Raw genomic sequence first — 56,059 nt, forward strand, 5'->3', positions numbered from 1 at the left:
GCGCCGATGCGGCCACTTGGGGTGCCCCGTTGCGCGTGGCGGTCAATGTCTCGCCGGTTCAGTTTGCCGACGAGAATTTCCCGATGATTGTCGCTTCGGCCCTGGCCCAATCGGGGCTCGATCCCCAGCGGCTGGAGCTGGAAATCACCGAAGGCGTGTTCCTGGAGGAAGGCGGCCTTACCGACGCGCGGTTCAAGGCCTTGAAAGGCCTGGGCGTGCGCCTGGCGCTCGATGATTTCGGCACCGGCTATTCCTCGCTCGGCTATTTGAAAAGCGCGCCGTTCGACAAGATCAAGATCGACCAGTCGTTCGTGCGCGGGGCCACCCAACCGGGCAGCCGCAACCGCGCGATCATCACCGCGATCGTCGCCCTGGCCCAGGCGCTGGACATGGAAACCACCGCCGAAGGGGTGGAAAGCTTCGACCAGTTCGACCTGATGAAAGCCTTGAGCGTTGGCCACGTCCAGGGCTTCATCTACAGCCACCCGCTCGCCAACGCCGCGTTCACCCAGGCGCTGGGCGGGGGTGACTGGATCATCGAGCCCTCGGGTCCGGCGCGCCAGCGCCACCAGCGCCAGGCGATGTTCCGCCGCGTGGGCGTGGTGCACGAGGATCACTATTATCCCGTGGTGCTGCGCAACCTCTCGATGTCGGGCGCGCTGATCGAGGGGCTGCTCGAAGTGCCGCTGGAAACGCCGTTCGTGCTCGACCTGGGCGACGGGCAACTGGTGGTGGCCAAGGTACGGCGTAGCCAGGGCCACCAGCAGGGCCTGGAATTCGAGCAGGAACTGGTGAGCGACGGTAATGGCGGCCTGTGCACGCGCTATCGCGTCTCGCCCTATCAGCTTTCGGCCGCCGGCCTGACGCTGGGCGCCGGGCCGGGCGGGCCGATGCAGATCAACCGTGGCCCCAACGCCAAAGTGACGATGCCGGCCTTTGCCATGGCGACCGACTGGAACGGCGCCGGGCTGGCGTGGAACGAAGCTGCTTAGTTTGCCTGGATTTCGGCATGCCGAAATCCAGGGTTGCGGCACCGGCCCGCTCCCCCAACGCCGAAACGCAAGTTTCGGCCAGAAACGCTCCGCGGCTTGAATTGCGCGGGGCTTGGCGTAAAGCCGCGTCATCATGACCGACCAGACCATGCCCCCGATCGCCCGCCCGCAGCCCAAGGACTGGATCAAGGCGATCCATGCCTATGTGCCGGGCAAATCGACGGGTGCGGATGGCCAGCCGCTGATCAAGCTGTCGGCCAACGAGAATCCGCTGGGCACCAGCGCGGCGGCGGTGGCGGCGCGCGGCGCGGTGGCCAATGCCGCGCTCTATCCCGATCCCGACAGCAAGGACCTGCGCGCCGCGTTGGCCGCGCTGCACGGGCTCGATCCGGCGCGCGTGGTCATGGGCACAGGCTCTGACGAACTGCTGCACATCGCCGCCCAGGCCTATGCCGGGGTGGGCGATGAAGTGCTGTTCGTGCGCTATGGCTTTTCGGTCTATCCCATTGCCGCGCGGCGATGCGGCGCCACGCCGGTGGAAGCGGCGGACGTGGATTACGGCACCGATGTCGACGCATTGCTGGCCGCGGTAACCCCGCGCACGCGCGTGGTGTTCCTGGCCAATCCCAACAATCCTACGGGCAGCTATATCGGGCGGGACGAGCTGGCGCGGCTCCATGCCGGGCTTCCGGGCGATGTCTTGCTGGTGGTGGACCAGGCCTATGCCGAATATGTTGCGGCAGAGGATGACGACGGGGCGCTCGATCTGGCGCGCAGCGCGCCCAACGTGCTGGTCACGCGCACCTTTTCCAAGATCTATGGCTTGGCGGGTGAACGCATCGGCTGGGCCACCGGCCCGGCGGACGTGGTCGACATGCTCAACCGCATTCGCGGGCCGTTCAATGTCTCGCTCACCGGCCAGGCGATGGGGCTGGCGGCCGTGGCGGACCAGGCTTTCGTCCAGGCCTCTGCCGCGCATAACCGGGGCGAGCGGGCGCGCTTTGTCGCCGCGCTCGAAGCGCTGGGCAACCACGGCCTGCGCCCCTTGCCGAGCCAGGCCAATTTCGTGCTGATCGAGTTTTCCGGCGCGCTCACCGCAGAGGCCGCCTATCTCGGGCTGATGGACGCGGGCTATATCACCCGCTGGCTGCCCGGCCAGGGCTTGCCGCAGTGCCTGCGCATCACCATCGGCACGCCCGAGCAGATGGACGCAATCGCTGGTGCGCTGCGCGCGATGGTCCAGGCCCAGCCCGAACGCGCCGGGCAATGAGCCAGCCGTTCGCGCGCATCGCGGTGATCGGCCTGGGGCTGCTGGGCGGATCGGTTGCCCTGGCGGCGCGCGCGCGCGTGCCGGGCGTGGTGGTCACCGGCTATGATGCCGATCCGGCAGTGCGTGCCCGCGCGGCGCAGATCGGCCTCGCCACGACCATTGCGCAAAGCCCGGCCGAGGCCGTGGCCGATGCCGACCTGGTGGTGTTCTGCGTGCCGGTGGGCGCGATGGCAGCGGCGGCGGCCGCCATTGCACCCTATCTGCCCGCGGCATGCGTGGTCAGCGATGTGGGATCGAGCAAGGCCAGCGTGCTCAAGGCGTTGGGCGAGGCGCTGCCTGGCGCCACGATCGTGCCGGCGCACCCCGTGGCCGGGACCGAACAGAGCGGCCCGGACGCCGGCTTTGCCACGCTGTTCGTGGGGCGCTGGTGTATCCTGACACCGCCCGACGACGCCGATCCCGCTGCCGTCACCGCCGTTTCCGCCTTCTGGGAGGCGCTCGGCGCCAAAGTGGAAATGATGGACGCCGCGCACCACGATCTGGTGCTGGCCGTCACCAGCCACCTGCCGCACCTCATTGCCTATACGATCGTGGGCACCGCGTCTGATCTGGAAGAAGTCACGCAGAGCGAGGTCATCAAATACTCGGCCGGCGGGTTTCGCGATTTCACCCGCATTGCCGCGTCCGACCCGACGATGTGGCGCGACGTGTTCCTGCACAATCGCGATGCGGTGCTCACGATGCTGCAAGTCTTCAGCGAAGACCTTACCGAACTGCAAAAAGCCATCCGCAAGGGCGATGGCGCGGCGCTGTTCGACCATTTCACCCGCACCCGCGCCATTCGCCGCTCGATCATTGCGATGGGCCAGGATGACGCCCGGCCAGACTTTGGCCGTGACCATGGCGTTGCCGGCCAGCCTTGAGGGCGGCGGCCTGGCTTGCCCTTATGCGTCGTTGGCAACGCCGGTGTGCTGTTCCTGATCCATCACGCGGGCGTGCCAGATGTTGCGCCCCACGAACACGCCCACGATCGTCAGGACCACGATGATGGCAACCACCAGGCCGGCGCGGGCAAAGCGGCGGGAGCGGCGTTCGGGCGGCAAGTTGCGGGGATCTTCCATCTAGGCTCCTGTTGCAGATCTGTTTGTTCTGCAACGCGGCAGCGCCGCTTTCGCTCCGCGTCCCGGCCCCGCGCCCTGCCCGCCAAATCGGCAGGCCCAGCAAAAAGGGGCGGCAACCGCGTGGTTGCCGCCCCTTTTTCTGTTTTGGCGTCTGGGCTCAGAGTGTGATGACGTTTCGTTGAAACGCCTTCACACTCTAGATATTTGTTGTCGCGCGATTTTTTGACAAAAACCGGTGCCCACTTTTTGTCATCGCGCTTTAGAGCGCGATGCTGAGCGAAGCGCGCACGTTGGGAGCAATGCCGCCGTTGGTCGGCTTTTCCGCCCCGGCCGAGATCTTCCAGGTGTAGTCCAGGCCGCCCTGGAGAATGCCGACCGAGCCGATCCAGGCCGAGCTCTGGTTTTCCGGGGTGAGCGTGAAGGACTGGCCCGAGCCGAAGATCGCCGTGGTCTGGCCCAGGTCGCCCGAAAGGTGGCTGCGGCGGCCGAAGTCGGCTTCCACGGTGAAGGGGCGCCCTTCGTAGCTGCTGGGGCCACGGCTCCAGGCAAAGCCCAGGGTGGTGGTGGCGTTGACGGCGGTGCTGGTGCGGCCGCGCACCAGCAGGATGATCGCGTCGGTACCGGTTTCCTGGTAGCCGTTTTCCTTGAGGCGGAAGTACTCGATGCTCGCCTTGGGCTTGATCTTGAACGTGTCGCTCAGATTGAAGTCGTAGGTGAAGCCGCCGGTGGCCGAGATCGAGTGGCCCTTCCAGCCGCCGTGCGCGGTGTAGGTGATGTCCGAAGAATCGACCGTGCCGGTGAAGGTGCGGTCAAGCTTGTAGGACGAGCGGCCATAGCCGACGCGAGCGAAGGTGTAGAGCTTGCCGAACGCCTTGCGCCAGAAGGCGTTGATTTCGATGTTGTTCACGCCCAGCGACTGCTGGTTGTGGTTGTTCACCGTGCCGCTGGTCCAATCGAAGTAGGCGCCGATGTTGCCCAGCGACGTGGCGCGTTCGAGGCCGAGCGAGACACCACCGCCGCTCAGGCTGTAGCCGATCGAATCCCCGTCGTGCTTGCTGGCACGGAAGTAGAGCGGCTCAAGCCACATGCCGGTGTTGCTGATGGTGAACAGCGACGAATCGTCGGCCACGTGCAGCGCCGCCTGGCGCGAACCGCGGGTGACGAAATCGAACGCGCCGCCGGCATAGTCGGGCAGCAGTTCGTTGAACTGGCTCTGCATCGCGCTGGTCGTGGTCATCTGCAGCAGGCTGGATTCCAGCGTGCTGTAGCTGGCCGCATTGCCGATGATCGCGTCATAGGCAGCGGCCTGGGGCGACGTGAGGCCCAGCTCGGTGGCGGTCTTGCGCGCCAGGGTCAGTTCCAGGTCGTTGCCCGACTGGGTGATCGAACCCTTGAACAGGATCGGCAGCGAAAGCGAGCTGGTGGTGACATTGCTGCCGCCGGTCAGCGTGCCGGCCGACACGATGTCATAAGTCCCGGCCGCGTTGGCGAACGAGGAGATCGTCACGCCGATCTTGGAGCCGCTGTTGAAGGTCACCGTGTTGGCCACCAGCTTCGACGCGGTGCCGGTGGTGCCATCGACATAGACGCCCAGCGTGCCGCCGGAATTGACCGTGAGGCTGTTGATCGTGGTGGTGTCGGTGCTGTTGGCGCCGAACGAGCCGCCGTTGACCGTCACGCCCAGCTGCGAACCGCCGCTGATCGTGCCCTTCCAGATCGCCGAATCGGCCAGGGTCAGCGTGCCGACCTGGTCATTGAGGATCAGTTCGCCGGTGAAGCGCGAATTGCCGGCCATCGACATGGTGGCCGTGCCGGTGCCGAAATCGATATCGCCGATCCACTTGGCGTCGTCGGCCAGCTTCACGGTGTCGTTGCCCGCGCCCAGGTAGGCGTCGCCGGTCACCTTGCCGGATTCGATGTCCACCGTGTCGTTGCCGCTGCCGGTATAGATGTCGCCGGTGATCGCGGTGTAGACGGTGGCGGTGTCCACGTCATAGCCCGAGGCGGCCTTGTCGGTCTTCTGGCTCGCCGCGTCGGTGCTGTTGAGGTACTGCGTGATCGTCACGCCGCTGGTGTTGGCCGAAAGGTCGATCGCCGCGTTCTTGCCGGTGGTGGCGCCGCTCACGGTGATGAAGCCGGTGTTGTTGACCGTGGTCAGCGTGCCCGAGAGATCGCGGATGCCATAGAGGTTGCCGGTGGAAACCTCGCTCGCCGTCGCCTTGATCGTGCCTTCGTTATACAGCGAAGTGGCCGTGACGCCCGAATTGATCAGGATCGCGGTGGCATCGCTGTTGACCGTGGTGGCCGAAACCGTGCCATAGACGCCGATACCGTTCGACAGGGTGACGGTGCCGCCCTGGCCGCCCAGCACCACGCCATAGGAGCTGAGCCCGCTGTAATAGGCGGAAGCGCCGACGCTGCCGTCGATCGCCACCGAATAAGTGCCGGTGGTGGCCGTGACCGAGCCGATCGTGGTGTTGCTGGTGCCGCCGATCAGCAGCGCCGGGCTGGTGCCATAGGACTGGATCGAGCCGGTGGTTTCGGTGGTGCTGCCGCTGCTCGATGCCACGGTGACGATCACGCCGCCGGTAACATTGCCCGAAACCTGTACCGCAGCCTTGCCGCTGCTGAGCGCGGAGGGCGAGAGGTACTGCGTGGTGGAATCGTCGGCGGTGTAGCTGACCGCCTGGCTCATCGCGCCGTCGATCTTCACCGTGCCGGTCACGTTGCCGTTCACGACCACGGCTTGCGCGCCCTGGCCGATCACCGAGACGGTTCCGCCGATGTTGAGGTTGCCGGTCACGTTGCCGGTCTCGATGCCCACCGAGCTGTCACCCTTGACGCTGATCGTGCCGGTGTTGGTGATCGAGCCGGTCAGGTCCGAATCGACGACGATGCCGCCGGAATTGTTGCCTTCGACCGAGATCGTGCCGCTGTTGGAAATCGTCGCCGTGGTGGCGCTGCCCGACAGGATGTGGATGCCATAGCGGCCGGTGAGCTGCGAGACCGAGCCATCGACGACCGAGCTGTTGCCCAGCACGTCGGGCGTGTAGTCTTCGGTGAGGGAGATCGTGCCGGCATTGGTGATCGTGGTGGTCACGCCCGAGCTGACGGCGATGCCCGCGCTGTTGCTGTAGCCGCTGAGCGTGAGCGACCCGCCCGAGTTGACGTTGACCGTCTTGGAGGAATCGACCGTCACGGCCGTGGCGCTGCCACTGGCCAGCTTGATCGCGCCGCCGCTGGCAACGGTGACGTTGCCGGCCGAGGACGTGGTGAGCGGGGTCAGCGTGCTGGTGCTGACCGTGGTATCGGCAAGCGCGGGGGTGCCCGCCAGCAGGGCGACGGGAATCGCCAGCGGGGCGGCGGAGGAAAGAAAACGAATCTTGGGGAGGCGCTGCATGGGCTCTCGTCTCGTTGGGCAAAAGGGCCAGCAGGGGCAGGCCGGTGGCATCATTGGGGGCTTCATATCCGGGGCCGGCCGGCTTTACCAGTGCCTGAAATGCGCCGAAACCACTATCCGTCGCAAGCGAAGATGAAGAAATGTTCAGAGAATTTTGGTGATCGTAAATATGGCGTTCAGATGGTACGATGCAGCAGGGCATCGGGACAAGGGAATGGACGGAGCAACCATCGTGCGCGACGGGTGGACCGCATGACCTTTTGCGGTGACGTGCAGGGCGATGCCCTTGCCTTGGGCGACGACGCCCCTGGTCCTCTTTCGACAGGGCCAGTCACCGATCATCAACACGCCGGCAGGGCCGCGTCAGCCGCCTATGTGCTGGACGGCAGCGCCATCGGCGTGGCCGGCCTCGATCTGGCACGGGTGGACGACGTGGCGCTGATGGCGCGCGTGGGCCAAGGCTGCCAGGCCTCGTTTGCCGTGCTGGTGGAACGCCATGCCGCGGCGCTCTATCGCGTTGCCGCGCGCATGCTGGGCGACGGGCACGAGGCCGAGGACGTGGTGCAGGACTGTTTTGCCCGCATGTGGCAGAACGCGCCGCGCTGGTATCCCACCGGCGCGGGCCTGATCGGCTGGCTGCACCGCGTGGCGATGAACCTGTGTTTCGATCGCAAGCGGCGCTTCCGCGTGGTGGTGACCGACGACCTGCCCGACTGCGCCGACCAGGCCCCGTTGGCCGATCGCATGATCGAGCAGCGCCAGGCCTGCGCGCAAGTGGCAGCTGCCCTCGCGGATCTGCCGGAACGCTATCGCGCCGCGCTGGTCTTGTGCTATTACGAGAACTTCTCCAATGCACTTGCGGCCCAAGTGCTTGATCTTAATATCAAGGCGATGGAGTCGCTGTTGTTCAGGGCGAGGCGGCAGATGCGGGAACTGCTAGAGGCGCGCGACGTCACATGCCGTGACGTGGCTTTTGTGGGTGCGGCCGCCGTGGCCGATGCCTCGGCCAATCCGGGCGCCGGCGCGCACGCGTGACCGGCAAGCTTCCCTGCGTGGCCGATCCCGGCCAGGATCTTGCGACCGGGCGCGATGCGGCTCCCGTTCGTGCGTCCGATCGCATGTCTGACGCCGCGCTCGACCAGCTTCTTTCCCTTCACGAGGCGCCGGCCCTGCCGGCCGGCCTTGCCGCGCGAATCCTGCGCGAGGTGCCGTTGCGCCCGCAGCTTGCCGGCGCAGGCCACGAACTTGGCGATATGGCGCTTCATGCGACCGTGCCCGGCACCATGCCCGGCGTGGCGCGCGCGCGTGGACAGGTCGTGCCGCTGCGCGTGGTCGGCGGCACCGACCATGGCGGCCGGCGCCCCATGGCAACGCGGCTTTCGGCTTGGCGCGGCGCGCTGCTGATGCTGGGCGGCACCGGTATCGGCGCCTTGGCGGCCAGCATCGCTGCGGTGGCCCTGTTCGGCTCTCCTTTCCAAAGCGCGCCGCAAGGCGCACCGGCCGATGCCGGCGCGGCGGCGCCCGCCCTGGTGGCCAGCGCGGCGCCAACCGCACCAGCCCGTGCCCAGGCTTCCGCCACGGCTGCGGCACCCGCCGCCGCACCGGGTGGCCGCGCCCAGCCTGCCGCGTTGGCGGCCAACGCGGCCCCGGCCCTGCCTGCGCCACTCGCCTCGCCCCCGGCCGACACCAGCGATCCCGATCCGGTGCTGCCCCCGGCTGCGCCCGATCGAACCAAGCTGGCCGCGCAATCGCCCGATCCGGGGCCGGACCAGCCCGGCCAGATGGGCCCGACGCTGGGCCCCACGCGCGGCGCGATGGGGCCGTTCCTGCCGCAGGGCTATGGCTATAGCGGCGGCATCGGCGGGGTTCCGGGCGGTATGGGGCCAGGCAGCGCCATTCCCGGCACGATGCAGTCCATGCCCGGACACATGCCGGCTGGCCCCTCGTTGCCCTGACAAGCGCGGCCCCGCGCTTGAAATCGTTCCTCTGACTTCGCCACGCCTTGCACCGTTCAGTGCATCGGCTGGGGTGGGTAGAGCGCGGCATCGGCGCTGATCTGGGCCAGGCGGTGATTGCCCAGCGGCACGCGGCGCGCTCCGTCCAACTGGGTGGTCCGGCACAGGCTGTCGGTGCTGTCGTTCTCGAAAATGCAGGTCACGGGCAGGCCGTGCAGCAGCCGAACGGTGCGGCGCGGATCGCTGTCCGGGGCGCCGGGATGGAACAGGCCGCCGGGATTGGCCTGGAAATAGACCGCCCGCGCCGGCGCGACCAGCACCACCGAGGCGATCCGTGCGCGCAGATCGGCCGGCACCGCGCCCAGCCCGGTATCGAGCACGCCCGCGCCGAATGCCGCGCCGATCAAGGCGATATGGGCCGCGTGGCTGCGCGCCAGGGCCTGGCGCATGGTATCGGCCACCAGGGCATCGACAAAGGCGCGGTCGCGGCCCACGCCGAACAGCGCGGGCGAATTGACCGTGACGACCGGCAGGCCGCGATCGCGCAACGCCGCGATCGTGCCGCCGCCCGCGCCCAGCGCCAGGCCCATGTCGCCCGAAAAATAGACCACCACCAGATCGTGGCGGGGCGGGCCGAGCGGCCCGCGATAGAGCACGGCCTGGCGATCGAAATAGCCGCCAGCCGCCATCGTGCCGCCGGCCACTGCGGGCAGCGCGGCAGCAAGGGCAAACAGCTTGCGACCAAGAAAGCCAATAGCCATGATGCACCGGCATGATCCCTGCGCCCTGTCCGGGCAGTGGGGGCAAGATTAACTCGTTGTCATGGAAAGTCGCACGTGGCCGGACGCATTCTGCTGGTTGAAGACGATCCCCAGATCGGGGACTACATTGCGCGCGGCTTTGCCGAGGAAGGCTTTACCGTCGACCGCGCCGACAATGGCCGGGACGGGCTGTTCCTGGCCACCGACAGCCAGTTCGACGTGGTCGTGCTCGATCGCATGCTGCCGGGCATGGATGGCCTGGCCGTGCTCAAGGCGCTGCGTGCGGCCGAAGTGGAAACCCCGGTGATCGTGCTTTCCGCGCTGGGCAGCACCGACGATCGCGTGGCCGGGCTTACCGCCGGGGCCGACGATTACCTGGGCAAGCCGTTCTCGTTCGCCGAATTGATGGCGCGGGTCCAGGCGCTGATGCGGCGCGGCACCGGGCGGCAAAAGGCGCAGGACACCGTGCTGCGCTGCGCTGATCTGGAGCTGGACCGGCTGACCCGCCAGGTGAAGCGGGGGCCGCGCAAGATCACGCTCCAACCGCGCGAGTTCCGCCTGCTCGAATACATGCTGCTGCACCAGGGCGAAGTGGTCACGCGCACCATGCTGCTCGAAGCGGTGTGGGACTATCATTTCGACCCAGGCACCAATGTGATCGACGTGCATATCAGCCGCCTGCGCCGCAAGATCGACGATGGCGAGGAGCAGGCCCTGTTCCACACCGTGCGCGGCGCGGGCTATCGAATGGCTGCCGATTGACCATGCTCGCCCGGGCCATGCGCCAGCGCCCGCTTTCGCCCACCATGCTGCGCCTGGTGGCGGCGGTGTTCGTGCTGCAATTGCTGTCGAGCGCGGCGGCGATCTTTTTCCTGCGCACCCAGATGCTCGACGTGGTGCGCGCCGATCGCGAAGACCAGGTGATCGACGTGCGCGACGATCTGCTGGCCGCGTTCTACAGCGGCGGGCGCGATTCGCTGGACGATTTCATTCGCGATCAGCGCGGCAGCGTGGCCGATCCCGGCGTCTTCGTGACGCTGACGGGCGGCGCGCGCGCGACGGTGACGAGCAATATCGATTTCGTGCCGTCGATCGCGCCGGGCCCGCGCCCGCAACCGGTGCTGGTGCGCCGCGGGGATAGCGCCAACGACCAGGAAGCGCTGGTGCTGGCCAGCACTTTGCCCGACGGCGCGCGGCTGACCGTGGGGTTGATGGGTGCGAGCGAGCGGCGCTTCAACCTGGCCTTTGCCGCCGCGATCGGGTTGACCATTGCCGTGGCCGTGGCGCTGGCGCTGGTCAGCGCGGTGGTGCTGGGCCTGGCGATCAGCCGCCGCACCCACGAAATCGCCAAGGCGGCCGAGGAACTGGCGGCCGGCAATTTCGGCATGCGCCTGGCAGAAGGGGAAAGCGGCGACGGGTTCGACCATTTGCGCCTGCAGATGAACCAGATGGCCGAGCGCATTGCCACGCTGGTGGCCGAACTGGGGGCGGTTTCGGGCGCATTGGCGCACGATCTGCGCTCGCCGGTAACGCGGCTTTCCGCGGCGATTGACACCGCGCTTGCCCGCGTGGACGAGCCGGGCGCGATCGAAGCGCTCCAGGCCGCGCGCGCCGATGCCGATGGCCTGCGCGCCATGTTGGAAACCGCGCTGGAAATCAGCCGCCTCGAAGGCGGCGCGGTGCAAGACCGCCGCGTGGCGCTCGATCTGGCGGCCGTGGCGGCCGACATGGTCGAACTCTATGAACCCTTGGCCGAACAATCGGGCGTGACCTTGGCGCTCGATCTGGCGCCGGCCTGGGTCATGGCCGATCGCGAGCTGATCTCGCGCGCGCTGGCCAACGCCATCGACAACGCGCTGAAATACGGCGGAAACGCGATCACCGTGCGCACCCGCGCCGCCGATGGCGAAGCCACCCTGGCCGTAGCCGACAATGGCCCCGGCATCGCCCCCGAAGACCGCCCCCGCGTGGTCGAGCGCTTCGTGCGGCTCGACAACGCGCGCACCCGTCCGGGTGGGGGCCTGGGCCTGTCGATGGTCAACGCCGTGGCGCGGCTGCACCGGGGGCGTCTGGAACTGGATGAAGCGCCCGGTGGCGGGCTGGCGGTGACGCTGCACGTGCCGGCTTAGGGACCGGCCCCTCCACCCCCGCCGCTGGCTGGTGGAGGGGCCTCGGTTCAGGACCCTGTATTCACCCGCCCGGTGCGTTCCAGCTTGCCCCAGCCGATGCCCAGGCCCGCGAGCGCGGCGCTGACCGCGCGGATCACCACGCCGTACATCAGCTGGCGATAGACGAAGCGCTGGCTGAGCAGGAGGAACGCGGGCAGCCGCTTTTCGCGCACGTCGAGCCGGAAGGCGACCAGCCCGCAGGCCAGGTCGATCAGCGTGAAGCCCAGCCAATAGACACCCATGCGCAGCACGTCGGTCTGGGTCTGGGCCCAGCCATGCTGGATCACCCGCACGATCGTGCCCACGATCGAGATGCCCAGCGCCAGGTCGATCAGCGGCGAGGCGATGGCAAAGGCGATCTGGAACAGCCAAGCCTGGGGAATGCCGATGAAGGCCAGGCCCGAGGGGCGCTGCTGCGCCACCACGGCGCGGTGCTTCCACAGGCATTGCAGCGTGCCGAATGCCCAACGGAAGCGTTGCTTGCCCAGCGCGCGCAGGGTTTCGGGCGCTTCGGTCCAGGCCACGGCGTCTTCGTCATAGGCCACTTTCCAGCCATGCCGCTGGATCGCGATGGTCAGGTCCTGGTCTTCGGCCAGGGTGTCTTCGGGATAGCCGCCGACATCGTTGAGCGCCTCCCGCCGCCAGGCTCCCACCGCGCCGGGCACGACCATGATCGCGTCGAAGCGGGTGAGGGCGCGGCGTTCGATGTTCTGCGCCGTCACATATTCCACCGCCTGCCAGCGGGTGACGAGGTTGACGCGGTTGCCCACCTTGGCGTTGCCCGCCACGGCGCCGATTTCGGGCTTTTCGAACCAGCGCACCAGCTTGCCGATGGTTTCGGGTTCGAACTGGGTATCGGCATCGAGCGCCACGATGATCTCGCCATCGGCGGCGGCGAGCGCCCGGTTGAGCGCGCTGGCCTTGCCGCCGTTGACCAGGGTCATCAGCGTCACGCGCGGATCGCCGCCGAACGCGTCGGTCACGATCTGGCTGGTCGCGTCCTTCGATCCGTCGTCGGCCACGATCACGCTGAGCGCGGGATAGGTGCTGGCCAGGATGCGGTGGACCGAAGCCTCGATCACCCGCTCTTCGTTGTAGGCGGGAATGATCACCGTCACGCGCGGCTGGTAGGGCGGCACGTCGGGCGCTCGGTTCAGCCAGGGCAGGTCGACGCGGCGCTGCGGGAACAGCGCCAGGCCGGTCAGCCCCAAGGCGCGCAGGGTGCCGAGCGCGATGGCGAAGAAGAACGTCCAGTTCAGCGTGGCGAGCGCGGCGGCGAGCACGGCAAAGATGCCGATGTCGAGCTGGACGGCGACGAGGTCCCAGCCCTTGACCACGGGCATCACGTCATCGCGCTTCATGCCCGCCAGCGTGGACACCGGCACGAAGCGATAGCCCTGGGCCTGTAACTGTTCGATGATCCGGGGCAGCGCGGCCACGGTCTGCGAACGGTTGCCGCCGCCATCGTGCAGCAGGATCACATTGGCGGAACGATCGGCATTGCCGCCATCCACCGCGCTGACGGTGAGCTGCACCACCTGGTCGGCCGGGCGGCGCATCCAGTCGCCCGGGTCGGCGTGGAGGCCGACGATCGTATAACCCTGCTTCTGGGCGATCAGCGCGGGATCGAGTTCGTCGGCCGTGGTCGGCTCGGCGTCTCCGAAATAGGGTGCGCGGAACAGGCGGGTGGAGCGGCCGGTATAGGCCTCGATCAGGCGCTGCGTGGCATTGAGTTCCAGCTTGATCCCGGCCGGGGTGCTGTTGGCCATGTTGGGGTGGGTATAGCTGTGGTTGCCGATCTCGTCGCCGTCGGCCACCATGCGTTGCAGCAGGCCACGGTTGGCCACCCCGTTTTCGCCGATCACGAAGAACGTGCCGGGCACGTGGTATTTCTCCAGGATCGAGAGGATCTGCGGCGTCCAGGTCGGATCGGGGCCATCGTCGAAGGTCAGCGCGACCAGCTTGGGCCGATCCCCGGTGCGGCGCACGACATAGGGCGTGGGCAGCGTGACATAGCGTTCGTCCGTGACGAGGCCGAGGCGATGGTCGGTATCGAGCGTGCGGGTGCCGGGCGTGGGAGTGGCATCGATGCGCAGGATTTCGCCGTTGCCTTCCACGTCCACGTTGCTGCTTTGGGTAATGCGCGAAATGTCGGGCAGGGTCTTGGCCCCGCCGTGCCAGGCCTGGAGCACGGGCCAGAAGCCGGGGTCTTCCGAACCCAGCCGCCACAGCGCCACCGAACCCACGCCCAGCTGGCGCAGCATCAGCATCTGGTTCCAGCTGGTGGCGGCATCGAGCAGCCACACGTCGTGGCGCACGGCAGGCGTGCCATCGGCGGTATCGGCATCGTCGTCATAGGCAAAGCCGACATTGCCGCTGGCCTTGTCCCAGCCCGGCGTCGTGCCGCTGTCGTGCGCGGCCAGCCAGGCTTCTTCCACGGTCAGCGCATCGGCATGGCCTTCATGCCAGTCATAGCCATAGCTGCCGAGCGCGACCACCACCTTGCCGGCGGGAACGCCCTTGAGCGCGGCGGAAACACGGCCAATGAACCACGGATTGGAGGCGATCGGGCCGGATTGGCCGCCTTGCCAATGTTCGTCATAAGCCATCAGCACGATCTTGTCGGCCACGTCGGCAAAGGCGCGCGGGTGCCAGTTTTCATCATCGACCGGCATGGTGATCGAGACCAAGCGATGCTTGGGCGCCAGGCGTGCGTGCAGGTCGGCGGCAAACTGGTGCAGGCCGGGCAACGCGCCCTGGGGCAGGCTTTCGAAATCGATCATCACCCCAGCGTCGCCCGACTTGTCGAGCGCGGCGTCCACCGCATTGGCCAGCGCCAGGCGGCGCGCCGGGTTGTTCAGCACGGCAGCCGTGCCCGCGCCGTCCCAGCCGGCCGCATCGCTCACGTTCTGCAACACCGGCACCACCAGCGGGCGGCGCAGCGATCCGGCGATGATCCGGCGCATCGGCGCATCATCGGTCACCGTCAGGTGGCCGGCATGATCGAGCCCCATGAGCGTGGGGGCCACCCAGTCGATCTGGCCGACGTGGCGCTGCAGCGCCCCGGCGCTTTCATCGCTTTGCGCCTGGTAGAAACCGATCGTGATGGGGGCGGCCTGAACCCGCGCCGGCACCACCGCGCGGTGGCCGAACAGCGCGGCCAGGCGGTGCGACAGGCGGCTGACCTGGGTTTTCAGCGGCAGCGGCGCCAGGCGTTCCTGGGCAAATGCCAGCGGCTCACGCGGGGTGACGGTGGCCACCGTGGTGGCAAAGATCACGCACATCGCCACCAGCACGGCCAGCACGGCAAAGGCAAGGCGACGAGTCCAGCGGCGGCGCTGGCCGGTGGGATCGAAGAAGATGGGGCGTGGCACGGCCGGTTTTTCCGAACTGCAAAGGTTGTGGAGCCGCCGGGAAGGGCAAAAGCCTTCTGCGCGTTGTCAGCGACCGGGAAACCGTCAGATCGGGAAAGCGGCGCCTGCGCGAAGCGGCAGGGGTGACGGTGAGCAGCCCAGAGCGGAACCGGAACAGGGGACCGTCACGTCGCGGATCCAGAGCTGCTCACCGTCGAAAAGCGGTCTAGCCTTTCCGGTCTGCCGGGGGCGTGATCAAATCATTACGGTTTGGCCATGGTGCCGTTTCCCCCGTGCGCCCGTATGGTGCGTGTGAACCCGGTGTTCGAATTGCCCCAACAAGATGCACAGGCTTTTGCCTGCTGTCACAAGCCCCGACAATCCTTAAATGGAACGGGAAAGGATGGTTTTCCTATGCAGCAGCCGGTTTTCTTCCTCTCGCACGGTGGCGGGCCCTGGCCTTGGCTCGATGGCCCGTTCCGCGATGGCTTTGCCTGGCTGGAAGCCTCGCTCAAGGCGCTTCCCGCGCAGTTGCCCGCCCGCCCGCGTGCGGTATTGGTGATTTCGGGGCATTGGGAGGAACCCGGCTTTACTGTGTCCACCGCGGCGCAGCCGGGCATGGTTTATGACTATTTCGGCTTTCCCGAACACACCTATCACATTCGCTATCCCGCGCCGGGCGCGCCGGACCTGGCCGAGGAGGTGATCGCCCTGGCGGCGGCGGCGGGCATTCCGGTGGGCCGCGATCCCGCGCGCGGGTTCGATCATGGCACGTTCTCGATGCTCCAGCCGATCTGGCCAGAGGCCGACATCCCGGTGCTCAGCCTGTCGCTGCGTGCCGATTACGACGTGGCCGCGCACCTGGCGCTGGGCCGTGCCCTGGCGCCCCTGCGCGACGAGGGCGTGCTGATCGTGGGTTCGGGGTTCAGCTATCACAACTTGCGCCAGTTCAACGCTGGCGCGGCGGCGCCATCGGCTGCGTTCGATGCCTGGCTGCGCCACACGCTGCTGGACCTGACGCCGGAGGCGCGCGCGGCCGCCCTGCTGCAATGGGACAAGGCCCCGGCCGCGCGCCTGTGCCACCCGCGCGAGGATCACCTGATCCCGTTGATGGTGGCGGTCGGCGCGGCCGGGGCAGATCCTGGCGTCTGCGTCTATTCGGAAAACGACTTGCGCGGGGCGCTCACCGCATCGAGCTATCGCTTTGGCGCGGGCACCGCGCCCAGCCCGTTCGACAAGGTCGGGCAATTGTTGAAAGCGTAATGGGTGGGCCCGGCCGGCTTGGGAAAACCCATGCCGACCGGGCCCCGGCACATCAGAACGTTGCGGCCTTGAGCACGAAGCGCACCGAGCGGCCCGGCATTACCACCAGGTCCTTGTTGAGCGCGGTGGCCAGGCGCTGGGTGTCGTCGGTCAGGTTCTGGCCAACGATGGCCAGTTCGATGCCCGGATGGCTCTTGAACGGGCGGAACGCCACGTTGACGTTGAGGTTGTTGTAGCCATCGGTGGGCGTGTCGAAATCGCCTGCCTTGTCCTGCCGGCCATAGTGGCTGAACATGATCCCGGCATCGATCGTCTTGCCCGCCCAGGCAAAGCCGCCGCCCACGCGATAGGGCGGGATGCGCGGCACGTTGCTGCCGCTGTCGAGCGTGGCGCGGGTATAGTCGCCCAGCACCTTGGCGGTGAACGTGCCTTGGTCGGTCTTGACCAGTTCCTGGCTCATTTCCGCTTCCAGGCCGCGGAACTTGGCGCCTTGCTGGCGATAGAACAGCTCGCGCAGTTCGCCATCGGTGCTGGCGGTGCACACGCCATCATCGTCGCAGGTGCGCCCCGTCAGGTCGCCATAGATATAGTTCTTGTACCAGGTGTAATAGGCCGAGCCGGTGAAGCTGAAGCCGCCCTGGCGCACGCGCAGGCTGCCTTCGAGCGAATTGGCGCGCTCTACCTTGAGGTTCGGATCGCCGGTTTCGAAGGTCTGCGGGCCATCGTGGGCGCCGCGGGCAAACAGTTCGGTCAGCGCCGGGGCGCGGCCGGTGCTGGAGAAGTTGAGGCCCAGCTTGACCGCCTGCACCGGGGTGTAGAGCAGGCCGATGGCGCCGCTGACGGGCGTGTACTTGCGCACCGTGAACGCGTCGTCCGCCGGGGTGCCGGTGATGCGCACGTGCTCCACGCGGCCGCTGGCTTCGACATGCAGCGGATCGGCCAACTGGATTTCGGTGAACAGGTAGCCGGCAATGTTCTGGCTGGTCGCCGGGTTCAGGTAGCTGCTGTCTTCGCCGATGGCCGAGAAATCGCGGTGCTGGTATTCCACGCCCAGCGCGGTGTTGCGCACCGGCCCCACGGCGTTGAGCAGCAGTTCGCCGCGCCCGTTCCATTCCTTGTTCTTGAACGTGGTGTTGACCGAGCCATCGGGATTCTTTTCCTGATGCTGGTAATCACCATAGCTGCCGTCGAGCGTGAAGGTCTTGAGCAGGCCCGAATCCAGCGCAAAGCTGTTGCGGCTCATCACCTTGGTCTGGCGCATGTCGATATAGGTGGTGTCGCTGGGAATGCCGTAGCGCGCGTCATAGTGCGTCACCGCCAGGCCCACGTGGCTCTTGTCGCCGGGCAGGAAATAGGACCCACCCACCGATCCGCCCCAGCCGTTGAACCAGGAGTTCTGCTGGGTGCCCAGCGGGGTGTCATAGTTGTCGGTGGTCCGCCAGAACCCGTCGGCGTGCAGCGCCAGCTGCCCGGTCTTGGTATCGACCAGCGCCGCGGTTTCCACGCCCTTGTTGACCGTGGTGTAGCTGGTGCTGGCTTCGGCCGAGAGCGCTTCGGTCGGCAAGCTCATCGGCACGCGGTTGTTGATCGTGTTGACCACACCGCCGATCGCCTGGCTGCCATAGCGCAGCGTGGCCGCGCCGCGCACCACTTCGATCGAGCGGGCCGAGAGCGGATCGATGGGGATGCCGTGGTCGGGGCCGATGTCCGACACGTCGGAGCTGGAGGTGCCGTCTTCGAGCAGGCGGACGCGGTTGCTGTCCATGCCGCGAATGATCGGGCGGCTGGCGCCAGAGGCAAATCCGGTTGCCGAAACGCCCGGCACGTCGCGCAGCGAATCGGCAATGCTGGAGCCGCCGGCGCGGGAAATCTGGTCGGCATCGACGCGCGCGGAAACGGTGGGCGTGTCGTCGATCAGGTGGCCAAACGGCGTGGCGGTGACGATGATCGGGCTGCTGCTGCCCGACCCGGTGCCGTCCGAACCTGCCTCGCTGGCATCGGCTGCGGCGTTGGCGCCGCTATCGGCGGGGGCCGGCGCATTGGCCCAGGCAGCGGCGGGCGCCAGGGCCAGGACCGCTGATCCCAGCATCAGGATGGAACGCATCGAAATCTCCTCCATAACCTTGTTCGCGCCATGGGCTTTCGGGGGGATGGCCCAAGGACACGCATTGTCGCAGCGCCCGCAACGGCTGCGGGCGTCGTATTCGTTGGCCTCTCCGCCGCGCTCGCTCCCTTGTTCCGGAACGATATAACATTTCATGATGAGGCCCGGCAAGCGCCGGGACGCGGGCGCTTTCTGGCCATGTTTCACCTGAACGCAGGATGAAGCAGGGCTAAAAAGTGCTTGGGCTTGGGGGCTTGGTGAAGATCGCCGAACGGGCAGGGCACCCACCCTTCCTGCCATCGTCACCCCGGATCAAGTCCGGGGTGACGTTGCGAGAAGAGCAAAGAAAAAGGCCCGCAATCTCTGCAGGCCCTTTTCACATGCAGGCGCTGGCGCGATCAGCCCGGAATCGAGGCGCGCGCTTCCTGGCCATCGCCCTGCGGCGCGGAAAGGATATCCTTCACCTGCGCGCCCTTGGCCACGGTGGTGGTCTGCGGATCGCCCACGGTGCTGCGAATGCCGGCTGCCGAAGCGCCGGCCTTGCCCAGCGTGTCGGTTTCCACCGCGCTGCGCGGCGCCGGGCCGCCGAACAGGGCATCAAGCGCCTGCTTCGACGAATCGACATCCTGCGGGCGCGGGGCGCCGGGGTTGGGCGGGGTCAGCGCGAAATCGGGCGGCACGACCAGCGGCGCCTGGCGGCTGACGGCGAATTCGTCTGGGCGCACGTGGTTGAACAGCGAGCTGCTGGAACTGCACGCAGCCAGAAGGCTCCCGGCCGAAACGAGAAAGGCAAGGGCGGCGGCTTTGCGCATTACTTAGATCTCCGTGGGGCTGGGGCTGCCCGAAGCGGGCTTTTCGCGCGAAAACAGCGAACGGGCAAGCAGGATCAGCACACCCAGCGTGATTGCCGCGTCGGCAAGGTTGAAAATCAAAAAAGGCCGAAATTCGCCGAAATGAAGGTCGGCATAATCGATAACATAGCCGCGGGTGAAGCGGTCATAGATGTTACCCATCGCCCCGCCGAGCACGAGGGCAAGGCCGGTGAGTTCGCCGAGCGCCTTTTCGCGCAGCATCCAGATCACCACGCCCAGCGCGATCAGCCCGGTCATGGCCAGCAGGGCCAGCTTGCCTTCGCTGGAATTGGCGCTGAACAGGCCGAGCGACACGCCCAGGTTCTGCGTCCAGCGCAAGTTGAAGAAGCTGGTGATATAGATCGCGCCCTGTTCGGGCAGGGCCAGCGGCCCGGCGATCCATGCCTTCACCCCCCGGTCCAGCCCGAACGTGCCCAGCGCCATGGCAAAGCCGGCGAGGCGATTGCGCGTGAACAGGCTCACGCGGTTTGCCCGTCGAGCACTGCCACCACGCTGTCGCAGCGGTCGCACAGCGCGCCGTCCTGCGTCACTTCGGGCAGATGGCGCCAGCAACGGCCGCACTTGTGGTCATCGGTTCGGGTCACGGAAAGCTCCTGCCCGCGCGAAACTGTCGCCGTGATGAACAGTTCCGCCAGGCCGCCTTCGGCTTCCGGCGCATTGGCCGGCACGGTGACCTTGGCTTCCAGGCCCGAGCCCAGTACCTTTTCGCGGCGCAGCGGTTCGATCGCTTCGTTCACGCTGGTGCGCAGGGCGCGCAATTGCTCCCAATGCGCCAGGTCCGCCTGCACCGCCGGGAGTTCCGGCCACTCCAGCAGGTGGACCGACGCGCCGGCGTAGCGGCTCTGCCACACTTCCTCGGCCGTGAAGACCAAGACCGGCGCGCCATAGCGCACCAGGGCATGGAACAGCGTGTCGAGCACGGTGCGATAGGCGCGGCGCTTGGGATCGGCCGGCGCATCGCAATATAGGCTGTCCTTGCGGATATCGAAGAAGAAGGCCGAAAGGTCTTCGTTGCAGAACTCCGTCAGCGCGCGGACATACGTATTGAAATCATAGTCCGCCACGGCCTGCCGCAGGGTCGCATCCAGCCCGCCAAGGCGCGCCAGCATGTAGCGTTCCAGCTCGGGCATGGCATCAGGCGCCACGCGTTCGTCTTCGCTGAACCCTTCCAGCGCGCCGAGCAGGTAGCGATAGGTGTTGCGCAGCTTGCGATACTGGTCGGCCACGCCGGCCAGGATTTCCTTGCCGATGCGGTGATCCTCGGTGAAATCCACCGACAGGGCCCACAGGCGCAAGATGTCGGCGCCATAGTCGCGCATCAGGTCCAGCGGGCTGATGGTGTTGCCCAGCGACTTGGACATCTTGAGGCCCTTGGCGTCCATGGTGAAGCCGTGGGTGAGCACGGCGTCATAGGGCGCGCGGCCGCGCGTGGCGCAGGCTTCGAGCAGCGAGGACTGGAACCAGCCGCGATGCTGGTCGCTGCCTTCCAGATAGAGATCGGCCGGCCAGCGCAGTTCGGGCCAGCGGCCCGATTCCAGCACGAAGGCATGGGTGGAACCCGAATCGAACCACACGTCGAGAATGTCGGTGATCCGCTCGTAATCGTCCACCTGGTACTTTTCGCCCAGGTAGTCTTGCGCGCGCTCGTCGTCCCAGGCGTCCACCCCTTCGGCCATCACGCCGGCGATGATGCGGGCATTCACTTCCGGATCGGCCAGGTACTGCCCGGTCTGGCGATTGACGAACAGGGTAATCGGCACGCCCCAGGCGCGCTGGCGCGAGAGCACCCAGTCGGGCCGCCCTTCCACCATGGCGCCGATGCGGTTGCGGCCCTTTTCCGGCACGAAGCGGGTGGCGGCGATGGCCGCGACGGCCTTTTCGCGCAAGCTGCCATCGTCGTGCTGCTGATCCATCGGCACGAACCACTGCGGGGTGCAGCGGAAGATGACCTTGGCCTTGGAGCGCCAGGAGTGCGGGTAGGAGTGCTTGTAATCCGCGCTTGCAGCCAGCAGTGCGCCCACTTCGGCCAGCGCCGAGCAGATCGGGCCATCGGGTGCGTTGAACTTGGGATTGATCACGCTGCCCTGGCCGGCCAGCCAGCCCCAGTCCTCGCGATACTTGCCATCGGCGGTCACGGCGAACTTGGGCTCGATCCCGTGCGCCTTGCACAGTTCGAAGTCGTCCTCGCCATGGTCGGGCGCCATGTGGACGAGGCCGGTGCCCGATTCGGTGGTGACGAAATCGCCCGCGAGCAGCGGGCGCGGCTCGCCAAAGAAGCCGCCCAGCGCGTGCATGGGATGGCGGGCTACCGTGCCGGCGAGGTCGGTACCTTTGATCATGCGAGTCGGGATTACCCGAAAGCCAATGCGGCTTTCAAAATCGCTAACCAGTGCGCTAGCGACCAAAACATGCTCGACCGGCTGTGGGCGGCCGTGGTCACCAACCCGTTCGCCAACACGGCAAAGCGCGTATTCTAACTCAGGCCCATAGGCGAGTGCCTGGTTCACCGGGATCGTCCACGGCGTGGTCGTCCAGATCACCGCATAAGCGCCCTTCAAGTCGGGCACATTAGGCGATTCCGTGATCTCGAAGGCCAAGTCAATTTGGGTAGACGTGATCCACTCGTATTCCACTTCGGCTTCGGCCAGCGCGGTCTTTTCCACCGGGCTCCACATCACCGGCTTGGCGCCGCGATAGAGCTGGCCGGATTCCGCGAACTTCAAAAGCTCGCCCACGATGGTGGCCTCGGCCTGGAAATCCATGGTCAGGTAGGGCCGGTCCCAGGCGGCGTTGATGCCCAGGCGCTTCAACTGCTCGCGCTGCACGTCCACCCACTTCTGGGCATAGGCGCGGCATTCGGCGCGGAATTCGCGTGGAGGAACCTCGTCCTTGTTCTTCTTCTTCTTGCGGTACTCTTCCTCGACCTTCCATTCGATGGGCAGGCCGTGGCAGTCCCAGCCGGGCACATAGGGCGCGTCCTTGCCCAGCAGGGTCTGGGTGCGCACCACCATGTCCTTGAGGATATGGTTCAGGGCATGGCCGATGTGCATGTCGCCATTGGCATAAGGCGGGCCATCGTGGAGGATGAACTTTTCCCGGCCCTGGCGCGCGGCGCGCAGCTGGCCGTAAATGTCTTCATCCTGCCAGCGCGCGAGAATGCCCGGCTCCTTTTGCGGGAGTCCGGCTTTCATCGGGAAATCGGTCTTCGGCAGGAAGACGGTGGATCGATAGTCGCGCGTTTCGGTCATGATCGGCGGGCCTTAGCGCCCACGGCGGATTCCTGCAAATGCCGGATGCACGGAGAGGTGAGAGCCTTGCCCCACATCTCATCCTACCCAACGTCACCCCGGACTTGATCCGGGGTCCAGCTATTCTTCGATGCGCAGCGCAAGGCGGCCAGAAATAAGCGGGACCCCGGGTCAAGCCCGGGGTGACGAAGGGTGTGAGGCGGGGTTTGGGGGGTGACGAAGGGATGGATTCACGGCGTATTGTCGTCCCGCTCCTGCGCGGCCACGGCTTCGGCATTGGTGCGGGCGTCCATGTCGGGGCGCAGGGCCGGGGCGACGGTCCAGAAATTGTCGATCAGCACGGTGCCGTGGAACGCGGCGGGCACTTGCGGCAGTTCGCGCGCATGGCGCAGGCCGGTGCCCAGGCTGTCGCCCGTGCCGTCGCTCGCCACGGCGAGGACATGGCCGCCCACGCCCTCGATGCGCTGCTGCACCCGGTTGGGCCAGCCCCACAGGGTGAACGCGTTATCGAGCGCGGCGATCATCGTTGCGCCCTGGCACGTGGCGGGCACCAGCGACGTCCAGCCTTTCCAGCGATAGTCGCTGGCGCAGGCGCGGCCCTTGGCGGGATCGATCGTCCAGACGCCGGGCAGGGCCTTGTTCACGGCGGAAACCAGCGCCGCGTTGCCGACAAAGCCCTCGCCCAGCGCCTTGGCGTCGTGGCCATTGCGCGCCAGCGTTTCGATCAGCAGCGGCACGGCGGCCACGTCGTTGCCCGGAAAGCGATAGATAAAGCGGCCCATCGGATTGGCCGCCAGGATCTCGTCGAGCGAGGGGATCAAACCGCGCCCGTTGCCGCGCAGCGGGAAAGTCTTGCCGCCATCGGCGCTATAGCCATGGCCGGCGTCGAGCCTGGCCAATTGCGCCATGGTCATCTGCGAAACCGCGCCGGTCGCCTCGGTCCGGCAGCCCAGGTCGGCATCGGGATAGAGCGCCAGGTGGTTGTCGGCAGTGCGCACCACGTCGATCGCCACGTAATCGGCGCCCATGCGCCGCGCGGTGAACACGGCGCGGGCGGTGTCTTCCAGAATCGCGTGCAGTGGCGGCAGGATGGCGCGCGCCGGGCAGGGCGCGGCGCGGCCGCCGGGCTGGTAGTCCTGGGCAATGCCGCCATTGGCGATCAGGCGCGGCCGTCCCGGCGGCGCCGTTACCAGCCAGCTGGCATTGACGAAGGTAAGCACCAGAAAGGCCAGCGCCCCGGTGAACAGGGCGCCGCGCAACCAGATCATGCCGTTTCCTTTCCGGATCAATCGGCCGATCGTGCCCAGGCGCACGCCCGTGTCAACCGCGGCGCAGCTTTTCCGCGCCATTTTGGATGGGAAATCAGGCGCTTTCCAACAACCGCCGCGCTTCCAGGCAATCGCGCGCCATCTGTGCCACCAGCGCGTCCAGGCTGTCGAACTTGGCTTCGGGCCGCAGGAAGTGGTGGAAGCTCACTTCGATTTCCTGGCCATAGAGATCGCCGGTGAAATCGAAGAAATGCGGCTCCAGCAGTTCCTTGGGCGGATCGAACGTCGGGCGGATGCCCACGTTGGCCGCGCCCAGCAGTTCGCGCTCGTCGCAAAGCCGGCCCTTGACGGCATAGATGCCATAGGCCGGGCGCAGGTACTTGCCCATCGACAGGTTCGCGGTGGGAAAATTGATCGTCCGGCCCACCTTGTCGCCATGCTGGACAATGCCGCGAATGGCAAAGGGGCGGGTGAGCAAGGCCGTGGCCGTGGCGCAATCGCCGGCCTTGAGCGCATCGCGCACGCGGCTGGACGAAACCACCGCGCCATCGTGCAGCACGGGGCCCACCGCGCGCGCCGCCATGCCGTGGGCCAGGCCCAGTTCGCGCAGCACGGCCACGTTGCCGCCGCGCTGCTTGCCAAAGGTGAAATCCTCGCCCGTCACCACCCCGGCCGCGCCGATGCGATCGGCCAGCAACTGGCCCACGAAATCCTGCGCGCTGGTCTGCGCCAGGGCGGCATCGAATTCGAACACCAGCATGGCATCGGCGCCCGCTGCAGCAAACAGCTCCTGCCGCTGGTCCAGCGAAGTGAGGCGGAAAGGCGGTGCCTTGGGATCGAAGTGGCTGACCGGGTGCGGATCGAACGTGGCGATCATCACCAGCCGCCCTTCGGCCCGCGCCCAGCGCACGGCTTCGGCCACCACGGCCTGATGGCCCAGGTGGAACCCGTCGAAATTGCCCAGCGCCACGATGGCACCGCGCCAGTTTTCGGGCACGCGCTCGCGTGCATAAAGCCGGATCATGGCTTGCTGCTTTCTTCCAGGGGATGGACCCGTTCCAGCGTGACAAAGGCATAAGCCGGGATGGGGGCTGGATGGTCCGCGCTGGCGGGGTGGCTTTCGCGCGCCACCTCGCGCCATTCCGGGCCAGGGTAGGGCATCGTCGTGTCTCCGCCCACGCGGGCGTCCACTTCGGTCAATTCGTAACGGCTGGCATGGGGGGCCAGCAGCGCGAGGATTTCGGCCCCGCCGATCACTGCCGCCTGCGCTTCATCGGCCACGGCGGCGAGCGCGGCGCCCACGCTGTGCACCACCTGTGCGCCGGGCGCGGCCCAGGCGGCATCGCGGGTGAGCACGATGTGGCGGCGGCCGGGCAGCAGGCCGGGCAGCGATTCGAAGGTCTTGCGCCCCATGATCATCGGCTTGCCCATCGTCAGCGCCTTGAACCGCTTGAGATCGGCGGGAATGTGCCAGGGCAGGCGGCCCTTATCGCCAATGGTCCCGTCTGCCCCGCGGGCCACGATCAGGAACAGCGACGCGGCCATGGCTTAACGCACCAGCCGGGTGACATGGCCCATTTTGCGCCCGGGGCGCGTTTCGGCCTTGCCATAGAGATGCAGGTGGTTCGCCGGATCGGCCAGCAGTTCGGGCCAGGCCAGCGCCGCATCGCCGATCAGGTTGTCCATCACCGCGCCCGCCGTAACCAGCCCCGTGCTGCCCAGCGGCAGGCCCAGGATGGCGCGGACATGGTTCTCGAACTGGCTGGCCAGCGCGCCTTCGATGCTCCAGTGCCCCGAATTGTGCACGCGCGGCGCCATTTCGTTGAACACCGGGCCATCGTGCGTGGCAAAGAATTCCAGCGTCAGCACACCCACGTAATCGAGCGCCTGCGCGACCTTTTCGGCGAGCGCGCGCGCCGCGGGCACCTGGCCGGCGATCTGCGCCGGAGCCGGCACGGTGGAGCGCGCCAGGATGCCGCTCTCGTGCTCGTTCTGCGCCGAGTCCCAGAATTGCACCTGGCCATCCTGGCCGCGCACCAGGATCACCGAAAATTCGCCGAAGAAGTGGACGAAGCCTTCGTAGATCAGCGGGACGGCGGGCAGATCGATGCCTGCCGCATCGGCCGGCGCCATGATGCGCCACTGGCCCTTGCCGTCATAGCCATCGCGCCGGGTCTTGAGAATGCCGGGCGCGCCGATCGTGGCCACCGCGCGGGCGAGGTCTTCGGGCCCGTCCACCGCCATCCACGGCGCCGGGCGGCCGCCCAGCGCTTCGACGAACGACTTTTCGTTCACCCGGTCCTGCGCCACTTCCAGCGCGCGGGCGGGCGGAAACAGCGCGGCATGGGGAAGGATCGCGGCCAAGGGCGCCGCGGCCACATTCTCGAACTCATAGGTGACGACAGCCACTTGGCGCGCAAAGGCGGCCAGTGCGGCTTCATCGTCATAGGCGCCCTGGGTATAGGCCGCGCTCACTTGCGCGGCCACGGATTCGCCGCGCGGCTCGGGCGCATAGACATGGGCGGTATAGCCCAGTTGCGCCGCGGCCATGGCCATCATCCGGCCCAGCTGTCCGCCGCCCAGAATCCCGATGGTGGCGCCCGGCGCAAAGGTTCTCATTGCGGACGCTCGGCCACGGCGTCGGTCTGCGCCTGGCGGAAGGCGATCAGCCTTGCGGCCAGCGCGTCGTCGGTCGTCGCCAGGATCGAGGCGGCGAGAATGCCGGCGTTGGTGGCGCCCGGCACGCCGATAGCCAGCGTGCCCACGGGAATGCCGCCGGGCATCTGCACGATCGAGAGCAGGCTATCCATGCCCTTGAGCGCCTTGGATTCCACCGGCACGCCCAGGACGGGCAGATGCGTCATCGAGGCGACCATGCCGGGCAGGTGGGCCGCGCCCCCGGCCCCGGCGATCACCACCTTGAAGCCGGCGACGTGCGCGGTCTTGGCAAAGTCCACCAGCCGATCGGGGGTGCGGTGGGCCGAAACGATGCGGCATTCGTGCGCCACCCCCAGCTTTTCCAGCACGGCGGCAGCATTCTTCATCGTTTCCCAGTCGGACTGGCTGCCCATGATGATGGCAACCTGCGCGCCGGGCACCGCACTCTCACTCATCCCAAACTCCCCCTTCGGGCGTCGGTGTGCGCCTCAGCGCTCCGACAGGTAATAGCGTTCCACTTCGGCCAGGTTGTCGTCCAGTTCATAGACGATCGGTTGGCCGGTGGGGATTTCCAGGCCGGTGATATCGGCGTCGGAAATGCCCGAAAGATGCTTGACCAGCGCGCGCAGCGAATTGCCATGGGCCGAAACGATCACGGTTTCCCCGGCCTTGAGCGCGGGCACGATCAGTTCTTCATAGGCCGGCAGCACGCGGGCGATGGTGTCCTTGAGGCTTTCCGTGGCGGGCACGGCGATCCCGGCATAGCGCGGGTCGCTGGCCAGATCGAAGGCGCTGCCCGCTTCCAGCACGGGGGGCGGAATGTCGAAGCTGCGGCGCCACACCTTGACCTGCTCGTCACCATGCTTGGCGGCGGTCTCGGCCTTGTCCAGGCCGGTGAGGCCACCATAGTGGCGCTCGTTCAGGCGCCAATCCTTGGTTTCCGGCACCCACAGGCGGCCAGCGGCTTCCAGCGCCAGGTGCAGCGTCTTGATCGCGCGGGTCTGGAGCGAGGTAAACGCCACGGTGGGCAGCACGCCCTTGTCCTTGAGCAGCTGGCCGGCGGCAAAGGCCTCGGCCGCGCCCTTTTCGGTCACATCCACATCCCACCAACCGGTGAAGCGATTTTCCAGGTTCCATTGCGACTGGCCGTGACGAATCAGGATCAAACGGGGCATCGAGGCTTCCTGCTGCAAGAAGGGACAAGAGAACGCGGCCCCTAGCGGGCCGGGGCCGATTTGGAAAGGCGACTCCCGCTTTTCGGACCTAAACTTGCGTTTCGCCAAGCGGGGCTGCTGCCGGGTCCGCACCGGGCTCCACCCCCGCTTCTGCGTTCGCGTCCTGGCCTGCTTCATTCAGGGCGCGGGCCTGCGCCTTGCGGCGGCGCAGATTCTCCCGCAGGCGCTGGGCAAGGCGCTCTTCACGGCTGTTGGATCGCGGCGGGGTTTTCGACAGGGTCATGGCAAGGGTTCTTTGCCGTGGGAATTTTTTGTCCGCAACCCCGCTTGACTTTGGCAAAGCCTGCGGCCAATAGCGCGCCTCCACCGGCGGCCACCCGCCGCTGGAGGAAAAGCCGGTGCTTGCGTGCCGGGTTTTTGCGGAAATGGTGTGCTGCTGTAGCTCAGTGGTAGAGCGCATCCTTGGTAAGGCTGAGGTCGGGAGTTCAATCCTCCCCAGCAGCACCATTTCCCGCCTGATCTCCCGATCCAAAAACGCTTGGTCACCCCGGACTTGATCCGGGGCCCCGCTGTTGTTGCGGCCCCGCGCTCGCATGCAGGCGGGACCCCGGCTCTTAGACCGGGGCGAGGATGTGGTGGAGTAGCCGCCTCCTTACGCCTGCAGGTCGGCCCATTCGGGATGGCGGCGGAACTGCGCCGCCACATAGCTGCACGCCGGCACGATCTTCCAGCCGCGTTCGCGGGCATCGGCCACCAGCGCGTCGACCAGCCGGGCGGCCACGCCGCGCCCGCCGATGGCGCCAGGCACCAGGGTGTGATCGGCCACGACCACGCCGGGTGCCGCCTCGCGCCAGGTCAGCACGCCTTGCGCGGCTTCGCCTTCCACCGCGGCGTGATAGACGCCGTGGCTGCCCTGGTCCTCATGGGTGATCGAAACGGTCTCGCTCAAGCTGGTTCTCCCGATAACCCCCTTGCCGCAGGTCCCTGGCAAAGGGGTGGCTTGACCGCACAACGCCTTCGCGGGCAGGGCGGTTTCATGCATTTCTTCTCCGACAACGCCGCATCCGTCCACCCCCGCGTCTGGGCCGCGCTGCAAGCGGCCGATGCGCCGGATTTCGCCTATGATGCCGACGCGCTGAGCCGGTCGCTGGACGAGGCGTTTTCCACGCTGTTCGGCACGCCCTGCGTGGGGCTGTGGGTGGCCACGGGCACGGCGGCCAATTGCCTGGCGTTGAGCGCGATGGTGCCGCCGCACGGCGCCGTTGTCTGCCACCGCGAGGCGCATATCGAGATGGACGAAGGCGGCGCGCCGGGATTCTTCACCCACGGCGCCAAGCTGATCCTGGCCCAGGGCGATGGTGCGCTGCTCACGCCCGAAAGCATCGCTGCCGTGATCGATCCGATTCGCCCCGGCGTGCACCAGGTGCAGCCCCATGCCATTTCGATCACCCAGGCCAGCGAATATGGCCGGGTCTATCGCCCGCACGAGGTGGCCGCGATCGGATCGCTGGCCCGCACGCGCGGCCTTGGCCTGCACATGGATGGCGCGCGCTTTGCCAATGCCGTGGCGTTCCTCAATTGCGATCCGGCCGCGCTCACCGCGCAGGCCGGGGTCGATGCCCTGAGCTTCGGCTTCGTCAAGAACGGCGGGCTGGGGGCAGAGGCAATCGTGCTGTTCGACGAGGAACTGGCCGACACGATCCGTTTCCGCCGCAAGCGCGCCGGCCACCTGCAATCCAAGGGCCGCTATCTGGCGGCGCAGATCCTGGCCATGCTGGAGCATGACCTGTGGCTGGCCAATGCCCGCGCCGCCAATGCCGCGGCGCAGGAACTGGCCGCCTCGTGCACCGGGCGCCTGCTCCACGCGGTGGAGGCGAACGAGCTGTTCGTCACCTTGTCGGACGTGGAAAAGACCGCGCTGCGCAGCGCCGGTTTCGATTTCTATGATTGGCCCGCGCCGGCCGGCACGCCGGGCGCGGCGCGGCTGGTCACGGCGTGGAACACCGATCCGGCCCATGTCGCCGCGCTGGCCCGCGCGATTCGCAACCTGTGAGCGGGGCAAGCGCCAGCGCGGATGAAACGCTGTGGCGGCCGCGCGTGGTCGTCCCGTTCCTGGCCGTGGCGCTGATCTGGGGCTCCACCTGGCTGGTGATCAAGGGGCAGGCCGGCGCAGTGCCGCCGAGCTGGTCGGTCTGCTATCGTTTCGCCGTGGCGGCGCTGGGCACCTTCGTGCTGGCCCTGCTGCGCCGCGATCGGCTGATGCTGGATCGTCAGGGCTGGCAACTGGCGGCGGGCATCGGCGTGTTTCACTTCACGCTCAACTATCAGTTTCTTTACCCGGCCGAGCAGCACATCACCTCTGGCCTGGTTGCCGTGCTCTATGCCCTGCTGATGGTGCCCAATGCGATGTTGGCGCACCTGTTCCTGGGACAACGGGTGGCGCGCGGCTTCTGGGCGGGATCGGCCGTGGCGCTTGCCGGGATTGCCCTGCTCGTCGTTCACGAAGTGCGCGTGGCGCCGGCCACCACCGCACCTTGGCTGGGCATCGGGCTGGTCACGGTTTCGATCCTGGCGGCCTCGGTCGCCAATGTCATGCAGGCCTCGGGCGCGGCGCGGTCGCGGCCGATCCTGCCGATCCTGGCCTGGGCGATGACGATTGGCGCGCTGATCGATGGGCTCGTCGCGCTGACGCTGGCGGGGCCGCCGGTGATCGACTGGGGCTGGCCCTATGTTTCGGGCGTGCTCTATCTCAGCGTGGTGGGATCGGTGATCACGTTCCCGCTCTATTTCCAGCTGTTGAAAGACATGGGCGCGGGTCGCGCGGCCTATAACGGCGTGCTCGTGCCGGTGGTGGCCATGGCGCTGTCCACCGTGTTCGAGAATTATCGCTGGTCGCTGCTGGCGGTGGCCGGCTCGGCGCTGGCGATGGTGGGCTTGGTCATGGCGCTCAAGGCGCGCAATCCTTCGCGGTAGGTGGGATAGATCGGCCGCCAGTCCAACAGGCGCCGCGCCTTGCCGGCGGCCACACGGCGGCTCTCGGCATAGAAGCCGCGCGCCATCGGCGATAGCTCGGCTTCGTCGGCGGTGAGCAGCGGCGGCAGGGGCAGGCCGGTGAGGCGGGCGGCTTCCTCCACCACGGCGTTCTGGCTGGCGGGCTCCTCGTCTGCCAGGTTGTAGACACCGGGCGGGCCGGCAAAGGCGGCCAGGGTCGCGCCGGCAATGTCGTCCACATGGATGCGGCTGAACACCTGGTCGCGCGCGATGATGCGGTGCGCGGTGCCCTCGCGCAGCTTGTCGATAACGCTGCGCCCCGGGCCATAGATGCCGGGCAGGCGCAGCACCCGCACGCGCGCATCCCATGCCTGCCACGCCAGGTCTGCCGCCACGCGGGCAGAACGGCGGCCGCCGCCGATCGGCGCAGTCTCGTCCACCCAGGCGCCGCGCGCATCGCCATAGACCCCGGTGGAAGACCAATAGCCGATCCACTGCCCCGGCCAGGCGTTGAGCGCCGGGCCATAGGCCTGCAGTACCGGATCGCCGCCTTCGCGTGCGGGCGGGACGGAGGACAGCACATGGCTCGCCCGCGCCAGCACGGCGTGCACGGCGGCGGCATCGGCAAAGTCGATCGTGCCGGCGCGGCCGGTGCCCGTCACCTGCCAGCCCCGCGCGCGCAAGGCATGGGCCAGCACTTGGGCGGCATAGCCCATGCCGAAGATGAACAGGTGGCCCGGTTCGCTTTGTTCGTCGGTCATGCGTTGCGCAGGGCCTCCAGCACCCCAACCCCTCCTTGCGAAGAGGAGGGGCTTAAAACCCGCAATTATCCCCTGTTTCGGATTTGCTCAATTGCCCCAAGGCCTGCGGCTTCCTAAGTCTAGGGCATGAAGGATTCAGCCAGCCAGCCGCCCATCGTGATCCAGCGCGCCGATTATCGCCCGCCCGCCTGGCTGGTTCCCGATATCGCCCTGGATTTTCTGCTCGATCTTTCGGCCACGGCGGTTACCGCCACCCTGGACGTAGAGCGCAACGCGGCCGGGGAAGGCGGGCCGCTGCGCCTGAATGGCGACGGGCTGGTGGCGCAAAGCGTGGCCGTCGATGGCGAACCGCACAATGCCTGGGCCATGGATGGCGACGACCTGGTGATCGAACTGCCGGGCGAGGCGCACCAGGTGACGATCGAGACCACGATCGATCCCACCGCCAATACCCAGCTTTCCGGGCTCTATGCTTCGGGCGGGCTGCTCTGCACCCAGTGCGAGGCGGAAGGCTTTCGCCGCATCACCTTCTTCCCCGACCGTCCCGACGTGCTCAGCCGCTACACCGTCACGCTCACGGCCGACAAGGCGGCGTTCCCGGTGCTGTTGTCCAACGGCAACCCGATGGACAGTGGCGAGGAAGACGACGGCACCCACTGGGCGATCTGGCACGATCCCTGGCCCAAGCCTTCCTATCTCTTTGCCCTGGTGGCGGGCGATCTCGTCGCCACGCGCGATAGCTTCACCACGGTTTCGGGTCGCAAGGTCGACCTGGCGATCTGGGTGCGCGCAGGCGATGAAACCCGCACTGCCCATGCCATGCGCGCGCTGATCGCCTCGATGGCGTGGGATGAGCAGGTCTATGGCCGGGAATACGATCTCGACTTGTTCAACATCGTCGCGGTTTCCGATTTCAACGCCGGGGCGATGGAGAACAAGGGGCTGAACATCTTCAACACCCGCTATATCCTGGCCGATCCGGAAACCGCCACCGATGGCGATTACGATGGCGTCGAAGGCGTGGTGGCCCACGAATATTTCCACAACTGGTCGGGCAACCGCGTCACCTGCCGCGACTGGTTCCAGCTTTCCCTGAAGGAAGGCTTCACCGTGCTGCGCGACCAGCAGTTTTCGGCCGACCAGGGCTCGGCCCCGGTCAAGCGGATCGAGGACGTGCGCATCTTGCGCAGCGCCCAGTTCCCCGAGGATTCCGGGCCGCTCGCCCATCCGATTCGCCCCGATTCCTATCAGGAAATCAGCAATTTCTACACCGCGACCGTCTATAACAAGGGCGCCGAGGTGATCCGCATGATGACCGTGCTGGCTGGTCCCGAACGCTTCCGCGCGGGCACGGACCTCTATTTCGAACGCCACGATGGCGAGGCGGCGACCTGCGAGGATTTCGTCAAGGCGATCGAGGACGGTGCCGGGCTGGACCTCCAGCAGTTCCGCCGCTGGTACGAGCAGGCTGGCACCCCGCAGGTGGACGTGGCGATGACGCACGATACCGCCAGCGGCACCGTGACCCTGGCCTTGCAGCAGACCGTGCCGCCCACGCCCGGCCAGCCGGTCAAGCAGCCGATGGTGATCCCGCTGCGCACCGCGCTGTTCGATGCGGCGCGCGGCACGCATGGCGGCGAGCACCTGATCGTGCTGAGCGAGGCAGCGCAGCAGTTCACGTTCGAGGGGTTCGCCAGCGCGCCGGTGCTTTCGATCAATCGCGGCTTTTCCGCGCCGGTGGCGATCAACGCGCCGCAAAGCGTGGCAGACCTGGTGTTCCTTGCCGCGCACGACGATGATGCCTTTGCGCGCTATGAAGCGATGCAGCAACTGGTGGTGCAGCATCTGGTCGCCGCAGTCGAAGGCCGGCTGGACGATGCTGCACGCGAGGCGGGCCGCACTGCCATCGGCGGGGCGCTGGGCGCGATCCTGGCCGATCCCGCGCTGGACGATCTGATGCGCGGCGAACTCGTCATGCTGCCCGGCGAGGCGTACCTTGCCGAACAGATCACGCCCGTCGATCCTGCGCGCGTCCATGCCGAGCGCGAGGCACTCAAGGCCTGGCTGGGCCGCGAACTGGGCGATGCCTGGCGCGCCTTGCACGATCGCTGCAGTGCGGTGCCCTATGGCCTTGATGCCGCGCCACGCGGCGCGCGCAAGCTCAAGACCCAGGCGCTGGTCTACCTGGCGGCAGCCGATCCCGCGCAGGCGGCCAAGCGGGCCAAGGCGCAGTATGACGCGGCCGACAACATGACCGATCGCCAGGGCGCGCTGATGGTGCTGTGCGGGCTCGACGTGCCCGAACGCGATGCAGCGCTGGCCGACTTCCACGATCGTTTTGCCGATAACCGGCTGGTGATCGACAAGTGGTTTTCGCTCCAGGCCGGCTCGCTCCATCCCAAGGCGCTCGATCATGTGCGCGCGCTGGCCGGGCACCGCGATTTCACGCTGACCAATCCCAATCGCGTGCGCGCGCTTTACATGGCCTTTGCCGCCAACCCGCAAGCGTTCCACGCCGGCGATGGCGCGGGCTATCGCCTGATCGCCGACCTGATCCTGGCGCTCGATCCGATCAACGGCAATGTCGCGGCGCGGTTCGTGGCGCCGCTCGGCCGCTGGCGGCGGATCGAGCCGGCCCGCGCCGCGCTCATGCGGGCAGAGCTGGAGCGCATTGCCGCCGCGCCCAAGCTGTCGCGCGACGTGCGCGAGCAAGTGGGCAAGAGCCTGGAAGCATGAGCGTGGACGTCGAAGTGCTCACCCATCCGGCCCTGGCCGGCGCCGCGCACGGCTTCCTTGGCCGGCGCGGCGGGGTGTCCACGGGCATCCACGCCGGGCTCAACGTGGGCTGGGGCAGCGAGGACGATCCCGTCGCCACGGCAGAAAACCGCCGCCGCGCCGCCCACGCGGTGCTGCCCGGCGCAACCCTGGTCTGCGCCTATCAGGTTCATTCGCCCGACGTGGTGGTGGTGGACAGTGCCTGGAACGAGGCGGACCGCCCGCGCGCCGATGCCCTGGTCACGCGCCAGGCCGGCCTCTTGCTCGGTATCCTCACCGCCGATTGCGCGCCGGTGCTGTTCCACGATCCCCACGCCGGGGTGATCGGCGCGGCCCACGCGGGCTGGCGCGGCGCAATCGATGGCGTGACCGACCGGACAGTGGAAGCGATGGAAGCCTTGGGCGCTGATCGCGCCGCGATTGCGGCGATTGTCGGCCCGTGCATTGCCCAGAAAAGCTATGAAGTGGATGCCGCGTTCGAGGCTCGCTTCGTGGCCCAGGCGGCAGAGAACGAACGCTTCTTTCGCGCCGGCAAGGCCGGCCACGCCTGGTTCGATCTGCCCGGCTATGTCGCGCACCGCCTCCATGCCTTCGGGGTGGGCGTGGTCGGCATGCTGGACGAAGATACGTACGCCCAGCCCGACCGGTTCTATTCGTTCCGCCGCGCCACCCATGCGGGCGAGCCGGGCTATGGCCGGGAAATCTCGCTGATCGGGCTATAGCCTTTTCAAGGCAGGTGGAACCACCTGCCGACTCGGAAAATGCGGCAATTCAAGAGGCCGGGGCGTAACCCCCGCCGCACCATATCATTCCGCGCCGCGCGGGGTGTCGTCGTCGATGCCCGCTTCGCCCAGGCCGCCTTCCTCGTCGTCGTCGTTGCGCTCGCCGCGGTAGGCGCCCATGTCGATCCGGCCGGACGAGACCATCTGCTTCATGTGATCGACCAGGTCGGGGGTGGAGCCGGCCTCGTCTCCCTGGCCGGAAACGCGCTCGCTGTCTTCGGCAGAACCCAGCACGGCGGTGGCGCGGCCCAGCGCTTCATCGGCCAGGGTCTGCGCCTGGCTGGGCGCATCGTCCTGTTCCTGGTTGTGCGCTTCGGGGGGAAGGTCGGGCAGGTCCTTGCTCATGGCGTATCTCCTTATGGAGAAGATACGCCTGCGCGGCTCCCCTGTTCCTTACCGCGTGGGAACTGGGGCCTCGCCGCTGTAATTGTAGAACCCGCGTCCGGTCTTGCGGCCCAGCCAGCCGGCCTCGACATACTTCACCAGCAGTGGGGCAGGGCGATACTTGCTGTCGCCGGTGCTGGTGTGCAGCACGCGGATGATTTCCACGCAGGTATCGAGGCCAATGAAATCGGCCAGTTCCAGCGGCCCCATCGGGTGGTTGAGGCCCAGGCGGCAGGCCTTGTCGATATCCGCGATGCTGGCGGTGCCGCTGCCCAGCACGAAAGCCGCCTCGTTGAGCATCGGCATCAGCACGCGGTTGACGATGAAGCCGGCCTCGTCCTGCGAAAGCACCAGTTCCTTGTTCAGCCGGCCGACCAGCGTGCGCATCGCGTCGAGCGTGGCGGCCGAGGTGGCCAGGCCTGGAATCACTTCCACCAGGTTCATCACCGGCACGGGATTGAAGAAGTGCAACCCGATGAAGCGGGCCGGATCGGGCGAGCCGGCCGCCATGCGGGTGATCGGGATCGAGCTGGTGTTGCTCGCCAGGATCGCGTGGGGGGCCAGCACCTGGCCCGCGGCGGCAAAGATCGCCTGCTTGATGTCTTCGCGCTCGGTCGCCGCTTCCACGATCAGGTCGGCAGCGGCCATCGGCGCATAATCGCCGATCGGGGTGATGCGGGCGACGATGGCATCGGCGTCGCTGGCCGCGATCTTGTCCTTGGCCACCAGGCGGGCAAGCGCCTTGGCGATCTTGTCGCGGCCCTTTTCCGCCGCGGCCAGGTTCATGTCGGCCAGCAGCACGGCCAGCCCGGCCTGCGCCATGACCTGCGCGATGCCCGCGCCCATCTGCCCGGCCCCGATCACGGCAACGGTCTGCATGCCCGCAAATTCCTTCTTCAGTTGGTCTAGCGGCTGGCGCCCGGCACCCACAGGGGATCGCGCCCGGCATTGAGCGCGCGGGCCAGCACGAAGAGATAGTCCGACAGCCGGTTGAGATAGGCAAGGGCCGAGGGATTGACCGGCTCTTGCGCGGCCAGGGCCACGGCGGCGCGTTCGGCGCGGCGGGCAATGGCGCGCGCCAGGTGCACGCGCGCGGCCGCTTCGCTGCCGCCGGGCAGGATGAAGCTGGTGAGCGGCGGCAGTGCGGCGTTGCGCGCGTCGATCGCGCGTTCCAGCCAGTCCACCTGGCCCGGCACCACGCGCAGCGTCATTTCGCCAGGTTCGAAATCGCTGCCGGGGGTGGCGAGGTCCGCGCCCAGGTCGAACAGGTCGTTCTGGATGCGGGTCAATTCCGCGCCCGCGTCGGCTGGCACGACCAGCGCGGCCAGGCCGACTGCGCTGTTCACTTCGTCCACTTCGCCGATCGCGGCCATGCGCGCATCGTGCTTGGCACGGCGCGAGCCATCGACCAGCCCGGTCGTGCCATCGTCACCCGTGCGGGTGTAGATCTTGTTCAGCTTGACCATGAAATAGAACGGACCCGTTCAGTTCTTGCCGGCAACCATCAACAGCACGACCACGACCACGATAGCCAGGCCCTGGAACTTGATGCGGTTGAACATCATGCGGTTCTGCAAGAGCTGCATGTCGCGGATGCCTTCGTCCCCGCGCTCCAGTCCTTCGCGCGTGGTGCGCAGGAAGGCGACGACACCGCGCAGCAGCGACCACACGGTCAGCGCCATCAGCACGATCAGCAAGGGCACGAGCACATAGGTCATGGTGCAAGGTCTATGGTGTCTGCCAGGCAAATGCCAGTGTCAAAAAGACTGCTATCAAAACGACCGGCACGCAGCGCTGCGGCCAGCGCCGGGCCATCTTCGCCGTTCTGCCGCCGCTCCGCCAAGCCCGCCGCGCCGCGCCGCTTGGCCAGCTTGCGCCCGTCGGGGCCCACCAGCACGGCATGATGGTGCCAGCGCGGCACCGGCAGCCCGAGCAGCGCCTGGAGCAGGCGATGCACATGGCTGGCACGGAACAGATCGATCCCGCGCGTGACCACGCTGACGCCATCGGCGGCATCGTCCACCGTGGCGGCAAGGTGATACGACGCCGGCGCATCCTTGCGCCACAGCACCACGTCTCCGAACAGATCCGGCGTTGCCTGCTGAATCCCGCGCCGCTCGTCGGTCCATTCCAGCGGCCCGGCGAGCGCCATCGCGCGGGCCATGTCCAGCCGCCAGGCGACATCGGGGCCGGGTTCGATGGGGTGAAGGCGGCAGGTGCCGGGATAGAGCGGGCCGTCTGGCCCTTGCGCGGCGGCATTGGCGGCGATTTCGGCGCGGGTGCAGTGGCAGGGGTAGAGCAGGCCCGCCGTGCGCAAGGCATCGGCGGCGGCGCGATAGCGTTCCACCCGCTGCGATTGCGGCTTCACTTCGGTCCACGACAGGCCCAGCCAGGCGAGATCGGCGCGGAATTCCTCGGCCAGTTCCGGGCGGCTGCGCGCGCCGTCGATATCCTCGATCCGCAGCAGGAATGTGCCGGTTGCCGCCCGTGCGCGATCGTGCGCCACGATCGCCGCCCAGGCGTGGCCCAGGTGCAACGGGCCGTTGGGGCTGGGGGCAAAGCGCGTCACGATCATGAGGATGGTGCCTAAAAGGTTTCCTCTCAGGAACAAGTGTATCCCGAAAGACACAATTGCCAAAAACGCAAAACGGCGGCCCCGCCGGACCGCCGCTTGGCGTTTCGTGCCGCGCGGCGATGCGGTGACATCGCGCTGCGTGGCGGTATTCCAAGTATTCAAACCATTTCGCGGCCGCTTGAGAGGACCGACCCGAAATGTTTCAGTGCTGCTGCCAGCGCTTAGACAAGCGTGGCAGTGAACATCGCGCCGCTGACACCAGCAGCGAGGATGAGCGGCAGCATAACGGTTGCGAACTTGCGCATGGTATGCTCCTGATTTCCTGCAAATTAACAAGGTTTATTATTTAACCTTGCAGGATCCTCTCAGTCCGTCGCGCCGGCAGGGTAAGGCTCGGAGCCGCGAACTGGGGCTCACATAAGACGAGCCGATTTTGTTACAAGTGCGATCCTGGCATCTGCACTTGCAATAAGTGCAATTCATGTATTGCAACCGGGGAGTTTGTGGCAATCTAGCAACACTTGCTTGGCATTGCGCCACTTTGGTGCCACGCGCGCCAGGCCCGCAGCGAATTTGCGCCAAGTGCTGGACAGTTCCCCGCGCCTTCCTTATCGGCCAGCCATGACTATCCAGCCCGAAGAATCGGCCCCCGAATCGATCCTGATCGTCGATTTTGGCAGCCAGGTGACGCAGCTGATCGCACGCCGCGTGCGCGAGGCGGGCGTCTATTCCGAAATCGCCCCTTTCACCCAGGCCGAGGCGGCATTCCACCGCATGAAGCCCAAGGGCATCATCCTGTCGGGTTCGCCCGCCAGCGTGCCGGCCGATGGCAGCCCCCGCGCGCCGCAGGTGCTGTTCGACAGCGGCCTGCCGATCCTGGGCATCTGCTATGGCCAGCAGGTGATGAGCGAGCAGCTTGGCGGCAAGGTGGAGCCGGGCGATTCGGGCGAATTCGGCCGCGCGTTCCTGACGGTGACCGAGCCTTGCGTGCTGTTCGACGGGCTGTGGACCACCGGTGAACGCCATCAGGTGTGGATGAGCCACGGCGACAAGGTGACGCAGTTCGCCCCCGGCTTCCGCATCGTGGCCGTGTCCGACGGCGCGCCGTTCGCGGTGATCGCCAATGACGAGAAGAAGTATTACGGCACCCAGTTCCACCCCGAAGTGGTGCACACGCCCGACGGCGGCAAGCTGATCGCCAATTTCGTGCGCCACGTCTGCGGCTGCACCGGCGATTGGACGATGGCCGAATTCCGCAAGACCAAGATTGCCGAAATCCGCGCGCAAGTGGGCGATGCCCGCGTGATCTGCGGCCTTTCCGGCGGGGTCGATTCGGCCGTGGCGGCCGTGCTGATCCACGAGGCGATCGGCGACCAGCTGACCTGCGTGTTCGTCGACCATGGCCTGATGCGCCTGGGCGAGGCGGAGCAGGTGGTGTCGCTGTTCCGCAACCACTACCACATTCCGCTGGTTCACGTGGATGTGTCCACGCTGTTCCTGAAAGGGCTGGAAGGGGTGACCGACCCCGAGGCCAAGCGCAAGTTCATCGGCAAGACCTTCATCGACGTGTTCGAGGCCGAAGCGCGCAAGGTGGGCGGCGCCGATTTCCTGGCGCAGGGCACGCTCTATCCCGACGTGATCGAAAGCGTGTCGTTCACCGGCGGGCCTTCGGTGACGATCAAGAGCCACCACAACGTGGGCGGCTTGCCCGAGCGCATGAACATGAAGCTCGTCGAGCCCTTGCGCGAACTGTTCAAGGACGAAGTGCGCGCGCTGGGCCGCGAACTGGGCCTGCCCGACATTTTCGTGGGCCGCCACCCGTTCCCCGGGCCGGGCCTCGCCATCCGCATCCCCGGCGAAGTGACGCGCGAGCGCTGCGACATCCTGCGCAAGGCCGATGCGATCTATCTGGAAGAGATCCGCAACGCCGGGCTCTATGATGCGATCTGGCAGGCCTTTGCCGTGCTGCTGCCGGTGCGCACCGTGGGCGTGATGGGCGATTTCCGCACCTACGATTCGGTCTGCGCGCTGCGGGCCGTGACCTCGACCGACGGGATGACCGCAGACATCTATCCCTTCGACGCCGGCTTCCTCAGCCGCGTGGCGACGCGCATCGTCAACGAAGTGAAGGGCATCAACCGCGTGGTCTATGACTATACGTCAAAGCCGCCGGGCACGATCGAGTGGGAATGACCTGAACCGCGACAAGGGCGCCGCGAACTTTTGGGTTCCGGCGCCCTTTTGGCGTCAGTGCACCAGCATCCACAGCGCCATGGCGACCATGCCGATGTTTTCGGTGAGCGAGACGAAGCCGAGCGGCACGTTGCTCGATCCGCCCACGCAGGCGCATTTCAATTCGCGGCGATCGATGTAGACCGCCTTGAACACCGACACGGCGCCCACCGTGCCGATGAACAGCGCCACCGGCGCCGCAAGCCAGGTCCATACCCCGGCGATCATCAGCAGCCCGGCCAGCGCCTCGGCAAAGGGATAGAGTGTGGCGTAAGGCACCCAGCGGCGCGCCAACAGGTCATAACCCAGGAACATCGTGGCAAAGCGGCCGATGTCCTGCAACTTGAGCAGGGCGAGCACCGCCATGCTCATGCCGATGAACCATTCCGCCGCGCGCAGCGTGAACGGGGTGCCGAACGCCGCCTGGCTGGTGGCCAGCGCCATCAAGGCGGTGATCGCGAACAACACGGCCACGGGGGCATAGCTGGTTGCCTTGGGATCGGGCACGGCCAGGCCGAAATGACGGCGCAGATCGTCATAGCCGCCGATCCGCTGGCCATCGATAAAGACCTGCGGCGTGGTCTGCACGCCATGCTGCGCCTTGAACGCGTCGGTTTCCGCGCGCGTGCGCAGCCAGTGATCGTCCACCGCAAAGCCCTTGCGACGCAAGAGGTGCCGCGCCTTGAGCCCGAAGGGGCAGACGTGCTTGTCGGTGACCATGCGATAGAGAACGGCGGTGCGGGGCTGGGCGGAAGCGGTCATGGCAGCGGCCTTTGGCTGGATTGGAGCGGGCTGCATCCCATATAGGGTCCGTACCATGGTACGCAGTCAAGGGGTGCCGAACATGCCATCAGAACGCGCCAAAAGCGCATTGACCATCGCCGGCCTGGCGCGCGCCGGCAATGTCGGCGTGGAAACCGTGCGCTATTACCAGCGGCGCGGCTTGATCGAAACGCCCGAGCGCGGCGGCGGTGCCGGGCAGCGTGGCGCGATCCGCCACTATGGCGAAAGCCACGTGCGCCGCCTGCGGTTCATCCGTGCGGCGCAGGCGGCCGGGTTCACGCTGGAGCGGATCGGCGACCTGCTGGCGCTGGACGCGACGCACGATCGCGCCCGCGTGCGCGCCTTGGCGGCCGAGCAGATTGCCGCCCTCGATTCCCGGATCGCAGACCTGGAGCAGGCGCGGGCCGCGCTGCACCGACTGGCGCAGGCCTGTGGCCATGGCGAGGCCGGGCCATGCCCCATCCTGACCGCATTCGAGCGTTAGGAAACAAGCACTTGCGCGGCGGGGCCGTGGGGCGGCGGGAACCAAAAGGAGCGCAAGTCATTGTTTTGGCGCGTCAGCCGCCATAGCCAAGGAGTGCCCCCATTCCCCTGATCGCCACCACGCCCGCCCTGCTTCCCGCGCCGCGACCCGGCCTGCTCTCCCGAGCCACCGTGTTCCTCGACATCGATGGCACATTGCTCGAACTGGCCGACGACCCCGACGCAGTGCGCGCCGATGGTGCGACGCGCGCGCTTCTGGGCGATCTGGCGCGACGGCTGGATGGGCGCTTGTCGATGGTGAGCGGGCGTTCGCTGGAACAGATCGATCGCATCCTTGGGCCGATCGCCCAGGCCCTGCCGGTCACCGGCAGCCACGGCCTGGAATACCGGTGGAACGGCGTGTGGGCGCGGCCCGAACGGCTTCCCGTGCTGGAAGACGTGGCGCGCGATTTCAACACGCTTGCGCGCACCTGGCACGGTTGCCTGGTGGAAGAGAAATCATTCGGCGTGGCGTTTCATTGGCGCCTGGCGCCAGAAGCGCAGCAGCCGGCACAAGCGCTGGCCGTGCATCTGGCGCAGGCGCACGCGCTCAAGATCCAGCACGGCAAGGATCTGGTCGAACTGCGCATGCCCGGCGGCGACAAGGGCCAGGCGGTGCGCCGGATGATGGCGCGGCCCGGCATGGCGGGCACCCAGCCGGTGTTCTTTGGCGATGACCTGACCGACGAAGCCGGCTTTGCCGCTGCCCGTGCGCTGGGCGGCCATGGCGTGCTGGTGGGGCCGCGCGCGCTGGATGGCAGCAGCACGGCAGCCACCCTGTCGCTGCCTTCGCCCGCGGCGGTGCGTGCGTTCCTGCGCGACTTTGCCGATGGATCGCAGCCGGCATGAGCGAGGCAACGCGCGTCGCGAGCGTCGATCTCTGGCCGATCGGCAATTGCCAGGTGGCCGGGATGATCGACCGGACCGGCAGCCTGGTGTGGGGCTGCGTGCCGCGCCTGGATGGCGACCCCACGTTCTGTGCCCTGCTGGATGACAAGCCCGCCAGCGACCCGGCGGCGCTTGGCTTCTGGTCGATCACGCTGGAAGATGCTGTCGCTACCACGCAGCATTATATCCGCAACACCCCGGTCCTGGTGACGACCCACACCGATGCCCAGGGCGGGGCGATCGAAGTCGTCGATTTCTGCCCGCGCTATAAGAACCACGGGCGGATGTACCGCCCCGTGGCCTTTGCCCGGATCGTGCGCCGCCTGGCCGGCAGCCCGCGCATTCGCGTGGCCTTGCGCCCGGCTAGCGAATGGGGCGCGAGCGTGCCTGCGCGCACCAGCGGATCGCATCATGTCCGCTATCTGCTGCATGACCTGACGCTGCGCCTGACCACCGATGCGCCCGTGGGCTGGGTGGCGGACGAGCGCCCGTTCCGGGTGGAACGCTCGCTGCATTTCTTCCTCGGCCCGGACGAAAGTTTTGCCAACGACCTGGGCCATGGCATGGAAGAGATGCTGGCGCGCACGATTGCCGAATGGCGACAGTGGACGCGCGGCCTGGCCACGCCGCTGGAATGGCAGGACGCGGTGATCCGCGCGGCAATCACCCTCAAGCTGTGCCAGTTCGAGGAAACCGGCGCGATCGTGGCGGCGCTGACCACCTCGATCCCCGAGCATGCCGATTCGGGCCGCAACTGGGACTATCGCTTCTGCTGGATTCGCGATGCCTATTACACGATCCAGGCGCTCAACCGCCTGGGTGCGCTCGATGTGCTGGAAGGCTATCTCGAATATCTGCGCAACGTGGTGGAAGGCGCACGGGGCGGGCATATCCAGCCGCTCTATGGCCTGGGCGGCGAAGACAAGCTGACCGAGCGTGTGGCCGAAAACCTGTCCGGTTATCGCGGCATGGGCCCGGTGCGGGTGGGCAACCAGGCCTATGAACAGATCCAGCACGATGCCTATGGCCAGATCGTGTTGTGCAACACCCAGGCGTTCATCGACCGGCGGCTCTATCGCATGGCCGGCATGGCCGATTTCGAAGCGCTGGAGGCGGTGGGCGAACGCGCGTTCCAGGTGCACGACCAGCCCGACGCCGGCCTGTGGGAGCTGCGCACCCGCGCGCATGTCCACACGTATTCGGCGGCGATGTGCTGGGCCGCGTGCGACCGGCTGGCCAATATCGCGGCCGAACTCGCCCTGCCCGAGCGCGCCGATTTCTGGCAGAACCGGGCCGACACGATCCGCGCCACGATCGAATCGCGTGCCTGGCGCCCGGACACGCAGCGCTTTTCCGCCACGTTTGGTGGCGATGATCTGGACGCGAGCCTGATCCAGCTGCTCGACATGCGGTTCCTGCCGCCCGACGATCCGCGGTTCCAGGGCACGCTGCGCGCGGTAGAAGAAGGCCTGCGGCGGGGCAGCCACATGCTGCGCTATGCCAGCGAGGACGATTTCGGCCTGCCCGAAACCGCGTTCAATGTCTGCACGTTCTGGCTGATCGAGGCGTTGCACGCCACCGGCCGCGCCGCCGAAGGGCGCGACCTGTTCGAGGAAATGCTGGCCCGCCGCACCGCCGCCGGGCTGCTGTCGGAAGATATCGACCCCGTTTCCGGGGAACTGTGGGGCAATTACCCGCAGACCTACTCGCTGGTCGGCCTGATCAACTGTGCCGGCCTGCTGAGCAAGCCATGGAGTGCCATAAGGTGAAGCGCCTGATCGTCGTCTCGAACCGTGTCCAGCCGCCCAGTGAGGACGAGCCGGGCAACCAGGGCGGGCTGACCGTTGCCTTGTCGACCGTGCTGCGCGAAAGCGACGGCATCTGGTTCGGCTGGTCTGGCGGGGAAACCGAGAGTTTCACCGGCCATATCAATTTCCAGAAATCGGCCGGCGTCACCACCGCCACGGTGGACCTGGAGCCGCAGGACATCCACGAATACTACGACGGCTTTGCCAACCGCACGTTGTGGCCGTTGTTCCACTATCGCGTCAGCCTGGCCGAATTCGAGCGCGGGTTCGTCGATGGCTATGAACGCGTCAACACCCGCTTTGCCGATACCCTGCTGCCGCTGATCGCCAAGGACGATCTGGTGTGGGTGCACGATTATCACCTGATTCCCCTGGGCCAGCGCCTGCGCGAGCGCGGCGTGGAAAACCGCATCGGCTTTTTCCTGCACATCCCCTGGCCGCCGATGCGGCTGATGGTTTCGCTGCCCAATCACCAGGAACTGGTCGAATCGCTGTTCGCCTATGACGTGGTCGGCTTTCACACCGAAGACTGGCTGGAAAGCTTCCTCGACTATGTCCGCGCGCAGATGGACGCGACCGTGGGCGAAGACAACACCGTGACCTGGAACGGGCGCACCTTGCGCGTGGTGGCCTGCCCGATCGGCATCGATGCGCGCGAATTTGCCGATACCGCCAACGGCCCGGTGGCCGAGGCGATGCGCCGGCGCATGGAAGAAAGCGCCGGTGGCCGCGCGATGATCGTGGGTGTGGACCGGCTGGACTATTCCAAGGGCCTGCAGGAACGCTTCATCGGCTACGAGCGGCTGCTGTCGCAGCGGGCCGACCTGCACGAGCAGGTGTTCCTGCTGCAGATTGCGCCGCCCAGCCGCGAAGGCGTGCAGACCTACCAGGAAATCCGCGCCAGCCTCGATTCGCTTTCGGGCCGCATCAATGGCGAGTTTTCCAGCGTCGAATGGGTGCCGCTGCGCTATGTCAACAAGGGCTATCCGCGCGACGTGCTGGCAGGCGTCTATCGCGCCGCCAAAGTCGGCCTGGTCACGCCCTTGCGCGACGGGATGAACCTGGTGGCCAAGGAATTCGTGGCCGCGCAAGACCCCGAGGATCCGGGCGTTCTGGTGCTGTCGAACTTTGCCGGAGCGGCAGCGCAATTGACGCAGGCGGTGCTGATCAACCCTTACAGCCCCGAGGAAATCGCCGATGCCCTGGCGCTTGCCCTGACCATGCCGCTGGCCGAGCGCCAGGAGCGCTGGCGGGCATTGATGGATACCGTGCTCAAGGAAGACGTGATGTGGTGGCTTGCGCGTTTCATGGCGGCGCTCGATCCGTCGGAAGCGGGGGAATTGGCACTGACGGAGGAATGATTTTCGCGGCGGCGGCGTGAAAACGGTGTGGCAGGGCTTGCCAAAGAGCGATCAAAGATATATCTTAACAATCGTTCGCAGGGAATATTGCATTCCCGGTGGGCCTCTCCCGCCAGGGGAAGCGTAAGCGTTAACGTCAATCAACGCGCCCACTGCCAAAGACAGGCTCTGCCCCGATGACCGACCACACCACCACTTCCGCCGCTATCGGCACCACCACCACAGCCGATGCGCCCGTGATCCGCCGCATGCGCCACGATACCGTGCGGCGCACTTTGCGCATCGCGCAGGTCGTGCGGCTCACGCCCAACATGATCCGGATCGTTGCCGAAGGGCCCGAACTAGCCGGCTTCGTCAGCGGCGCGCCCGACGATCACGTCAAGATCTTCGTGGAGGGCGCCGATGGCGAGCGCGTGATGCGGGACTATACTCCCCGCCACCACGATGCCGCCGCCGGCACCTTGACCATCGACTTCTTCGACCACGAAGGCGGCCCCGTGTCAGACTGGGCGCGGGCGGCCAAGGTGGGCGATCCGATCAGCATCGGCGGCCCGCGCGGCTCGCAAGTGATCGAGGGGCCGATCGCGCACTGGCTGCTGGTGGGCGATGAAACCGCGCTGCCGGCGATCGGCCGCCGCGTGGAGGAACTGCCCGCGGGCGTTTCCGCCACCGTGATCGGCGCAGTGCCGGGCCCGGCCGACGAGCAGGCCTTTGCCAGTGCTGCCACCGTCGAAACGCGCTGGCTGCATCGCGATGCAGCCGCTGCCACCGATCCTGCGCCGCTGCTGGCCGCGCTGGCGCAAGTCGATCTGGCGCCGAACACGTTCGTGTGGATCGCTGCCGAAGCGGCCGTGGCCCGCGCAGCGCGCGAATACCTGGTGGGCGAACGCGGTCTGGACAAGCGCTGGATCAAGGCTGCCGGCTATTGGGTGGCGGGCCAGGCGGACAGCTCCGCCAAGAACCTGGGCGAGGATTGAGCGGCCATGGCCGCTGCCGGCATTCGTGAAGCCGCACCCGCCGATGCCCAGGCCGTGATCGGCCTGTGGCAGGCGGCGGGCCTGACGCGGCCGTGGAACGATCCCGCCACCGATTATCATCTGTCGATGGAAAATTCTGCTTCGGCGGTCTTGCTGGCCGAAGTGGCGGGAGAACCGGCCGCCACGATCATGGTGGGCTATGACGGGCACCGTGGCTGGGTCTATTACCTGGGCGTGGCGCCGGCGTTCCAGCGCCAGGGCCTGGGCCGCACGCTGATGCGCGCGGCCGAGGAATGGCTGACCGCGCGCGATTGCCCCAAGATCATGCTGATGGTGCGCAGCGACAACCTGGCGACCAAGGCGTTCTATGCCGCGCTGGGCTATGAACCGCAGGCAGTGGAAACCCTGGGCCGGCGCCTGGATGGGCGTTGATCGGCTACTGTGTCAGCGCAGCCAGCGCGATGCGGCGATAGATGCGGGTCAGCACGCGCAAGTCTTCCATCGCCACGGCCTCGTCCTTCTTGTGCATCGTCGCGTTGCACAGGCCGAATTCCACCACCGGGCACAGTGCGCGCAGGAAGCGCGCATCCGATGTGCCGCCCGTGGTGGAAAGTTCCGGCGCCACGCCGGTTTCGGCTTCCACCGCCTGGGCGATCAGGCTGGAAAACGCGCCGGGCAAGGTGATGAAGCTTTCGCCCGAGATGACCGCGCGTGCCGTGCCGCCATGGCGCGTGGCAATTTCGGTCACCCGGTCGACCAGGCCCTGGCCGGTGTGCAGGTCGTTGAAACGGATCGACAGGCGCGCGCGGGCCTGGGCGGGAATCACGTTGGTGGCCGGGTTGCCCACCTCGATGTCGGTCACTTCCAGGTTCGAGGCCTGGAACCAGTCGCTGCCTTCATCCAGCACCAGGGCATCGAGTTCGGCGAGCATGGCGACGAGGCGCGGGATCGGGTTGTCGGCCAGGTGCGGATAGGCAACGTGGCCTTGCGCGCCATCCACCGTGAGCCAGATATTGACCGAGCCGCGCCGGCCGATCTTCATCATGTCGCCCAGGCGGTTGACGCTGGTGGGTTCGCCCACCAGGCACAGGTCGGGCAGGGCGCCCAATTCACGCATCCGCTCGATCAGGGCCACCGTGCCATAGCGCGCGGGGCCTTCCTCGTCTCCGGTAATGATCAGGCTGATCGTGCCGGCTTCAGCCGGGATATCGGCCAGCGCCGCCACGAAAGCGGCGATCGCGCCCTTCATGTCCACAGCGCCGCGGCCATAGAGCAGGTCGCCGCGCCGTTCTGCCGTGAACGGCGCGCTGGTCCAGCCCTGGCCGGGGGGCACCACATCGAGGTGCCCGGCAAAGGCGAAATGGCGGCTGCCGACAGGGCCCTGGCGGATCGCCAGCAGGTTTTCCACCGGCCCATCGGGAGCCTCGCCCTCGACAAAACGATGCACGGCAAAGCCCAGCGGCACGACCATGGCTTGGAGCATGTCGAACACGCTGCCGGTGGCCGGGGTGACACTGGGGCAATCGATCAGGCGCTCGGTCAGGACGACGGGATCGGCACTCATGCTTGGCTCGTTTCCTCGAACTGTTCGATGGTCCACTCCTCTTCCTCGGCCGCGTCGATCCACGCCTGCATCCAGGGATGCTCCCACAGGGCCTGCATATAGGCGAGGGCAAAGCCGGGCACGCCCACGCCATAGGTGACGAAGCGCGAGACCACCGGGGCATAGATGATATCGGCCGCGCTGAACGTGCCGAACAGGAACGGCCCGCCCTGGCCGAACCGGGCGCGCGCCTCGGCCCACAATTGCAGGATGCGCACGATATCGGCGCGCACGTCGTCGCGCACTTCGGCCACGGCCTGGCGGCGGCGGATGTTCATCGGCATGTGCCCGCGCAGCGCGAAATAGCCCGAATGCATTTCCGCCACCAGCGAACGCGCCATGGCCCGTGCCGCATCGTCCTTGGGCCAGAACCGGTCGCGGCCAACCTTGTCGGCCAGGTAATCGATGATCGCCAGGCTGTCCCACACCACCGCCTCGCCATCCCACAGGATCGGCACTTTGCCCGATGAAGGCGCCAGGTTGGCATCGCGGCGCTTGGCCTCGTCCCAATCGTCGCCATAGAGCGGAACGGTGATTTCCTCGAAAGCCAGGCCCGATTGCTTGCACGCCAACCAGCCGCGCAAGGACCAGCTGGAATAGTTCTTGTTGCCGATGACCAGCTTCATGCGGGGGGCCTTTCGAGGGATCGCCTTTCCGCCTAGAGCCTGGGGCGCGGGCTGTCGAGGGTGTGCGGGCCCGCCCGCCCCTCCGTCAGCCCTGTGGGCTGCCACCTCCCCATCGGTGATGGGGAGGACCTGATCCTCCCTGACGAAGGCGGGGAGGGGGACCGCCGCGAAGCGGTGGTGGAGGGGACTCAGACCGCCGCGTCGTCCAGCACGGCGCCGCGCAGGGCGGCGATGCCAAGGCCCTTTTCCGAAGACGTCACGCTCACATCGGGATGCGCGGCAATGTGCTTGCGCGCGGCGGCCTGCGTTTGCGCCACCACCTGCTCCAGCTCGCTCGCCTTGATCTTGTCGGCCTTGGTCAGCACCACGCGATAGCTGACGGCCGCTTCATCGAGCATCTGCATCATTTCGGTGTCCACCGGCTTGATGCCGTGGCGGCTGTCGATCAGCAGCAGCGCGCGCTTGAGCACCACGCGCCCGCGCAGGAAATCGCGCACCAGGCGGCGCCACTGTTCCACCACTTTGGGCGGGGCCTTGGCAAAGCCGTAGCCGGGCATGTCGACTAGGCGGAACAGCGTGGGCTGGCCCACTTCGAAGTAATTGAGTTCCTGCGTGCGCCCCGGCGTGACCGAGGTGCGCGCGAGCGACTTGCGACCGGTCAGCGCGTTGAGCAGCGAGGACTTGCCCACGTTGGAGCGGCCGCAGAAGGCGATTTCGGGAAAATCGGGATCGGGCAGGAATTTGAGCTGCGGGGCGGATTTCAGGAATTCCACGCGGCCGGAAAAGAGCGCGCGGGCGCGCTCTTCCAGGGCCATCAGGCGCAGGCCTTCCGCGTCAGGTCCGGTTACACTCACTTGTTCTTGGGCTTTGCATTGGAGGGAGTGTTGCGCGCCGCGCTACGATCCAGGTTCTGCTGGTCCTTGGCCGCCTGCGCCTTCAATTGCGGGTGGCGGCTATAGAGATAGCGCTGCTGTGCAATCGTGAGCAGGTTCGAGGTGATCCAGTAGAGCAGCAGGCCCGAGGCGAAGGGCGCCATCACGAACATCATCATCCACGGCATCAGGCCCATGATCTGCTGCTGCGCCGGGTCCATCGCGGCGGGCTGCAGCTTGAACTGCAACCACATCGTCACGCCCAGGATGATCGCCAGCACGCCGATGGCCAGGAAGCTGGGCGGGGTGAAGGGCAGGAGGCCGAACAGGTTGAGCACGTGGAGCGGATCGGGGGCCGAGAGGTCCTTAATCCACAGCACGAAGGGCTGGTGGCGCATTTCGATGGTCAGCACCAGCACCTTGTACAGCGCGAAGAACACCGGGATCTGCAGGAAGATCGGCAGGCAGCCGGCCAGCGGGTTCACGCGCTCTTCCTTGTAGAGCTTCATGATTTCCTGCTGGGCCTGGGCCTTGTCGTCCTTGTAGCGTTCCTGGATCGCCTTCATCTTGGGCTGGAGCGCGCGCATGGCCGCCATCGAGGCGAACTGACGCTGGGCCACCGGGAACATCATGCCGCGCACCAGCAGGGTGAGCAGGATGATCGCCAGGCCGAAGTTCTTCACGCCATGGAACAGCGAATCGAGCAGCCAGAAGATCGGCTTTTCGAACCAGCGGAACCAGCCCCAGTCGATCGACAGCGACAGGTGCGTCACGCCCTGCTTTTCGTAAGCCTCGAGGACGTTGTTTTCCTTGGCGCCGGCGAAGAGGCGCAGGGTCTGGCTTTGCGTCTGGCCCGGGGCCACGCTTGCGGCCGGCCAGATCAGGTCGGCGGCGAACAGGCTGTTACCGAGCGAGCGGAAATCGGCGGTGGGCTTGGCGCTGCCATCGGCCGGGATCAGCGCCGACAGCCAGTAGATGTCGGTAAACCCGATCCAGTTGGCAGCGCCCGCCGGGGCAACCGATCCGGCCTTGGCCACATCGGTATAGTTGTTGGAGAAATTGACCGAGCCATCGAATGCGCCGATCGGGCCGGAATGGACCTGCCAGGTATCCTGGCTCATCGTCTTGTCGGTGCGGTTGATGCGCGCGAAAGGCGCGACCGAGGCGGCCGTGGGCGCGGCGTTGGTCACGCTCTGCGTCACGGTCAGCATGTAGTTTTCATCGATCGCATAGCGCAGGGCATACGTCTGCCCCGTGGCGTTCGACCAGGTCAGCGTCACCGGCGTGGCGGGCGTCAGCTTGGTGCCTTGCGCGGTGAACACGGTCTGCCCGTTGGGCGCGGCAATGCCGTTCTGGCCCAGCCAGCCCACTTGCGCGAAATGCTGCGCCGGAGTGCCGGCGGGCGAGAACAGGCGGACCGGGGGGCTTGCCTTGTCGATCGTTTCGCGGTGGCGCACCAGGGTGAGGTCGTCGACCACGCCGCCGACCAGGTTGATCGAGCCCTTGAGGCCGGGCGCATCGATCGACACGCGATTGCCGGCAGACAGGGCCTGGCTCAGGTCCTTCTGTTCCAGCGCCACGTCGGCCGGGGCCTGCAGGCCGCCTTCGCGGGTGGGCTTGGCCGGCGGGCCGTCGGTGGTGGGGGCAGCCGGGTTTGCGGCCGGGGCACTGGCCACAGGCTTGCCCTTGGGCTGCGGATAGAAATAGGCGATGCCGTAATCCCAGCCGATCAGCAGCAGGCCCATCAGGACCACCGCCAGGATCAGGTTGCGCTGTTTCTCCACTGTGCCTCGCGTTTTGTTGAATTTAGCTGGTTGGAAAGGGGCGCCCTAGGGCACGGGATCGTAGCCGCAGCCACCCCAGGGATGGCAGCGCAATAGCCGCAAGCCGGCAAGCCAGCTACCCTTAATCGCACCATGCTTCTGCCACGCCTCGATCGCGTATTGCGAGCACGAGGGGGCATAGCGGCACGAGGGGGGCAGGATGCGGGAGGGGCCAAGCTGCCAGCCCCGGGCGATGAGGATGAGCAGGCGCTTCATGGGCTTTATCGGCCGTAAGCCGGCTTGGGTTCGGTGCGCGGGGCGTTCTTGCCGCCCGATTTGCCGCCGGGCCGGTTTCCCGGCTTGCGCGGCGGGTCGCCCTTGCCGGCGGCGGCGCGGGCCAAGGCCTGCACCAGTTCGCTGCGCAGCAGGGCGAAATCGCGTTCCACCCCGTTCTCGCGGCCGATCAGCACATGATCGGCCCCGGCAATGCCAAGGCTGGGCAGCAGATCGCGCAGCAGCGCGCGAAAGCGCCGCTTCATGCGGTTGCGCACCACGGCATTGCCGATCTTCTTGGTGACCGTCACCCCAAAGCGCAGCGAGCCATCGGCGCGCGCAAGGGGGTTCACCAAAAGAACGAATCCGGGCCTTGCGACCCGGATTCCGCGATTGGCGGCGAGAAAATCCGCACGCCTGGCAATCGTGACCAACCGGGCACTGCACCGAGGAGATCGGGGCCGAGGAGAGGGGGCGAAATCCGCCCCTGCCTCATCCGACATGGTGCCCGGAAGGGACGCGATCAGGCCGACAGGTTCTTGCGGCCGCGAGCGCGACGGGCACGCAGCACCTTGCGACCACCGACGGTGGCCATGCGGGCGCGGAAGCCGTGGCGACGGGCACGCACGAGGCGGCTGGGCTGGAAAGTGCGCTTCATGGTTCAGCTCTTCTTCTTGTCTGGCGAATCGGAACAACAGGCACGCCGCCGCAACCGACGCCGAGCCGAAATCAGGGGTGGGCCGATAAGCGAGGCGGGGGCATCCGTCAAGCATTTGCCGCGCCCCCGTACCGCGCCCGACCGCGCTTGCCGCATCGCGGGCAATTGTCTAGGTGGGGGCATGGTTGCCGACGAAACCGGGCAGGCCCACGCGTCGGGCCATATATGGCGCCGCAGGCCGGCGTGGCTGACCTTGGCCTTGTTTGCCGTGCTGGTGCTGGCATTGCTGGGCACCTTTGCGCTGATCTTTGCCACCGTGGATGCCGAGCGGGTGCAGCGCGAGCAGGCCGCACGGACCAGTGCTGTGCTCGCCGCGCTTGATGGCATCGTGGCCGCCACGCTCAATGGCGAGACCGGGCAGCGCGGCTATTATATCACGTACGATCGTCGCTACCTGGAACCCTATGACCAGGGCCACGCGGCCTATCTTGCTGAAATACGCGCGCTGCGCCGCAGGCTGGGGCGCGAGATCGATCCGCAGCAGGCCGCCCTGGTCGACGAGATCGAGCGGCTGGGCGATGCCAAGTGGGCCGAAATGGCCGGCACGGTGGAACTGGTGCGGCGCGGCGAACTGGTCGAGGCGCGGGTGCGCACGCTGTCTGACGAAGGGCAACTGGCGATGGAGGGCTTGCGCCAGGCGGTGGGCCGGCTGGAGCGCACCGAGCGGGCAAGGCTGGACGCGGCAACCGACAGCGCCGCCGTGGCCGAGGCGCGCGTGGTGCCCTCGCTGGGCCTGCTGGCGGTGATCATCGCCATCGCGCTGGTGCTGGGGCTGTGGCAGGTGATCCGCACCGCGCAGGCGCAGGCCGCCGCAGCCAATGCCGCGCTGATCGCCGAAGCGCGCGATCGCGCCGACTTGCTGGCGCGCGAATTGAACCACCGCGTCAAGAACCTGTTCGCGGTGATCCTGGCGATCGTGAAGATGTCGGCCCGGGGCGACACCGCCGCCGCGCCGGCGGTGGACCGCATCGCCAAGCGCATCCACGCGCTGGTGACCGCGCACGACGTGACGCAGGGGCGGCTGGATGGCGAGGGCGAAGTGGACCTGGCCGACCTGGTGGCCAAGGCGATCGCGCCCTATCGTTCGGACAGCGAGCGTTGCAACCTGGCCGGGGGCGCCCTGGTGGTGTCGGGCCGCCATGCCGTGCCGCTGGGCCTGGTGCTGCACGAACTGGTGACCAATGCGGTCAAGTACGGCGCCTGGGCCGCGCCGGGCGGCCTGCTGGAAGTGCGCTGGGGCGTCGACGCGGACAAGACCGTGCGACTTGTCTGGCAGGAACGCGCCGCCGCGCCATTGTCGCTGCCCGAAGACGGCGTGCCGGCGCGCGAAGGCTTTGGCTCGGCGCTGATTCGCAGTTCCGAACGGCAACTGGGCGGGCGGATCGCGCGGCGCTTCTCGCCCGAGGGCATCATGGTGGAGATCACCTTCCCCCACCGCTGAGCGCAAGGACGCCGGCAGGCGCGGTGGCTTGCCGGCGCCCACGCCATCGCGGGCGTGGCAGGTGTCAGGGCCGGGGGGTGGTGCCGGCCCAGGTGGTCAGCGTCTTGAAATAGGCCAGGGTTTCTTCCAGCGCGCGATTGCCCAGGTCCGATCCTTCGGGCGGGAAGAAGCTGAGCTTGACGATCACCGTGCGCGTGGCGGGGTGGACATAGATGAACTGCCCCTGCAGGCCGAGCGCGGTATAGGCGCCGGTATCATCCAGCTTCCACCACTGGAAGCCATAGCCCGAGCGGGCGAAGGGATCGGTCACTTCCGGCGGCGGCGCAGGCGTGCCGGGATCGGCATTGGGGATCATCGCGGTGGACTGGCGCACCCACTCGGCCGGCACGATCTGGCGGCCGTTGAACCTGCCCTGGTCCAGCATCATCTGCCCCAGCCGGGCAAAATCGCGCAGCGTGGCGTTATAGCCCATGCCATTCAGTTCGCGGCCCACCCCGGGCGCACCGTCGGCCAGCCAGTAGCCATAGGATTCCATGCCCATCGGCTGCCACAGGTTCTGCGCCATGAAACTGGCGAGCGGCTGCCTGGTCGCGCGTTCCAGGATCCAGCCCAGCACGCTGGTATCGAGCGTGGAATAGTTGAAATGGCTGCCCGGCTTCCACTTGCGGCCCAGGCGCGGCGCGGTATCGGCAAAGCGTTCGGTATTGGCGACGATGGCGTTGAGGAAGATCTTGGCGGCCGTGCTGGGCGTGGCGCCGAAATCGTAGCGTTCCTCGTAATCCACGCCCGAGCGCATCTGCAGCACCTGGCGGATCGTAACCCCGTCATAGCCCGAACCCTTGAGCTCGGGGACGTAGTCGGTGACCGGCTGGTCGATCGACTTGATCGCCCCCTGGTTAACCGCGATGCCGACCAGCAGCGAGGTGATCGACTTGGCCATCGAGAACGAGATGTAGTGCGTGGCAGCGTCGGTGTTGTTGCGATAGCTTTCGTGCACGATCTTGCCATCGCGCATCACCAGCATGGCGTTGGTGAAGGTGCGGTCTTCCCAGGCATCTTCGCTCATCCGCGTGGTGCCCAGCACGGCGTCGGGCAGGGCCTTGTCCGCGCGCGGCAGCGCGGCGATGGGGCCGGAGCGGGGCACCGGGCGGGTCTGGAACAGCTGGTCCATGTTGTGGAAGGCCAGCATGTTTTCCGGCGCTTCAAGCATGTGGGTGCGCGCGGCGGCAAGGTTGGGCGGCACGGCGCCATTGGGCAGCACATGGGGCGGCGCGGTCTGCGCGCTGGCAGCGGCGCTGGCGCACAGGGCAAGGGTGGCACAGGCAAACGTGAGGGCGGCCTTGGGGCGGAAAGCCATGGCAGGGATACCTTCTGGATGATCGACAAGGGGGAAAGGGGGCCGGAAGCGTCAGGGTTGCTTCCGGCCCAGGCAGGCGGCGCCCCGGCCGGGGCGCCCAGTCAAACTTCAGGCCGGCATTACTGGCGCATCACCAGGGTGAGGCCGAAGGTGCGGGGCCGCTGCGACAGGTTGCGATAGCTGCCCACGCCCGCCACTTCGATGGAGCGGGAGAGGATCGTCGTCTCGTTGGTCAGGTTGTCGACGAAGACCGACAGATCGTAGACGCCATGGCGCACCCCGGCGCGCAGGCTGGCATAGTGCACCTGGGGCAGGGGATAGGCGCCCGGATCATAACCGCTGGTGCGCGGATCGGTGAGCGCGGCCATCTTGGCCTTGCTCTTGTACTGGTAATCGGCGCGCAGATAGCCGGTGGCCGCGCCCAGGCTGGTTTCATAGCTGGCGCCCAGCGTGGCGGTCCACGGGTGGGTTTCCAGGTGATCGCCCACCGCCGCGATCAGATAGCCGGGCGCCGGATTGGCCAGGCCGCTCACGTTCTGGGTGAGACGGGCATTGGTATAGGCCACCGTGCCGTCCAGCGTGAAGCCGGGCGCCACGCGGGCCGTGGCCTGAAGATCGAAGCCCTGGCTGCGCGCCTTGCCCAGGTTGGCGGTGAACTGCGCGCCGCAATGCTGGAGATAGACGTTCTGCTGGATGTTGCTCCAATCCACGTGATAGGCGCTGGCCGCCAGGCTCACCCCGCCCACGCGCGTCTTGGCCCCGGCTTCATAGCTCCACAGGCTGTCCGACTTGTAGGTGGAGGGCACATCGGAAAAGCCGAAGCCGGCCAGATCGGCGCCGCACTGGCTGAGCGGCACGGGCGCGTTGGTGCCGCCGATGCGATAGCCCTTGGCCGCCGTGGCATAGAGCAGTGTGGTGGGCGTGGCCTGCCAGTTGAGCGCGAACTTGGGCGTGACCGG

General features: G+C 67.1%; 52 protein-coding genes and 1 tRNA gene (2 of these 53 only partly in view). 21 read left to right on the forward strand and 32 right to left on the reverse strand.

Features of this window, described 5'->3' with window-relative positions; all coding sequences use genetic code 11:
* The 3 genes from R9J51_RS04470 to R9J51_RS04480 all read left to right on the forward strand — a co-directional run.
* A protein-coding gene (locus tag R9J51_RS04470; RefSeq protein WP_179505968.1) for an EAL domain-containing protein crosses the window boundary here: on the forward strand, positions 1-992 show its 3' end. 1,240 nt of this gene lie to the left of the window's left edge; only the last 992 of its 2,232 coding nucleotides appear in the window; the start codon falls outside the window, past its left edge; its stop codon occupies positions 990-992.
* Between the two features lie 133 nt (positions 993-1,125).
* Positions 1,126-2,262, forward strand: a complete 1,137-nt coding sequence (gene hisC / locus R9J51_RS04475) for a histidinol-phosphate transaminase (RefSeq protein WP_246866069.1) — start codon at positions 1,126-1,128, stop codon at positions 2,260-2,262.
* The gene (locus R9J51_RS04480) at positions 2,259-3,185 is read left to right on the forward strand and encodes a prephenate/arogenate dehydrogenase family protein (RefSeq protein WP_179505969.1); all 927 of its coding nucleotides are present in this window, start codon (positions 2,259-2,261) and stop codon (positions 3,183-3,185) included. Before hisC ends, R9J51_RS04480 begins: the two co-directional genes overlap by 4 nt.
* 21 nt (positions 3,186-3,206) lie before the next feature.
* Here the strand turns inward: R9J51_RS04480 and R9J51_RS04485 are convergent, their stop codons facing one another.
* Positions 3,207-3,383, reverse strand: coding sequence for a hypothetical protein (locus R9J51_RS04485; protein WP_168555893.1), 177 nt, complete (start codon positions 3,381-3,383; stop codon positions 3,207-3,209).
* Positions 3,384-3,642: 259 nt separating this feature from the next.
* The gene (locus tag R9J51_RS04490) at positions 3,643-6,783 is read right to left on the reverse strand and encodes an autotransporter domain-containing protein (protein WP_179505970.1); all 3,141 of its coding nucleotides are present in this window, start codon (positions 6,781-6,783) and stop codon (positions 3,643-3,645) included.
* Between the two features lie 252 nt (positions 6,784-7,035).
* Here R9J51_RS04490 and R9J51_RS04495 point away from each other — a divergent pair, with 252 nt between their 5' ends.
* The gene (locus tag R9J51_RS04495; protein WP_168555895.1) at positions 7,036-7,818 is read left to right on the forward strand and encodes an RNA polymerase sigma factor; all 783 of its coding nucleotides are present in this window, start codon (positions 7,036-7,038) and stop codon (positions 7,816-7,818) included.
* The gene (locus tag R9J51_RS04500; protein ID WP_179505971.1) at positions 7,815-8,738 is read left to right on the forward strand and encodes a hypothetical protein; all 924 of its coding nucleotides are present in this window, start codon (positions 7,815-7,817) and stop codon (positions 8,736-8,738) included. Before R9J51_RS04495 ends, R9J51_RS04500 begins: the two co-directional genes overlap by 4 nt.
* A 56-nt stretch (positions 8,739-8,794) precedes the next feature.
* Here R9J51_RS04500 and R9J51_RS04505 read toward each other — a convergent pair whose 3' ends face one another.
* Positions 8,795-9,499, reverse strand: a complete 705-nt coding sequence (locus R9J51_RS04505; RefSeq protein WP_432787843.1) for an AcvB/VirJ family lysyl-phosphatidylglycerol hydrolase — start codon at positions 9,497-9,499, stop codon at positions 8,795-8,797.
* A 75-nt stretch (positions 9,500-9,574) separates the two neighbouring features.
* Here R9J51_RS04505 and R9J51_RS04510 point away from each other — a divergent pair, with 75 nt between their 5' ends.
* Positions 9,575-10,261, forward strand: coding sequence for a response regulator (locus R9J51_RS04510; RefSeq protein WP_168555897.1), 687 nt, complete (start codon positions 9,575-9,577; stop codon positions 10,259-10,261).
* A gap of 2 nt (positions 10,262-10,263) precedes the next feature.
* Positions 10,264-11,628 (forward strand): HAMP domain-containing sensor histidine kinase, encoded by a 1,365-nt coding sequence (locus R9J51_RS04515; RefSeq protein WP_246866105.1) that lies wholly within the window; start codon positions 10,264-10,266, stop codon positions 11,626-11,628.
* A gap of 47 nt (positions 11,629-11,675) precedes the next feature.
* Here the strand turns inward: R9J51_RS04515 and R9J51_RS04520 are convergent, their stop codons facing one another.
* Complete coding sequence (locus tag R9J51_RS04520) at positions 11,676-15,041, reverse strand: glycosyltransferase (RefSeq protein WP_179505972.1); 3,366 nt, start codon at positions 15,039-15,041, stop codon at positions 11,676-11,678.
* Positions 15,042-15,434: 393 nt separating this feature from the next.
* On the opposite strand from R9J51_RS04520, the gene R9J51_RS04525 reads away from it, so the two are divergent.
* On the forward strand, positions 15,435-16,283 hold the full coding sequence (locus tag R9J51_RS04525; RefSeq protein ID WP_179505973.1) for a DODA-type extradiol aromatic ring-opening family dioxygenase: 849 nt from the start codon (positions 15,435-15,437) through the stop codon (positions 16,281-16,283).
* Between the two features lie 52 nt (positions 16,284-16,335).
* Here the strand turns inward: R9J51_RS04525 and R9J51_RS04530 are convergent, their stop codons facing one another.
* The 11 genes from R9J51_RS04530 to R9J51_RS04580 all read right to left on the reverse strand — a co-directional run bounded on the left by R9J51_RS04530 (position 16,336) and on the right by R9J51_RS04580 (position 27,891).
* Positions 16,336-18,387: a TonB-dependent receptor gene (locus tag R9J51_RS04530; RefSeq protein WP_168555900.1), complete on the reverse strand. Its 2,052-nt coding sequence runs from the start codon at positions 18,385-18,387 to the stop codon at positions 16,336-16,338.
* 398 nt (positions 18,388-18,785) lie between these two features.
* Complete coding sequence (locus R9J51_RS04535; protein ID WP_168555901.1) at positions 18,786-19,199, reverse strand: DUF3035 domain-containing protein; 414 nt, start codon at positions 19,197-19,199, stop codon at positions 18,786-18,788.
* A 3-nt stretch (positions 19,200-19,202) separates the two neighbouring features.
* Positions 19,203-19,682: a signal peptidase II gene (gene lspA, locus R9J51_RS04540; RefSeq protein ID WP_168556104.1), complete on the reverse strand. Its 480-nt coding sequence runs from the start codon at positions 19,680-19,682 to the stop codon at positions 19,203-19,205.
* 35 nt (positions 19,683-19,717) lie between these two features.
* Positions 19,718-22,507 (reverse strand): isoleucine--tRNA ligase, encoded by a 2,790-nt coding sequence (gene ileS / locus R9J51_RS04545; RefSeq protein ID WP_179505974.1) that lies wholly within the window; start codon positions 22,505-22,507, stop codon positions 19,718-19,720.
* 230 nt (positions 22,508-22,737) lie between these two features.
* A complete protein-coding gene (locus R9J51_RS04550) occupies positions 22,738-23,775 on the reverse strand; it encodes a glycerophosphodiester phosphodiesterase family protein (protein WP_179505975.1) in 1,038 nt (345 codons plus the stop codon).
* Positions 23,776-23,869: 94 nt separating this feature from the next.
* A complete protein-coding gene (locus tag R9J51_RS04555; protein WP_179505976.1) occupies positions 23,870-24,799 on the reverse strand; it encodes a bifunctional riboflavin kinase/FAD synthetase in 930 nt (309 codons plus the stop codon).
* Positions 24,796-25,320 carry a dihydrofolate reductase gene (locus R9J51_RS04560; protein WP_169475590.1) on the reverse strand — a complete coding sequence of 175 codons (525 nt, stop codon included), beginning with the start codon at positions 25,318-25,320 and terminating at the stop codon, positions 24,796-24,798. The genes R9J51_RS04555 and R9J51_RS04560 overlap by 4 nt, the downstream gene beginning before the upstream one ends.
* A gap of 3 nt (positions 25,321-25,323) precedes the next feature.
* Positions 25,324-26,394 carry a 5-(carboxyamino)imidazole ribonucleotide synthase gene (locus R9J51_RS04565; protein WP_168555905.1) on the reverse strand — a complete coding sequence of 357 codons (1,071 nt, stop codon included), beginning with the start codon at positions 26,392-26,394 and terminating at the stop codon, positions 25,324-25,326.
* Positions 26,391-26,888: a 5-(carboxyamino)imidazole ribonucleotide mutase gene (gene purE, locus R9J51_RS04570; protein WP_168555906.1), complete on the reverse strand. Its 498-nt coding sequence runs from the start codon at positions 26,886-26,888 to the stop codon at positions 26,391-26,393. Before purE ends, R9J51_RS04565 begins: the two co-directional genes overlap by 4 nt.
* Before the next feature lie 33 nt (positions 26,889-26,921).
* Positions 26,922-27,608, reverse strand: a complete 687-nt coding sequence (gpmA, locus tag R9J51_RS04575; RefSeq protein WP_169475588.1) for a 2,3-diphosphoglycerate-dependent phosphoglycerate mutase — start codon at positions 27,606-27,608, stop codon at positions 26,922-26,924.
* A gap of 88 nt (positions 27,609-27,696) precedes the next feature.
* Complete coding sequence (locus R9J51_RS04580; RefSeq protein WP_179506660.1) at positions 27,697-27,891, reverse strand: hypothetical protein; 195 nt, start codon at positions 27,889-27,891, stop codon at positions 27,697-27,699.
* Between the two features lie 149 nt (positions 27,892-28,040).
* On the opposite strand from R9J51_RS04580, the gene R9J51_RS04585 reads away from it, so the two are divergent.
* Positions 28,041-28,115: transfer RNA gene (locus R9J51_RS04585), tRNA-Thr, on the forward strand.
* 145 nt (positions 28,116-28,260) lie between these two features.
* Here the strand turns inward: R9J51_RS04585 and R9J51_RS04590 are convergent.
* On the reverse strand, positions 28,261-28,557 hold the full coding sequence (locus tag R9J51_RS04590; protein ID WP_248290460.1) for a GNAT family N-acetyltransferase: 297 nt from the start codon (positions 28,555-28,557) through the stop codon (positions 28,261-28,263).
* Between the two features lie 87 nt (positions 28,558-28,644).
* On the opposite strand from R9J51_RS04590, the gene R9J51_RS04595 reads away from it, so the two are divergent.
* Together R9J51_RS04595 and R9J51_RS04600 are read left to right on the forward strand one after the other, a co-directional pair.
* On the forward strand, positions 28,645-29,661 hold the full coding sequence (locus R9J51_RS04595; protein WP_179505977.1) for a beta-eliminating lyase-related protein: 1,017 nt from the start codon (positions 28,645-28,647) through the stop codon (positions 29,659-29,661).
* Positions 29,658-30,581: an EamA family transporter gene (locus tag R9J51_RS04600; protein ID WP_168555911.1), complete on the forward strand. Its 924-nt coding sequence runs from the start codon at positions 29,658-29,660 to the stop codon at positions 30,579-30,581. The genes R9J51_RS04595 and R9J51_RS04600 overlap by 4 nt, the downstream gene beginning before the upstream one ends.
* On the opposite strand, the gene R9J51_RS04605 is transcribed toward R9J51_RS04600, so the two are convergent.
* Positions 30,491-31,360, reverse strand: coding sequence for an SDR family NAD(P)-dependent oxidoreductase (locus R9J51_RS04605; RefSeq protein WP_179505978.1), 870 nt, complete (start codon positions 31,358-31,360; stop codon positions 30,491-30,493). The genes R9J51_RS04600 and R9J51_RS04605 overlap by 91 nt on opposite strands.
* A gap of 126 nt (positions 31,361-31,486) precedes the next feature.
* Here R9J51_RS04605 and pepN point away from each other — a divergent pair, with 126 nt between their 5' ends.
* Positions 31,487-34,096: an aminopeptidase N gene (pepN, locus tag R9J51_RS04610; protein WP_179505979.1), complete on the forward strand. Its 2,610-nt coding sequence runs from the start codon at positions 31,487-31,489 to the stop codon at positions 34,094-34,096.
* On the forward strand, positions 34,093-34,857 hold the full coding sequence (gene pgeF, locus R9J51_RS04615) for a peptidoglycan editing factor PgeF (RefSeq protein WP_179505980.1): 765 nt from the start codon (positions 34,093-34,095) through the stop codon (positions 34,855-34,857). The genes pepN and pgeF overlap by 4 nt, the downstream gene beginning before the upstream one ends.
* Before the next feature lie 84 nt (positions 34,858-34,941).
* On the opposite strand, the gene R9J51_RS04620 is transcribed toward pgeF, so the two are convergent.
* From R9J51_RS04620 to gluQRS, 5 genes are read right to left on the reverse strand one after another with little or no spacing between them, the layout of a single operon-like run.
* The gene (locus R9J51_RS04620; protein ID WP_168555915.1) at positions 34,942-35,262 is read right to left on the reverse strand and encodes a hypothetical protein; all 321 of its coding nucleotides are present in this window, start codon (positions 35,260-35,262) and stop codon (positions 34,942-34,944) included.
* A 48-nt stretch (positions 35,263-35,310) separates the two neighbouring features.
* Complete coding sequence (locus tag R9J51_RS04625) at positions 35,311-36,180, reverse strand: 3-hydroxyacyl-CoA dehydrogenase NAD-binding domain-containing protein (RefSeq protein WP_179505981.1); 870 nt, start codon at positions 36,178-36,180, stop codon at positions 35,311-35,313.
* Between the two features lie 26 nt (positions 36,181-36,206).
* A complete protein-coding gene (locus R9J51_RS04630) occupies positions 36,207-36,767 on the reverse strand; it encodes a cob(I)yrinic acid a,c-diamide adenosyltransferase (RefSeq protein WP_179505982.1) in 561 nt (186 codons plus the stop codon).
* A gap of 18 nt (positions 36,768-36,785) precedes the next feature.
* Complete coding sequence (locus R9J51_RS04635; protein ID WP_168555918.1) at positions 36,786-37,019, reverse strand: HIG1 domain-containing protein; 234 nt, start codon at positions 37,017-37,019, stop codon at positions 36,786-36,788.
* A complete protein-coding gene (gene gluQRS / locus R9J51_RS04640; RefSeq protein ID WP_179505983.1) occupies positions 37,016-37,876 on the reverse strand; it encodes a tRNA glutamyl-Q(34) synthetase GluQRS in 861 nt (286 codons plus the stop codon). The genes R9J51_RS04635 and gluQRS overlap by 4 nt, the downstream gene beginning before the upstream one ends.
* A gap of 621 nt (positions 37,877-38,497) precedes the next feature.
* Between gluQRS and guaA the strand changes: the two genes are divergently transcribed.
* On the forward strand, positions 38,498-40,069 hold the full coding sequence (gene guaA, locus R9J51_RS04645; protein WP_169475578.1) for a glutamine-hydrolyzing GMP synthase: 1,572 nt from the start codon (positions 38,498-38,500) through the stop codon (positions 40,067-40,069).
* Between the two features lie 54 nt (positions 40,070-40,123).
* On the opposite strand, the gene R9J51_RS04650 is transcribed toward guaA, so the two are convergent.
* The gene (locus R9J51_RS04650; RefSeq protein WP_179505984.1) at positions 40,124-40,870 is read right to left on the reverse strand and encodes a glutaredoxin family protein; all 747 of its coding nucleotides are present in this window, start codon (positions 40,868-40,870) and stop codon (positions 40,124-40,126) included.
* Between the two features lie 82 nt (positions 40,871-40,952).
* On the opposite strand from R9J51_RS04650, the gene R9J51_RS04655 reads away from it, so the two are divergent.
* The 6 genes from R9J51_RS04655 (at position 40,953) to R9J51_RS04680 (ending at position 46,879) form a co-directional block, all read left to right on the forward strand.
* The gene (locus R9J51_RS04655) at positions 40,953-41,375 is read left to right on the forward strand and encodes a MerR family DNA-binding protein (RefSeq protein ID WP_246866072.1); all 423 of its coding nucleotides are present in this window, start codon (positions 40,953-40,955) and stop codon (positions 41,373-41,375) included.
* A 170-nt stretch (positions 41,376-41,545) separates the two neighbouring features.
* The gene (gene otsB, locus R9J51_RS04660) at positions 41,546-42,262 is read left to right on the forward strand and encodes a trehalose-phosphatase (RefSeq protein ID WP_179505985.1); all 717 of its coding nucleotides are present in this window, start codon (positions 41,546-41,548) and stop codon (positions 42,260-42,262) included.
* A complete protein-coding gene (locus tag R9J51_RS04665; protein ID WP_179505986.1) occupies positions 42,259-44,070 on the forward strand; it encodes a glycoside hydrolase family 15 protein in 1,812 nt (603 codons plus the stop codon). The genes otsB and R9J51_RS04665 overlap by 4 nt, the downstream gene beginning before the upstream one ends.
* Positions 44,067-45,470, forward strand: a complete 1,404-nt coding sequence (locus tag R9J51_RS04670) for an alpha,alpha-trehalose-phosphate synthase (UDP-forming) (RefSeq protein WP_349237502.1) — start codon at positions 44,067-44,069, stop codon at positions 45,468-45,470. Before R9J51_RS04665 ends, R9J51_RS04670 begins: the two co-directional genes overlap by 4 nt.
* Positions 45,471-45,646: 176 nt before the next feature.
* Positions 45,647-46,447, forward strand: coding sequence for a siderophore-interacting protein (locus R9J51_RS04675; RefSeq protein ID WP_179505987.1), 801 nt, complete (start codon positions 45,647-45,649; stop codon positions 46,445-46,447).
* Between the two features lie 6 nt (positions 46,448-46,453).
* Positions 46,454-46,879, forward strand: coding sequence for a GNAT family acetyltransferase (locus R9J51_RS04680; protein ID WP_179505988.1), 426 nt, complete (start codon positions 46,454-46,456; stop codon positions 46,877-46,879).
* Positions 46,880-46,883: 4 nt separating this feature from the next.
* Here the strand turns inward: R9J51_RS04680 and dapE are convergent, their stop codons facing one another.
* The 7 genes from dapE to rpmH all read right to left on the reverse strand — a co-directional run bounded on the left by dapE (position 46,884) and on the right by rpmH (position 52,242).
* Positions 46,884-48,011, reverse strand: coding sequence for a succinyl-diaminopimelate desuccinylase (gene dapE, locus R9J51_RS04685; protein WP_179505989.1), 1,128 nt, complete (start codon positions 48,009-48,011; stop codon positions 46,884-46,886).
* On the reverse strand, positions 48,008-48,676 hold the full coding sequence (locus R9J51_RS04690; RefSeq protein ID WP_179505990.1) for a glutathione S-transferase family protein: 669 nt from the start codon (positions 48,674-48,676) through the stop codon (positions 48,008-48,010). The genes dapE and R9J51_RS04690 overlap by 4 nt, the downstream gene beginning before the upstream one ends.
* A gap of 188 nt (positions 48,677-48,864) precedes the next feature.
* Entirely contained in the window at positions 48,865-49,491 is a 627-nt protein-coding gene (gene yihA, locus R9J51_RS04695) for a ribosome biogenesis GTP-binding protein YihA/YsxC (protein WP_179506661.1), read from the reverse strand.
* A 35-nt stretch (positions 49,492-49,526) separates the two neighbouring features.
* Positions 49,527-51,332: a membrane protein insertase YidC gene (yidC, locus tag R9J51_RS04700; RefSeq protein WP_179505991.1), complete on the reverse strand. Its 1,806-nt coding sequence runs from the start codon at positions 51,330-51,332 to the stop codon at positions 49,527-49,529.
* 45 nt (positions 51,333-51,377) lie between these two features.
* The gene (gene yidD, locus R9J51_RS04705; protein ID WP_168555931.1) at positions 51,378-51,587 is read right to left on the reverse strand and encodes a membrane protein insertion efficiency factor YidD; all 210 of its coding nucleotides are present in this window, start codon (positions 51,585-51,587) and stop codon (positions 51,378-51,380) included.
* A gap of 5 nt (positions 51,588-51,592) precedes the next feature.
* Positions 51,593-52,018, reverse strand: a complete 426-nt coding sequence (gene rnpA / locus R9J51_RS04710) for a ribonuclease P protein component (protein WP_282440975.1) — start codon at positions 52,016-52,018, stop codon at positions 51,593-51,595.
* An 89-nt stretch (positions 52,019-52,107) separates the two neighbouring features.
* Positions 52,108-52,242: a 50S ribosomal protein L34 gene (rpmH, locus tag R9J51_RS04715; RefSeq protein WP_109797087.1), complete on the reverse strand. Its 135-nt coding sequence runs from the start codon at positions 52,240-52,242 to the stop codon at positions 52,108-52,110.
* Positions 52,243-52,423: 181 nt separating this feature from the next.
* Between rpmH and R9J51_RS04720 the strand changes: the two genes are divergently transcribed.
* Complete coding sequence (locus R9J51_RS04720; RefSeq protein ID WP_179505993.1) at positions 52,424-53,743, forward strand: CHASE3 domain-containing protein; 1,320 nt, start codon at positions 52,424-52,426, stop codon at positions 53,741-53,743.
* A gap of 64 nt (positions 53,744-53,807) precedes the next feature.
* Here the strand turns inward: R9J51_RS04720 and R9J51_RS04725 are convergent, their stop codons facing one another.
* Entirely contained in the window at positions 53,808-55,100 is a 1,293-nt protein-coding gene (locus R9J51_RS04725; RefSeq protein ID WP_179505994.1) for a serine hydrolase domain-containing protein, read from the reverse strand.
* A 119-nt stretch (positions 55,101-55,219) separates the two neighbouring features.
* Positions 55,220-56,059, reverse strand: partial view of a TonB-dependent receptor gene (locus R9J51_RS04730; protein WP_179505995.1) — the 3' portion only. The gene runs 1,527 nt beyond the window's last position; the window shows 840 of its 2,367 coding nt (coding positions 1,528-2,367); its start codon lies beyond the right edge, outside the window — the gene reads right to left on this strand; the stop codon is at positions 55,220-55,222.

The sequence above is a fragment of the Novosphingobium rhizosphaerae genome (assembly GCF_050920675.1).
GTDB classification, from domain to species: domain Bacteria; phylum Pseudomonadota; class Alphaproteobacteria; order Sphingomonadales; family Sphingomonadaceae; genus Novosphingobium; species Novosphingobium rhizosphaerae.

What these genes read in the sequence shown, in the direction of transcription:
- hisC (WP_246866069.1), top strand. Translation starts at nt 1,126, where the DNA reads ATGACCGACCAGACCATGCCCCCGATCGCCCGCCCGCAGCCCAAGGAC.
- R9J51_RS04480 (WP_179505969.1), top strand. Translation starts at nt 2,259, where the DNA reads ATGAGCCAGCCGTTCGCGCGCATCGCGGTGATCGGCCTGGGGCTGCTG.
- R9J51_RS04485 (WP_168555893.1), bottom strand. Translation starts at nt 3,383, where the DNA reads ATGGAAGATCCCCGCAACTTGCCGCCCGAACGCCGCTCCCGCCGCTTT.
- R9J51_RS04490 (WP_179505970.1), bottom strand. Translation starts at nt 6,783, where the DNA reads ATGCAGCGCCTCCCCAAGATTCGTTTTCTTTCCTCCGCCGCCCCGCTG.
- R9J51_RS04495 (WP_168555895.1), top strand. Translation starts at nt 7,036, where the DNA reads ATGACCTTTTGCGGTGACGTGCAGGGCGATGCCCTTGCCTTGGGCGAC.
- R9J51_RS04505 (WP_432787843.1), bottom strand. Translation starts at nt 9,499, where the DNA reads ATGGCTATTGGCTTTCTTGGTCGCAAGCTGTTTGCCCTTGCTGCCGCG.
- R9J51_RS04515 (WP_246866105.1), top strand. Translation starts at nt 10,264, where the DNA reads ATGCTCGCCCGGGCCATGCGCCAGCGCCCGCTTTCGCCCACCATGCTG.
- R9J51_RS04525 (WP_179505973.1), top strand. Translation starts at nt 15,435, where the DNA reads ATGCAGCAGCCGGTTTTCTTCCTCTCGCACGGTGGCGGGCCCTGGCCT.
- R9J51_RS04530 (WP_168555900.1), bottom strand. Translation starts at nt 18,387, where the DNA reads ATGCGTTCCATCCTGATGCTGGGATCAGCGGTCCTGGCCCTGGCGCCC.
- R9J51_RS04535 (WP_168555901.1), bottom strand. Translation starts at nt 19,199, where the DNA reads ATGCGCAAAGCCGCCGCCCTTGCCTTTCTCGTTTCGGCCGGGAGCCTT.
- lspA (WP_168556104.1), bottom strand. Translation starts at nt 19,682, where the DNA reads ATGGCGCTGGGCACGTTCGGGCTGGACCGGGGGGTGAAGGCATGGATC.
- ileS (WP_179505974.1), bottom strand. Translation starts at nt 22,507, where the DNA reads ATGACCGAAACGCGCGACTATCGATCCACCGTCTTCCTGCCGAAGACC.
- R9J51_RS04550 (WP_179505975.1), bottom strand. Translation starts at nt 23,775, where the DNA reads ATGATCTGGTTGCGCGGCGCCCTGTTCACCGGGGCGCTGGCCTTTCTG.
- R9J51_RS04555 (WP_179505976.1), bottom strand. Translation starts at nt 24,799, where the DNA reads ATGATCCGGCTTTATGCACGCGAGCGCGTGCCCGAAAACTGGCGCGGT.
- R9J51_RS04560 (WP_169475590.1), bottom strand. Translation starts at nt 25,320, where the DNA reads ATGGCCGCGTCGCTGTTCCTGATCGTGGCCCGCGGGGCAGACGGGACC.
- R9J51_RS04565 (WP_168555905.1), bottom strand. Translation starts at nt 26,394, where the DNA reads ATGAGAACCTTTGCGCCGGGCGCCACCATCGGGATTCTGGGCGGCGGA.
- purE (WP_168555906.1), bottom strand. Translation starts at nt 26,888, where the DNA reads ATGAGTGAGAGTGCGGTGCCCGGCGCGCAGGTTGCCATCATCATGGGC.
- gpmA (WP_169475588.1), bottom strand. Translation starts at nt 27,608, where the DNA reads ATGCCCCGTTTGATCCTGATTCGTCACGGCCAGTCGCAATGGAACCTG.
- R9J51_RS04580 (WP_179506660.1), bottom strand. Translation starts at nt 27,891, where the DNA reads ATGACCCTGTCGAAAACCCCGCCGCGATCCAACAGCCGTGAAGAGCGC.
- R9J51_RS04595 (WP_179505977.1), top strand. Translation starts at nt 28,645, where the DNA reads ATGCATTTCTTCTCCGACAACGCCGCATCCGTCCACCCCCGCGTCTGG.
- R9J51_RS04605 (WP_179505978.1), bottom strand. Translation starts at nt 31,360, where the DNA reads ATGACCGACGAACAAAGCGAACCGGGCCACCTGTTCATCTTCGGCATG.
- pepN (WP_179505979.1), top strand. Translation starts at nt 31,487, where the DNA reads ATGAAGGATTCAGCCAGCCAGCCGCCCATCGTGATCCAGCGCGCCGAT.
- pgeF (WP_179505980.1), top strand. Translation starts at nt 34,093, where the DNA reads ATGAGCGTGGACGTCGAAGTGCTCACCCATCCGGCCCTGGCCGGCGCC.
- R9J51_RS04620 (WP_168555915.1), bottom strand. Translation starts at nt 35,262, where the DNA reads ATGAGCAAGGACCTGCCCGACCTTCCCCCCGAAGCGCACAACCAGGAA.
- R9J51_RS04625 (WP_179505981.1), bottom strand. Translation starts at nt 36,180, where the DNA reads ATGCAGACCGTTGCCGTGATCGGGGCCGGGCAGATGGGCGCGGGCATC.
- R9J51_RS04630 (WP_179505982.1), bottom strand. Translation starts at nt 36,767, where the DNA reads ATGGTCAAGCTGAACAAGATCTACACCCGCACGGGTGACGATGGCACG.
- R9J51_RS04635 (WP_168555918.1), bottom strand. Translation starts at nt 37,019, where the DNA reads ATGACCTATGTGCTCGTGCCCTTGCTGATCGTGCTGATGGCGCTGACC.
- gluQRS (WP_179505983.1), bottom strand. Translation starts at nt 37,876, where the DNA reads ATGATCGTGACGCGCTTTGCCCCCAGCCCCAACGGCCCGTTGCACCTG.
- guaA (WP_169475578.1), top strand. Translation starts at nt 38,498, where the DNA reads ATGACTATCCAGCCCGAAGAATCGGCCCCCGAATCGATCCTGATCGTC.
- R9J51_RS04650 (WP_179505984.1), bottom strand. Translation starts at nt 40,870, where the DNA reads ATGACCGCTTCCGCCCAGCCCCGCACCGCCGTTCTCTATCGCATGGTC.
- R9J51_RS04655 (WP_246866072.1), top strand. Translation starts at nt 40,953, where the DNA reads ATGCCATCAGAACGCGCCAAAAGCGCATTGACCATCGCCGGCCTGGCG.
- R9J51_RS04665 (WP_179505986.1), top strand. Translation starts at nt 42,259, where the DNA reads ATGAGCGAGGCAACGCGCGTCGCGAGCGTCGATCTCTGGCCGATCGGC.
- R9J51_RS04675 (WP_179505987.1), top strand. Translation starts at nt 45,647, where the DNA reads ATGACCGACCACACCACCACTTCCGCCGCTATCGGCACCACCACCACA.
- R9J51_RS04680 (WP_179505988.1), top strand. Translation starts at nt 46,454, where the DNA reads ATGGCCGCTGCCGGCATTCGTGAAGCCGCACCCGCCGATGCCCAGGCC.
- dapE (WP_179505989.1), bottom strand. Translation starts at nt 48,011, where the DNA reads ATGAGTGCCGATCCCGTCGTCCTGACCGAGCGCCTGATCGATTGCCCC.
- R9J51_RS04690 (WP_179505990.1), bottom strand. Translation starts at nt 48,676, where the DNA reads ATGAAGCTGGTCATCGGCAACAAGAACTATTCCAGCTGGTCCTTGCGC.
- yihA (WP_179506661.1), bottom strand. Translation starts at nt 49,491, where the DNA reads ATGGCCCTGGAAGAGCGCGCCCGCGCGCTCTTTTCCGGCCGCGTGGAA.
- yidD (WP_168555931.1), bottom strand. Translation starts at nt 51,587, where the DNA reads ATGAAGCGCCTGCTCATCCTCATCGCCCGGGGCTGGCAGCTTGGCCCC.
- rpmH (WP_109797087.1), bottom strand. Translation starts at nt 52,242, where the DNA reads ATGAAGCGCACTTTCCAGCCCAGCCGCCTCGTGCGTGCCCGTCGCCAC.
- R9J51_RS04720 (WP_179505993.1), top strand. Translation starts at nt 52,424, where the DNA reads ATGGTTGCCGACGAAACCGGGCAGGCCCACGCGTCGGGCCATATATGG.
- R9J51_RS04725 (WP_179505994.1), bottom strand. Translation starts at nt 55,100, where the DNA reads ATGGCTTTCCGCCCCAAGGCCGCCCTCACGTTTGCCTGTGCCACCCTT.